At 40.5% G+C, this 51,760-nt stretch carries 35 protein-coding genes and 3 pseudogenes; 17 read left to right on the forward strand and 21 right to left on the reverse strand.

The window, feature by feature from the left end; genetic code table 11:
* Window positions 1-18: 18 nt before the first annotated feature.
* Window positions 19-612, forward strand: a pseudogene (locus B2727_RS07390) (substrate-binding domain-containing protein); the annotation flags it as partial.
* A 68-nt stretch (window positions 613-680) separates the two neighbouring features.
* Here B2727_RS07390 and B2727_RS07395 read toward each other — a convergent pair.
* The 6 genes from B2727_RS07395 to B2727_RS07420 all read right to left on the reverse strand — a co-directional run bounded on the left by B2727_RS07395 (window position 681) and on the right by B2727_RS07420 (window position 7,944).
* Window positions 681-2,048: an MFS transporter gene (locus tag B2727_RS07395; RefSeq protein WP_033134478.1), complete on the reverse strand. Its 1,368-nt coding sequence runs from the start codon at window positions 2,046-2,048 to the stop codon at window positions 681-683.
* A gap of 90 nt (window positions 2,049-2,138) precedes the next feature.
* Window positions 2,139-3,425, reverse strand: coding sequence for a DcaP family trimeric outer membrane transporter (locus B2727_RS07400; RefSeq protein ID WP_033134477.1), 1,287 nt, complete (start codon window positions 3,423-3,425; stop codon window positions 2,139-2,141).
* Window positions 3,426-3,674: 249 nt separating this feature from the next.
* Entirely contained in the window at window positions 3,675-4,415 is a 741-nt protein-coding gene (locus B2727_RS07405; RefSeq protein ID WP_033134476.1) for an SAM-dependent methyltransferase, read from the reverse strand.
* 23 nt (window positions 4,416-4,438) lie between these two features.
* Window positions 4,439-5,431 (reverse strand): biotin synthase BioB, encoded by a 993-nt coding sequence (gene bioB, locus B2727_RS07410; RefSeq protein ID WP_033134475.1) that lies wholly within the window; start codon window positions 5,429-5,431, stop codon window positions 4,439-4,441.
* Between the two features lie 87 nt (window positions 5,432-5,518).
* On the reverse strand, window positions 5,519-7,213 hold the full coding sequence (locus B2727_RS07415) for an AMP-binding protein (RefSeq protein ID WP_033134474.1): 1,695 nt from the start codon (window positions 7,211-7,213) through the stop codon (window positions 5,519-5,521).
* 113 nt (window positions 7,214-7,326) lie between these two features.
* Window positions 7,327-7,944, reverse strand: coding sequence for a TetR/AcrR family transcriptional regulator (locus B2727_RS07420; protein ID WP_004808114.1), 618 nt, complete (start codon window positions 7,942-7,944; stop codon window positions 7,327-7,329).
* A gap of 148 nt (window positions 7,945-8,092) precedes the next feature.
* Here B2727_RS07420 and B2727_RS07425 point away from each other — a divergent pair, with 148 nt between their 5' ends.
* From B2727_RS07425 to B2727_RS07445, 5 genes and pseudogenes are all read left to right on the forward strand, one after another.
* Window positions 8,093-9,265, forward strand: coding sequence for an isovaleryl-CoA dehydrogenase (locus tag B2727_RS07425; protein ID WP_016163257.1), 1,173 nt, complete (start codon window positions 8,093-8,095; stop codon window positions 9,263-9,265).
* Window positions 9,266-9,289: 24 nt separating this feature from the next.
* Window positions 9,290-10,891: a carboxyl transferase domain-containing protein gene (locus tag B2727_RS07430; protein WP_033134473.1), complete on the forward strand. Its 1,602-nt coding sequence runs from the start codon at window positions 9,290-9,292 to the stop codon at window positions 10,889-10,891.
* 9 nt (window positions 10,892-10,900) lie between these two features.
* Window positions 10,901-11,735: pseudogene (locus B2727_RS07435) on the forward strand (enoyl-CoA hydratase/isomerase family protein).
* Entirely contained in the window at window positions 11,717-13,708 is a 1,992-nt protein-coding gene (locus tag B2727_RS07440) for an acetyl/propionyl/methylcrotonyl-CoA carboxylase subunit alpha (protein WP_033134471.1), read from the forward strand. The pseudogene B2727_RS07435 and the gene B2727_RS07440 overlap by 19 nt, the downstream one beginning before the upstream one ends.
* Complete coding sequence (locus B2727_RS07445; RefSeq protein ID WP_033134470.1) at window positions 13,705-14,607, forward strand: hydroxymethylglutaryl-CoA lyase; 903 nt, start codon at window positions 13,705-13,707, stop codon at window positions 14,605-14,607. The genes B2727_RS07440 and B2727_RS07445 overlap by 4 nt, the downstream gene beginning before the upstream one ends.
* Before the next feature lie 241 nt (window positions 14,608-14,848).
* Here B2727_RS07445 and B2727_RS07450 read toward each other — a convergent pair whose 3' ends face one another.
* Window positions 14,849-15,787, reverse strand: coding sequence for a LysR family transcriptional regulator (locus B2727_RS07450; protein WP_032812072.1), 939 nt, complete (start codon window positions 15,785-15,787; stop codon window positions 14,849-14,851).
* Window positions 15,788-15,988: 201 nt separating this feature from the next.
* Between B2727_RS07450 and B2727_RS07455 the strand changes: the two genes are divergently transcribed.
* Together B2727_RS07455 and B2727_RS07460 are read left to right on the forward strand one after the other, a co-directional pair.
* Window positions 15,989-19,456, forward strand: coding sequence for an indolepyruvate ferredoxin oxidoreductase family protein (locus B2727_RS07455; RefSeq protein ID WP_033134469.1), 3,468 nt, complete (start codon window positions 15,989-15,991; stop codon window positions 19,454-19,456).
* Between the two features lie 181 nt (window positions 19,457-19,637).
* Entirely contained in the window at window positions 19,638-20,828 is a 1,191-nt protein-coding gene (locus tag B2727_RS07460; RefSeq protein WP_033134468.1) for an acyl-CoA dehydrogenase, read from the forward strand.
* A 53-nt stretch (window positions 20,829-20,881) separates the two neighbouring features.
* Here the strand turns inward: B2727_RS07460 and B2727_RS07465 are convergent, their stop codons facing one another.
* Complete coding sequence (locus B2727_RS07465) at window positions 20,882-22,033, reverse strand: winged helix-turn-helix domain-containing protein (RefSeq protein ID WP_033134480.1); 1,152 nt, start codon at window positions 22,031-22,033, stop codon at window positions 20,882-20,884.
* A 99-nt stretch (window positions 22,034-22,132) separates the two neighbouring features.
* Window positions 22,133-22,909 (reverse strand): AraC family transcriptional regulator, encoded by a 777-nt coding sequence (locus tag B2727_RS07470; RefSeq protein WP_005202710.1) that lies wholly within the window; start codon window positions 22,907-22,909, stop codon window positions 22,133-22,135.
* A gap of 150 nt (window positions 22,910-23,059) precedes the next feature.
* Between B2727_RS07470 and B2727_RS07475 the strand changes: the two genes are divergently transcribed.
* The 4 genes from B2727_RS07475 to B2727_RS07490 all read left to right on the forward strand — a co-directional run bounded on the left by B2727_RS07475 (window position 23,060) and on the right by B2727_RS07490 (window position 27,235).
* Window positions 23,060-24,283: an MFS transporter gene (locus B2727_RS07475; protein ID WP_005202709.1), complete on the forward strand. Its 1,224-nt coding sequence runs from the start codon at window positions 23,060-23,062 to the stop codon at window positions 24,281-24,283.
* A 317-nt stretch (window positions 24,284-24,600) separates the two neighbouring features.
* Window positions 24,601-25,788, forward strand: coding sequence for a TCR/Tet family MFS transporter (locus B2727_RS07480; protein ID WP_005202708.1), 1,188 nt, complete (start codon window positions 24,601-24,603; stop codon window positions 25,786-25,788).
* Between the two features lie 118 nt (window positions 25,789-25,906).
* Entirely contained in the window at window positions 25,907-26,278 is a 372-nt protein-coding gene (locus B2727_RS07485; RefSeq protein ID WP_005202707.1) for a copper resistance CopC family protein, read from the forward strand.
* Between the two features lie 78 nt (window positions 26,279-26,356).
* Window positions 26,357-27,235, forward strand: coding sequence for a copper resistance D family protein (locus B2727_RS07490; RefSeq protein ID WP_005202706.1), 879 nt, complete (start codon window positions 26,357-26,359; stop codon window positions 27,233-27,235).
* Between the two features lie 70 nt (window positions 27,236-27,305).
* Here B2727_RS07490 and B2727_RS07495 read toward each other — a convergent pair whose 3' ends face one another.
* Window positions 27,306-28,529, reverse strand: a complete 1,224-nt coding sequence (locus B2727_RS07495; RefSeq protein WP_005202702.1) for an MFS transporter — start codon at window positions 28,527-28,529, stop codon at window positions 27,306-27,308.
* A gap of 96 nt (window positions 28,530-28,625) precedes the next feature.
* On the opposite strand from B2727_RS07495, the gene B2727_RS07500 reads away from it, so the two are divergent.
* Entirely contained in the window at window positions 28,626-29,075 is a 450-nt protein-coding gene (locus tag B2727_RS07500) for a winged helix-turn-helix transcriptional regulator (RefSeq protein ID WP_005202700.1), read from the forward strand.
* A 125-nt stretch (window positions 29,076-29,200) separates the two neighbouring features.
* Window positions 29,201-29,980, forward strand: coding sequence for a TorF family putative porin (locus B2727_RS07505; RefSeq protein ID WP_005202698.1), 780 nt, complete (start codon window positions 29,201-29,203; stop codon window positions 29,978-29,980).
* A gap of 81 nt (window positions 29,981-30,061) precedes the next feature.
* On the opposite strand, the pseudogene B2727_RS07510 reads toward B2727_RS07505, so the two are convergent.
* Window positions 30,062-30,448, reverse strand: a pseudogene (locus tag B2727_RS07510) (VOC family protein); the annotation flags it as partial.
* On the reverse strand, window positions 30,435-31,220 hold the full coding sequence (locus B2727_RS07515) for a POTRA domain-containing protein (RefSeq protein ID WP_349677307.1): 786 nt from the start codon (window positions 31,218-31,220) through the stop codon (window positions 30,435-30,437). The gene B2727_RS07515 and the pseudogene B2727_RS07510, both read right to left, overlap by 14 nt.
* Before the next feature lie 320 nt (window positions 31,221-31,540).
* Between B2727_RS07515 and B2727_RS07520 the strand changes: the two genes are divergently transcribed.
* The 3 genes from B2727_RS07520 to xseB all read left to right on the forward strand — a co-directional run bounded on the left by B2727_RS07520 (window position 31,541) and on the right by xseB (window position 34,516).
* Entirely contained in the window at window positions 31,541-32,899 is a 1,359-nt protein-coding gene (locus tag B2727_RS07520) for an amino acid permease (RefSeq protein WP_081400820.1), read from the forward strand.
* A gap of 158 nt (window positions 32,900-33,057) precedes the next feature.
* Window positions 33,058-34,326, forward strand: coding sequence for an exodeoxyribonuclease VII large subunit (gene xseA / locus B2727_RS07525; RefSeq protein ID WP_005202674.1), 1,269 nt, complete (start codon window positions 33,058-33,060; stop codon window positions 34,324-34,326).
* Entirely contained in the window at window positions 34,319-34,516 is a 198-nt protein-coding gene (xseB, locus tag B2727_RS07530) for an exodeoxyribonuclease VII small subunit (protein WP_004652856.1), read from the forward strand. The genes xseA and xseB overlap by 8 nt, the downstream gene beginning before the upstream one ends.
* A 212-nt stretch (window positions 34,517-34,728) precedes the next feature.
* Here xseB and B2727_RS07535 read toward each other — a convergent pair whose 3' ends face one another.
* The 9 genes from B2727_RS07535 to B2727_RS07575 all read right to left on the reverse strand — a co-directional run bounded on the left by B2727_RS07535 (window position 34,729) and on the right by B2727_RS07575 (window position 51,661).
* Window positions 34,729-35,349 carry a thiol:disulfide interchange protein DsbA/DsbL gene (locus B2727_RS07535; RefSeq protein WP_017402236.1) on the reverse strand — a complete coding sequence of 207 codons (621 nt, stop codon included), beginning with the start codon at window positions 35,347-35,349 and terminating at the stop codon, window positions 34,729-34,731.
* A 245-nt stretch (window positions 35,350-35,594) separates the two neighbouring features.
* On the reverse strand, window positions 35,595-37,256 hold the full coding sequence (locus B2727_RS07540; RefSeq protein WP_005202662.1) for a phosphoethanolamine transferase: 1,662 nt from the start codon (window positions 37,254-37,256) through the stop codon (window positions 35,595-35,597).
* Between the two features lie 550 nt (window positions 37,257-37,806).
* Entirely contained in the window at window positions 37,807-39,684 is a 1,878-nt protein-coding gene (locus B2727_RS07545) for a potassium transporter Kup (RefSeq protein WP_005202661.1), read from the reverse strand.
* 38 nt (window positions 39,685-39,722) lie between these two features.
* Window positions 39,723-39,932 (reverse strand): hypothetical protein, encoded by a 210-nt coding sequence (locus B2727_RS07550; RefSeq protein WP_005202660.1) that lies wholly within the window; start codon window positions 39,930-39,932, stop codon window positions 39,723-39,725.
* Window positions 39,933-40,615: 683 nt separating this feature from the next.
* A complete protein-coding gene (locus tag B2727_RS07555) occupies window positions 40,616-42,031 on the reverse strand; it encodes a response regulator (RefSeq protein ID WP_164546295.1) in 1,416 nt (471 codons plus the stop codon).
* Window positions 42,028-42,933 carry a sensor histidine kinase gene (locus B2727_RS07560; protein ID WP_126132382.1) on the reverse strand — a complete coding sequence of 302 codons (906 nt, stop codon included), beginning with the start codon at window positions 42,931-42,933 and terminating at the stop codon, window positions 42,028-42,030. Before B2727_RS07560 ends, B2727_RS07555 begins: the two co-directional genes overlap by 4 nt.
* Entirely contained in the window at window positions 42,930-44,759 is a 1,830-nt protein-coding gene (locus tag B2727_RS07565) for a hypothetical protein (protein ID WP_284082574.1), read from the reverse strand. The genes B2727_RS07560 and B2727_RS07565 overlap by 4 nt, the downstream gene beginning before the upstream one ends.
* A 451-nt stretch (window positions 44,760-45,210) precedes the next feature.
* On the reverse strand, window positions 45,211-46,602 hold the full coding sequence (locus B2727_RS07570; RefSeq protein ID WP_284082573.1) for a hypothetical protein: 1,392 nt from the start codon (window positions 46,600-46,602) through the stop codon (window positions 45,211-45,213).
* On the reverse strand, window positions 46,595-51,661 hold the full coding sequence (locus tag B2727_RS07575; protein WP_284082572.1) for an AAA domain-containing protein: 5,067 nt from the start codon (window positions 51,659-51,661) through the stop codon (window positions 46,595-46,597). Before B2727_RS07575 ends, B2727_RS07570 begins: the two co-directional genes overlap by 8 nt.
* Window positions 51,662-51,760 lie beyond the last annotated feature (99 nt).

Consider the following 51,760-nt stretch of genomic DNA (forward strand, 5'->3'; position numbering starts at 1 on the left):
TTAACTTCCTAAGCCCCTAATAATTTAGTCACCATGCCCAGCGCCTATATCACCAATACCCTTGCACTATTGGCTGATGAAAATCCAGAAGTGGTGATTAACATCAGTATGAGTACCCTGTCTGATATTGAATGTCGTGTTTTGGACAATCGCTTACATGCAGGTGCCATCCCCTTAGTCACCCCATTATCTGGCTTAGATTATTTTGATTTATATAGCGAAAAGTCTTTGCTCTACTGCGGTAAAAATCACCCGCTGTTTCAACATTTAGGTGGCTTCCACACTGCGGATTTAAAAAACTGGCAAGCGGTATTGCCCAATTATGCAACGACAGCAGAGGCGGCAAAATTACATCAACTGCTTGATTGTTCAGCAACCGCCAGTGACCGTGAAGGGATCGCCTTTTTGATCTTAACCGGAAAATTTCTCGGTTTTTTACCCGATCATTATGCAAGGAAATGGGTGGAGGATGGTTTTATGCAACCTATTTTACAGGACGTGATGCATTACAGTACCCCGATCTGTCTGATCACGCATAAAGGCAAAAACTACCATATGATTTTAAAAACCTTTATGGAGATCCTGAAAACCAGAATCATGCCGTTGACTTAAGCAAAGGCAGAATACAAAAGTCGATGAACTAAGCTCATCGACTTTGTTTTATCAATCATGATGCACTGCTATGCTTCACCTGTTTCAGCGATGTTTGTGGCTGGATTGACTGTGCTTTTACTTCCACTGTCTGACTCATGCCGTTTCAACACCAGCACCGCAAAAATCGCAATAATGGCAGGGATGGCAATCATCACAAAGTTCATCTTATGCGGTAGACCTAAGGTCAGCAGCATCCCTGTTAAAATTGGCCCGACAATAGCACCAATTCGCCCAACTGCGGATGCACAGCCAATCCCTGTCGAGCGCACACTCAATGGATAAAATTGAGCCACATAACTATATAAAAGGATTGAAGTGCCAATAGTTGCAGCACCTGCAATCGTCACCAAACCGTATAGTATATAAGCTGGCGAGTTATAACCGAGTCCGACCAAGGCAAAGACTCCTGCCACAAACATGGTTAAAATCACAGGCTTTAGGTGGAATTTATCTGACAGTATGCCACCAAAAATTGCCCCAAGCATGGCACCAACATTCAACGCCAGCAGGAATAAAATACTTTTACCCAATGAATAACCTGCTGCCAGCATCAGTTTTGGTAACCAGCTACTCAATGCATAAACCATCAACAAGCACATAAAGAATAACAGCCAGAACATTAAGGTACTTAGAGCACGACCATGTTGAAATAAAGCTTTGGCAGTACTGCCTGTATCCAGATGATCGTCATTCAAGCATAAGCGTGTCTCAGTGCTTAATGCCTGTTCTGGTGCAATTTTTTGAATGATGGCATGGGCTTGCCCAGTCTTGCCGCTTTTCACTAAAAAAGTCAGTGACTCAGGTAAAAACTTCCATAGAATGGGTAACAGCAATAATGGAATACCGGCAATCAAGAACATGATTTGCCAGCCTTGGCTTTCGACTAAATAACTGCCCAACAATGCCGAAATAATTCCACCAATGGCATAGCCACTGAACATGCTCCCAACCAAAGTACTGCGTATCCGTTTCGGTGCATATTCAGAGGTTAAAGCCACCAGATTCGGCATCACCCCACCAATGCCTAAACCGGCTAAAAACCTTAAAATCCCAAACTCAAAAGGCGTCGATGCAAATGCACCCCAAAAGGTAAAACCACTAAAAAACGTCACACAAATCAAGATCACATTTTTGCGACCGATTTTATCTGCCAAAGCCCCGAATAACATGGCACCAAACATCATGCCGCATAAAGCGGTACTGGCCAACATACCCGCCTGTACCGCGGTGAGTGACCATTCCTGCATCAATACAGGCAAAACCACACCATAAATAACCAGGTCATAACCGTCAAAAATAATAATCAGTAAGCACCAAAGCAAAATGCTCCAGTGAAAAGGGGTAAATTTTGCTTGGTCAATAATTGCATTGACATTCAACGTCGATGTTGCCATTTAATCATCTCCTCTATGAGATAAATTCTTGTTCATTTTTAAAACGACATACTGCACCCTAAAGAAAAAACAGATTATTCAAGGTCTTGATTAAAAATCGTAACTCGCCATCATATTGAAGCGGTTATCGATTCCGTTACGACCGTCAAAGGTTTCACGCTCGCCATAGACATACTCCATCCCCAAGGTAATTGGTTTATACGGGTTGTACATGGCATTGATCCAGCCCTGCCAAAGTTCCTTGTTTTGAGTTGCATTATTTTTTTGAATTTCAGCAAAAGTATTGTCATCCTTGGCTTTCATATAGCCATAGCCCAAGGTTGAGCGAAGCTTCGAATTAAATTGATGGGTCAAGCCTGCTGAAATGGTATCGAACTCATTACTCTGAATATGATTTTTATCATCAATTACATAGCTGTTATTGGTCCAAAGCAGAAAACGGCCATCACCTTTAACATGGTAATAATCGGCTTTTAAGAAAGTTTGTGGTGTCAGCTGATATTTACCGCCGAGCCCTACACCCCATGCCCATTCCTCATCATTACTGGTCTTTTTCTCGGCAATAAAAGTACGACCTGACAACAGTGAACCATTGGCAAATTTATGGTTCAACCGCCCAACTAAAGCAGGCAATCGCATTTCATTATCAGGGTCGGAAGTTGCGGTATATTTAGGGTCTTCAATCGCGACAGCAAAACTGGTATTGGCTGATAAATTATCGCTATAACGTACCAACGGAGAGCGTTGTAATGCGCCACCGACATAGGTTCCCGCATCAATGGTCTCGGGATAATATTCAGGTGCAATAAAGGTTGACCAAGTCTGACCAATCAACCATTTATCGAAGGTTAAATAGGCATGACGAATACGGAATTGATCACGTGTGCTGCCGCCAAAAAAATCCATTTCCAGCTTGCCACCAACATCACCTACTGTTGTAGGCGTTTTAAAATTTAAACCTAAACGGGTGACATTGACGGTTGAATGCAAGCGGTCTTTTTGTTGAGCTTCCTCAGCAGTATGTTCCAGTGGCACACCACTGATATTGTTATACATAGTCGATGCGCCTTTGACCTGATAAGAAGCATCGGCACGGAGATAACCATATAAATTGACTTCAGCCCCACCTTTGCTGATATTCAGTTTTGGAGCTTGTGTTTCGGTCAGCTGTGGCGCAGCAGCTACGGCAACTGGAGCTGTCGATTGTGTCTGAGCAGGTTGTTTTACATACTGTTGCAGCATGGCGCGCAACTCTTGCACTTCTTGTCTGAGTTGTGCAATTTCAGCACTTTCAGTTCCCGAATAAGCAGAGGACATGGCCGTTAAAACTGCCGTTGCCAATATGCTTTTTTGTACCGTTAAAATAAACTTTTTCATTAAAATCAATTTCCTTTTCGGCTGATCTTAAAACCCGTTTTAAGATCATTCTTTGTTTGTGTTTTTCCTTTGTCGTACCGATGTACCACATCACATTTTTTATTCTAAAAACTTCAAACCATTGATTTATTGAGTTTTCACCTCCTATCTAAGTGAATAGCCACTTTTTTAAAGACAACAGAACCTTGCAGCGGCAATTTCAGCCACTGTCAAAAACATCGGTTAGAAGCTAAAAATTAAGTTGCTGTTTTAATGTTGAATTCCTTGTTGAGTGAAAACAGCCTTGCCAGAAAGTTCCGAGGTCAAAATATCCTCCTGTTTTTTCTGGGCAATCAGTCCCTGATAAGTTAAAACTTGGCTAAAACCTTTTACCTGTTCAAAACCAGTACTGCAAAGTAGTTGCTGATAGGCGGCAAAAGTGAGCGTGAAAAAGTCGTGCCCCAAACGCTCCATCATAGATTGGCTCTGCTCAACACTCAGACCATTGCTCTGACACAGCAGTGGCAATGCTTTCAATTGTTGAGTATCTTCACAGGCCATCAGGTCGTAGGTCATGAGCAATCCATCCGCTTTTAATCGCTGTGATATTTCAGCAAAGAAACTCGGTTTAAGCGCATGCGGCACAAAATGCGCAACTAAAATTGACAAGGCCGCATCAAATTTTGGCTGTGTAGGCAATGCAGCTGTTTCGCCATGAATAAATTGCACACGCTCGGACTGACCCAGTGCCTGAATTAGGGCTTGTGCTTTCTGCAACATACTTAAAGAAGGATCAACAGCCGTAAAACGCCAAGTCGAATGTCTGTTCAGTAGATATTCAAGCTCATAGCCTGTGCCGCAACCGACAATTAAAATCTCTGCGTCTGCACTTAAAGCGGATTGTAAAATCGCATCGACTTGTTGATGCATCAGCGCATAACCCGGAATCAGACGACGGATATGATCGTCATAGCGTTCCACCACTTTTTGACTGTTAAAATCTTTCGCCATTTGATCCTCTATTTTTAAAAGCCTTAAACGGTCAGCATCGCATCAACAGATAACTGCTTTATAGAAGGTTTAGTCGCTTCGGTACTTAAGCCCAATTTTTGAAATAAGGCTTGGTCACGATTTTCACCTGCATTGGCGGTGGTCAACAGTTTTTCACCCGAAAAGATCGAATTAGCACCTGCCATAAATGCCAGAGCTTGATCTGAATCGGTTAATGCTTCACGGCCTGCGGAGAGTCGAATGTAACTTTGCGGCATGATTAATCGCGCCACCGCAATGGTCCGAATCCATTCAACCACATCCAGTTTTTCTACTTGGGCCAATGGAGTCCCTTCTATCGGTACCAGCATATTGATCGGTACAGACTCGGGATGTAGCGGCAAAGTTGCAAGTTCATACAATAGACCAATCCGATCCTCTCGGCTTTCACCTAAACCAACAATACCACCGCTACAGACTTTCAACCCTGCCTGACGAACATGGTCTAGGGTATCCAGTCGATCATCAAAAGTTCGGGTGCTGATAATGTGGGAATAATATTCACGCGAGGTATCCAGATTATGGTTGTAATAATCCAGACCAGCATCTTTTAAACGCTCCGCCTGAGAGGCATTCAACATGCCCAAGGTCATACAGGTTTCCAGTCCTAAAGCTTTGACCTCGCGTACCATGTCCAATACATAAGGCATATCGCGCTCATGTGGATTGCGCCATGCAGCACCCATACAAAAACGAGATGCACCTGAGGCTTTGGACTTTTGTGCCTCTTGAATGACTTTCTCGACGGCAATGCGTTTTTCTGCTTCCAGTTTTGAATCATAACGCGCTGATTGCGAACAGTACTTACAATCTTCTGGGCATTTTCCAGTCTTAATAGACAGCAAAGTACTGACCTGAATCGTATTCGCAGCAAAATATTGTCGGTGTAACTGTTGTGCCTGAAACAGCAAATCTAATAAAGGCTGCTCATATAAAGCCTGTATTTCTGCACGTGACCAATCATTTCTAATCTTCATTTCTTGATCCTGACATCCTATGTTTAGATAACAACCACGACATCAAAGCTCCTCCTCAGTCGCAATACACAGAGGAGGAATACGGTTTTAATCAAAAATTTCAGCAGTCAAATTCAGCTCTACCCGCATGATTTCCTGCAATTTAAATTTCTGAGCTTTTCCTGATGCTGTCATTGGGAACTCATCAAAAAATTTAACGTAACGTGGCACTTTATTATGTGAAATATGCTCTTTGCAAAAACTACGAATACTGTCTTCATTGCTTTGGTGATGTTCATGCAAAATAATGCAAGCGCAGAGTTCCTCCCCATAACGCATGTCGGGCAAACCAATCACTTGCACATCGCAGACATCGGGATGGGTATATAAAAAGTCTTCGATTTCTTTAGGAAACAGGTTTTCACCCCCACGGATCACCACATCTTTAATTCGACCTTTGATTTTGACAAAGCCTTCACTGTCCATTTCAGCAATATCACCCGTATGCATCCAGCCCGCTGCGTCGATCACTTCTTTGGTTTTTTCAGGCTCATCCCAATACCCCGCCATTACGGAATAACCACGTACGCAAAGTTCACCGAGTGTGCCTTGCGGCACAATTTCGCCTTCTAAATCGACAATTTTGACTTCCAAATGTGGATGAACATGACCAACCGTACTAACGCGTTTATCAATTGAATCATCAATATAACTCTGCACACTGACTGGAGAGGTTTCGGTCATGCCATAACAGATGGTGATTTCGGACATATGCATGCGGTCAATCACACGCTGCATGATTTCTCTCGGACATGGGCTGCCTGCCATAATGCCCGTTCTTAAACTGCTCAGATCAAATTCGGCAAATTGCTCATGTTCCAAAATGGCAATAAACATGGTCGGCACACCATAGGCTGCAGTACATTTTTCCTGCTCAATGGTTTTTAAGCTTTCCAATGGATTAAACACTGACGCAGGATAAACCATAGTTGCACCATGAGTAATACAAGCTAGATTGCCCATCACCATGCCAAAACAATGGAATAAAGGCACTGAGATACAAACTCGATCTTGGGGCGTCAAGCCAATCCCTTCACCAACAAAATAACCATTATTCAGGATGTTATGATGCGTCAACATGGTTCCTTTCGGATTGCCTGTGGTTCCTGAGGTAAATTGGATATTAATGGTTTCATCAAACTGCAATTGCTTGGCTAAGCGCTGTAACTCATCGAGCTGAGATTGATTTGGGGTTTCGAGCAAATCACTAAAACGATGGATACCGGTATACTGCTGCTCGTCAATTTTAATCACATATTTTAAATGCGGTAACCGAGCTGCGTTCAATATCTTATCAGGACTGGATGCCAATTCTGGGGCTATCTTACTCAGCAATTCTTGATAATCTGTGGTCTTGAATTGTGAGGCAATAATCAAGCCTTTGCAGGAGACTTTATTGAGTACATATTCCAGTTCATGATTTTTATAAGCAGTATTCAGATTCACCAAAATAATGCCTGCTTTAAATGCGGCAAATTGGGTCACGGTCCATTCCACACAATTCGGCGACCAGATCGCCAAGCGATCTCCTTTTTTCAAACCCAGCTTGAGCAGACTACAGGCAAATGCATTCACTTCATGCTGTAGTTCTTTGTAGCTTAAGCGTCGGTTCTGATGTGAACTGACAATCGCCTCTTGCTCAGCATATTGCTGGCAGGCTTGATCAAATTTATCTCCAATCGTCATCCCCAACAGGGGCTGCGAGCTGGTTCCAGAGGCATAGCTTAACCGTACGTGTTGCATTGAATCATTCTCCTTGATTCTTTTTTAATTCTGTTCTTACCTGATCTAATTGTTGTAACTGCAACTACTCTTCAAACTGCCTATTGTTGTGATGTTAAACCGTTTTGTCTGCCCTACTTTTTCTGTACTGCATCCACACAAAAGTCAGCAATCTGTTTGGAAAAATAGTCTTTGTGCGCATGATCAAACTTGGTATTTTGTGCTGGATCCAACGGTTCAACCACCACATAGGTCATTGCCCCGACCACACACATGGCTGTTGTGTTTAAGTCATCCAAAACAAATTCACCACTTGCATTTCCATCTGCAAGGATTTTTTTAATACTTTGTTTAATCAACTGCTTTACCCGAAAACGCTCATGTTCAACGCTTGAATCCACGGGTTCAAACATGAGTGCATATGCCAGCTGCGGACTGTTCAAGGCCCGTTTTACAAAGGTCGCGACTGCCTTGTGCAATTTTTGTTGTGCGGTCAGATCACTTTCTGTGATGGCATCAATCACCAACAGTTCGGTATTGATGGCTTCTGACAAGACCTCAATTAACACCTGACTTTTATTGTCAAAGTAGCGATACACCAGACCACTTGAGACCCCTGCTTGCTCAGCAATGGTTTGTATCTGTGCGTCTTTGAACCCTCCTTCTGAAATTAATTTTCTGGCTGAACTCAAAATCGATTTACGATTTTGCTCCATCCGCTCCTGCATTAAAGTTGATCGTTTATAGCTCATAAATTTTATTCTCTAACAAATAAAGTGAATTGTAAATCATTTTATGAATCACTATTCACTTTTTTAAAAATTCATTGTAAGGTAGTTCCTAAGCACACACAACAACGCTTAATGGAACAACAAATATAATCACTGGGATGACAACACAATGAACCTACGTAGCTTGAACTTTGGTCTGGATGAAACGTTAATTGCTCTACAAGATTCGGTTGCTGCATTTTGTGCAAAGGAAATTGCACCTATTGCACAACAAGTCGATCAGGACAATGTATTCCCTGCCCATCTCTGGAAAAAATTTGGAGATATGGGATTGATGGGCTTAACCGTTTCTGAAGAATATGGCGGCACCAATCTAGGCTATCTAGCACATATCATCGTGTTGCAAGAAATTTCGCGTGCATCCGCCTCTATTGGTCTTTCTTATGGTGCGCATTCTAACTTGTGTATTAACCAGATCAACCGTAACGGCAGTGAGCAACAAAAGCAGAAATATTTACCCAAGCTGATTTCAGGTGACTTTGTCGGTGCTTTGGCGATGTCTGAACCCAACGCAGGTTCGGATGTAGTCAGTATGAAACTGCGTGCTGAGCAAAAAGGCGATCATTTTGTTCTCAATGGTTCAAAAATGTGGATTACCAATGGCGGTGATGCTGATGTACTCGTTGTTTATGCCAAAACTGATCCACATGCAGGTGCCAAAGGCATGACTGCCTTCCTGATCGAAAAAGACATGCCCGGCTTTAGCCATGGTAAGCATTTAGACAAACTCGGGATGCGTGGCTCTAATACCTATCCGCTATTTTTTGACAATGTTGAAGTACCTGCCGAAAACGTACTCGGTGGTGTTGGCAACGGTGCCAAAGTACTGATGAGCGGTCTGGACTATGAACGTGCAGTTTTAAGTGCCGGCCCGTTAGGCATTATGGATGCCTGTCTGGATGTGGTGATTCCCTACCTGCATGAACGTGAACAATTCGGTCAAGCCTTGGGTGAATTTCAATTGATGCAAGGCAAACTGGCGGATATGTATTCCACTTGGCTCGCTTGTAAAGCCTTAGTTTATGCGGTTGGTGCAGCCTGTGACAAAGCCGATCATGACCGTAGCTTACGTAAAGATGCAGCCAGTGCGATTTTATATGCAGCAGAAAAAGCCACATGGATGGCAGGTGAAACCATTCAAACCCTCGGTGGTAATGGTTATATCAATGAATTTTCGGCTGGTCGTTTATGGCGTGATGCTAAACTTTATGAAATTGGTGCAGGAACTTCGGAAATTCGCCGCATGCTGATTGGCCGCGAACTGTTTAATGAAACCAAATAATAACCATAATTCAGGATGCAGCTTATGAACCAATTACACAGCAAAATTAATGTTCGAAGTGAAGACTTCAAAACCAATCAACATGCCATGCAAACATTGGTCAGCGATCTGAAACAAGTAGCACAAAAAGTAGCGCTTGGTGGTGGCGAAAATGCGCGCCAAAAACATTTGGCCAGAGGCAAACTATTACCACGCGATCGTATTGATCAGCTGATTGATGTCGGTACTGCTTTTTTAGAAATTGGTCAATTGGCTGCTTACAAGGTTTATGAAGATGACATTCCTGCTGCGGGTGTGATTGCAGGGATTGGTCAAGTCAACGGTGTGACCTGCATGATTGTCGCCAATGATGCAACCGTCAAAGGTGGTACCTATTATCCATTGACGGTGAAAAAGCATTTACGTGCGCAGGAAATTGCTGAGCAAAATCACTTGCCATGTATTTATCTGGTGGATTCGGGCGGTGCATTCTTACCGATGCAAGATGAGGTGTTTCCTGACCGAGATCATTTCGGGCGTATTTTCTATAATCAGGCACGTATGTCGAGCCAAGGTATCGCCCAAATTGCGGTAGTGATGGGCAGTTGTACCGCTGGTGGTGCTTATGTGCCGGCCATGTCGGATGAAACCATTATTGTCCGTAATCAAGGTACCATTTTCCTTGGTGGCCCGCCATTAGTCAAAGCCGCGACAGGTGAAGTGGTCAGCAGTGAAGATTTGGGTGGTGGAGATGTACATACCCGCCTGTCAGGGGTTGCCGATCATTTGGCAGAAAATGATGAACACGCGCTTGCGATTGCCCGTAACATCGTTGCCAATCTGAATAAAAAGCCCAATGAATTAAACAAACAGATTGATGAACCGCTATTTGATGCCAACGAACTTTATGGCGTTGTACCCAGTGATGCACGTAAACCTTTCGATGTCCGTGAAGTGATTGCCCGCATCGTAGACGGCTCGCGCTTTGATGAATTTAAAGCACGTTTTGGTTCCACTTTAATTACAGGTTTTGCCTCTTTGTACGGTATGCCCGTTGGCATCATTGCCAATAACGGGATTTTATTTTCTGAATCTGCACAGAAAGGCGCACACTTTATCGAGCTATGTACTCAACGTAATATCCCATTGCTATTTATCCAAAACATCACTGGCTTTATGGTCGGTCGTCAATATGAGAATGAAGGCATTGCCAAAAATGGTGCCAAGTTGGTGATGGCGGTAGCGACAGCCAATGTACCGAAACTCACCCTGATTATTGGGGGTTCTTTTGGTGCAGGTAACTATGGCATGTGTGGACGTGCCTATTCCCCACGCTTTTTATGGACATGGCCGAACTCGCGTATTTCGGTGATGGGAGGCGAACAGGCTGCTAGTGTACTGTCGACCTTAAAACGTGATCAGATTGAACAAAAAGGCGCGCAATGGCCAGCACAGGAAGAAGATCAATTTAAACAACCGATTCGTGAGCAATATGAGCATCAAGGGCACCCGTATTATGCCTCTGCCCGCCTCTGGGATGACGGCGTGATTGACCCTGCTCAAACCCGTCATGTGCTGGGGCTGAGCCTTGCTGCTGCGCTGAATGCGCCGATTCAACCGACCAAGTTCGGCGTGTTCCGCATGTAAGAGGTGTCTATGAGCTATCAATTTTTACAACTGGAACAACACGGTCAAGTGGCCTATGTTTGGCTGAACCGCCCTGAATTGCACAATGCTTTTAATACTACGGTGATTGAAGAATTACATGACTGCTTTAACAGTCTCAACACCCGAGATGATGTACGTGTGGTGGTCTTGGCTGGACGTGGCAAAAGCTTTTCAGCAGGTGCTGACCTAAACTGGATGAAACAGGCGGGGCAAGCCTCTTCTGCAGAAAACGAAGCCGACGCACTCAAACTTGCACAGATGCTCAATGCTCTCGCAACCTTAAAGCAACCGACACTTGCGCGTGTGCATGGTATTGCCTTTGGTGGTGGCATGGGCTTGGCATCAGCCTGTGATATTTGTATTGCCAGTACTGATGCCATATTTGCCACCTCAGAAGTTCGACTCGGCCTTGCACCATCGACCATCAGTCCCTATGTGATTCGTGCCATTGGTGCTCGGCAGGCTTCTCGCTATTTCTTAACTGCGGAACGCATTTCAGCACGCGAGGCCAAGCAGATTGGCCTGGCTCATGAAGTCGCCGATGCAGAAGACTTAGATCGAAAAGTTCAAGAGATTATTGATGCGTTATTACTTGGTGGGCCTCAGGCGCAGGCTGCATCAAAACAGTTAATTCAGATGGTCAGTCACCAAAGCATGAGTGATGATTTGCTTAAGCAAACTGCACAGCATATTGCTCAAGTTCGTCAAGGCAGTGAAGCCAAAGAAGGTTTGAATGCCTTTTTAAATAAACAACAACCTGCGTGGACTTCCACTCCCCAATAACAACAATTCAGGACGATCACAATGTTTGAAAAGATTTTAATTGCGAACCGTGGCGAGATTGCCTGCCGTGTGATTCGTACTGCAAAAAAACTCGGTATTGCAACGGTTGCAGTGTATTCAGATGCAGATGCCAATGCACAACATGTTAAATTGGCGGATGAAGCGATTTATATTGGGCAATCCCCTGCCACACAAAGTTATTTACAAGTAGATCGTATTATTCAGGCGGCGATTGATACTGGTAGCCAAGCGATTCACCCAGGTTATGGTTTCCTGTCCGAAAATGATCAATTTGCCTTGGCTTGCCAACAACACAATATTTGCTTTATTGGCCCACCTGTTGATGCGATTTTAGCCATGGGTCTCAAAGCCACCTCTAAGGCTTTGATGGAAAAAGCAGGTGTGCCATTAACACCGGGTTATCACGGCACCAACCAAGAGGCTGAGTTTTTAAAACAGCAAGCCGATGCGATTGGTTATCCCGTACTGATCAAAGCCAGTGCTGGTGGTGGTGGTAAAGGCATGAGCTTGGTCGAACGTAGTGAGGATTTCTTACAGTCCTTAGCTTCGTGTAAACGTGAAGCCAAGTCTAGCTTTGGTAATGATGATGTCCTAATTGAACGCTATGTGATTCAGCCACGTCATATTGAAGTACAGGTCTTTGGCGATACGCATGGTAACTATGTACATCTGTTTGAACGGGACTGTTCGGTACAACGTCGCCATCAAAAAGTACTTGAAGAAGCTCCTGCACCGCAAATGCCCGCTGGAAAACTGGATGCCATGCGTCAGGCTGCGATTGATGCTGCCCGTGCAGTGGATTACGTCGGTGCGGGTACAGTCGAGTTTATTGTGGAACAGGATGGTACCGCCTATTTCATGGAAATGAATACCCGTCTACAAGTCGAACATCCCGTTACCGAAATGATTACCGGTGAAGATCTAGTTGAATGGCAACTGCGTGTCGCCGATGGTGAACCACTACCGAAACTGCAACATCAATTACAGATTCATGGTCATGCGCTTGAAGCACGTATCTATGCCGAAGAACCCGAAAAAGGCTTCTTACCTGCCATCGGCAAAATTGACTATCTACACTACCCAACGCAAAACCAATCTGTCCGTGTTGACAGCGGCATTGTTGAAGGTGATGAAATCACCACCTATTACGACCCAATGATTGCCAAATTGATTGTATGGGGCAAAAACCGTGAAGCAGCTTTAATCCAAATGCAGCATGCCTTAAGCCAATTCCACGTCGATGGCTTAGGGAACAACATTGCCTTTCTGGAAAAAATTGTACGCAGTGACTCATTTAAACAAGCCCAACTGGATACCAATCTGATTCAGCGTGAACATGATTTCTTGTTCCGCCCTGAACAAATTAAACCTGAATTGGTCGTCGCGACGGCCTTTATCGAATTCTTAAGCAAACTTAATCACAACCGCTCTAGCCAAAAACAGTTATGGCAAGCACAACCGCTATGGCGTTTAAATATTGCTTTTCAGCAAACCATCAAACTGAACTATCTAGATCAGAATATTCACATCAAGCTGAGTTCGGCTGAACAGGGTTTTAATGCTGAATATAACGGTGAAAGTTACCAGATTTCTGGACAATTGCTGGATGCACATAGCGCGGTGATTCATCTCAATGGCACCCAACAGAAACTGTCTTTTAACCAGAGTCAGCAAGGCATTACCCTGTTCCATAATGGGGAAAGCCATAAATTTGCTTATATTCGTCAAGATTATCATCAGGACGATAGCCAAGCAGATCAAGGCCATCTCAAAGCACCCATGCCGGGTGTAGTGACTCAGGTTCTGGTCGGCGCTAATCATAATGTCAAAAAAGACGATATCCTGATGACGCTTGAAGCCATGAAAATGGAATACACCATCCGTGCACCGCAAGATGGCGTGATTGTTGATGCCTATTTTCAGGTGGGTGATCAGGTCAAAGCTGGCGATGAACTGGTGGAATTTCAGCCTTTACAGGAGGAAGTTGCATGAGTGAGTTTGTCAAAATCGTGGAAGTTGGACCCCGAGATGGTCTGCAAAATGAAAAACAGGCATTGACCGTCGAACAACGTCTAAACTTCATTCATGATCTGATAAATGCTGGACTAAAATCGATTGAAGTGGGTTCCTGTGTGTCTGCCAAATGGGTGCCGCAAATGGCACAAAGCGATGAACTGTTTAAGCAGCTCCCACAAGGTACCGATCTAAATTTAAGCCTGCTTACCCCCAATATCAAAGGTTTTGAAGCTGCTCAGGCAGTGGGATGCAAGGAGGTTGCGGTATTTACCGCAGCTTCTGAAAGCTTTACCCGTAAAAATATCAACTGCTCAATCGACGAGAGCTTTGAAAAATTCGCTGATGTGCTACGTGCAGCCAAAGCGCAGCATATCCGTGTCCGTGGTTATGTCTCTTGTGTCGTCGATTGTCCCTATGAAGGTGCGATTGCACCAGAGCAAGTGGTGAACGTGGTTAAACGACTGTATGACATGGGCTGCTATGAAGTGTCTTTAGGTGAGACCATCGGTACCGCCACACCTGATCGAGTCAAAAAAGTTTGGCAAGCTTGTCTAGCTGAACTCGACAGCAAAGTTTTAGCAGGGCATTTTCATAATACCTATGGCATGGCGATTGCCAATATTTACCAGTCCTTACAACAAGGCATTCGTGTGTTTGATTCATCCCTTGCAGGACTGGGTGGCTGCCCTTATGCCAAAGGCGCTTCTGGCAATGTTGCGACCGAAGATCTGTTTTACTTACTCTCCCATATGGGCTTTGAAACGGGGATTGATTTAGAAAAACTGATGCAAGCCAGCCAAAATATTAGCCATGTCTTAAACCGAAAAAGCTTATCCAATTACAGCAATGCCTACTGGCAAACAAAGTGTGCTTAGTGTTACCTAGATTCGGATTCACCCATCATTTGGCAACAAGCTTAATCAATTAAGCTTGCTCTATTCACTAGGTCTCACTTTTTTCTCGTTCCATGCCGATCGTGGGATGAGACTCGTCTATGCAATTTATTGAAATATAGTGTTTATCTCTGTACGAAATGCCTCCTTCTAAAGAAGCATTTTCTAGTTTTAATTTTAATCCTTTTTCTTTTGATCCTTTTCTAACACGCCTCAAAATTATTTATAAAAAATAATCCGTATCCATTTGGATTTTTGGCGAAATATGCTGCTCGACCCACTCCAGCCATGCCCGTGTTTTTGCATCCACAAAATGACGCGATGGCAATAAGGTATACACCCCGATATCAGGTGATCGCCAAGCAGGTAAAATACGGCGCAGTCGCCCTGCTCGAATCGCATCAATCGATGAGAAGGTCGGCAATAATGCAATGCCCATATCCTGTTGTACCACATCCAGCAACAACTCAGGCGTATCGGCAATCAAGGGACCATTGATATCAATCTGATAAGAACAGCTGTTTTCACTAACCAAATGCCATTGCGGAGTAATCGAAGGATTAACCAAGCGCAAGCAGGCATGCTTTTGCAAATCATCCAAGGATTGAGGTTCGCCATACTTTTCCAAGTATGCAGGTGATGCACATAACACCGAAAAGATGGTACCAATTCGACGTGCCACAAATCTTGAATCTGCCAATGACTCGGTGAGATATAGGCTGACATCAATGCCCTTGCCTAACAAATCAGGCACATTTTGCGAAGTCCGATATTCAACCGTAAGATCGGGATAGGTTTGACAGAAATCCGCCATCATCGGCGCCAGATAATGATGACCAAAACTGGCCATACTCAACACGCGCAACCGTCCTTGTGGTCTGGCTGCCATGCCCATGGCTTGTGCTTCGGACTCCTCCACCATCGCCAGTACTTGGCGACACTGCTCAGCATAGTTTGCACCAATTTCGGTCAAGGCATGCTGGCGGGTTGATCGTTGTAGTAGTTTTGTACCTAAACGCCCTTCTAATTCGCTAATTAATCGCGAAACTTGCGCAGTTGTCAGTTCCATCTGTTCAGCGGCAGCCGTGAAACTCCCGCTATCAATCACTTTCAGGAAGGCATGCATTGCATGTAGCAATCCACCATCAAGATTTTTGCGCATAACGTAAATATCTTTTTCTAAATTACGCATTGTTGCACCAGTCTGGATCAACCACAATGACAAATATGTACATTGATTGAGCAGTTTTTTTAGCAAACGCCGCTGATCAATCTTTTTAAAATATGTACTTACTCCAAATATTCAACCGGATGTTGAAAAAAGAAAGTAGTCAAAACTACACACAATTCTAAGGAGACATAAATGAATATAGCGACAAAAGTTACTTCAAAAATGATCGCTACTAAAGATGTATCACTGGATGATAAATATATCAGTGATCACGGTTCGGCCTATATGACAGGCATTCAGGCACTGGTTCGGTTACCTCTAGCACAGACTCGCCGTGATGAGTTGAACGGGTTGCACACTGCCGGCTTCATTTCAGGTTATCGTGGTTCCCCTGTCGGAAATTATGATAATTTCCTTTGGCAAATTGGAGGCCTGCTTAAAGATCACCATGTCGTCTTTCAACCCGGTATCAATGAAGACCTTGCAGCGACTGCCATTTGGGGCACGCAACAAGCCAACCTTGCAGGTCAGGGTAAATATGATGGTGTGAGCGCATGGTGGTATGGTAAAGGGCCAGGTGTAGACCGTTCAGGCGATGTACTCCGTCATGCCAACCTTGCAGGAACGGCCAAACACAGTGGCGTGGTTGCCCTGTTTGGTGATGACCATTCCTGTAAATCATCCACCGTTCCACACCAATCTGAACATGTGATGATGGGTTGTGGCATTCCAATTTTCTATCCAACTTCGGTGCAACATATTCTCGATTTGGGCGTCCATGCGATTGCCATGTCACGTTTTGCTGGGGTTTGGACCTCAATGAAACTGGTCAGTGAAATTGTTGAAACCTCGGCTTCGGTCATTGTCGATCTGGATCGTGTCACACCTGTTTTACCTGAAATCGAGCTGCCTGCCGACGGCATCCATATTCGCTGGCCAGATCATGGCATCCAACAAGAACAACGACTCTATCAATATCGCTTACCCGCAGTATTGGCCTATGCACGTGCCAATCAACTGAATCAAATCACATGGCCGTGTGAGCATGCCCGTATTGGTATTGCCGCCAGTGGTAAAGGTTATCTCGATACCATCGAAGCCTTGCGCATTCTCGGCATTGAAAATGAAACAGCGCAACAACTTGGGCTACGGGTCTATCAAGTCGGTTTAATCTGGCCTTTGGAACCACAGGGTCTGCGTGAATTTGCTGTGGGTTTACAAGAACTGATTGTGGTCGAAGAAAAACGTCCGATTCTGGAAGCACAAATTAAAGATGAATTATATTCCCTGCCTGATGAGCAACGTCCACATGTAATCGGCAAAGCGATCCATGGTAAAGGTGAATGGAGTACCTCATTTGAAGAAGCGCCGCTGATTGGGTATTACGAGTTCCAACCTGAACCGATTGCCAAAATGTTGGCAGCACGGTTTTTACAGTTAGATTTGCCTGAAAGTTTAAGACAGCAAATCCAGAGTCGTGTCGATTTACTGCATAAAGCTGAGCAAGAATCACGCCGTGTACTGGATTTGGCCGAGCGTAAACCGTATTTCTGTAGCGGCTGCCCGCATAACACCTCAACCGTCGTGCCAGAAGGCAGTCGTGCACTGGGTGGCATCGGTTGCCACTATATCGCAGTATCACTGGATCGCGGCACCGAAACCTTCTCGCAAATGGGGGGTGAAGGTGTGAGTTGGGCGGGTGCATCACATTTCACCAATGAAAAGCATATTTTTGCCAATCTCGGTGATGGCACCTACTTCCATTCAGGCTATCTGGCGATTCGACAAGCCATCGCAGCCAATATCAATATCACCTATAAAATCCTCTATAACGATGCGGTTGCCATGACCGGTGGTCAGCATGTTGATGGGCATTTGAGTGTCGCGCAACTGACTCGTCAGCTCGATGCAGAAGGCATTAAAAAACAGGTTATCGTGACCGATGAACCTGAGCTAATCCATGCCGAAGAACACCTTGCACCGCATGTCGAAATCCGACATCGCAATGATCTTGATGCAGTACAACGTGAGTTACGTGATATTTCGGGTGTCACCGCTTTAATCTATGTGCAAACTTGTGCCAGTGAAAAACGTCGTCGCCGTAAACGTGATGCCTACCCTGATCCTGCTGAACGTCTTTATATCAATAGCGATATCTGTGAAGGTTGTGGCGATTGTTCTAAAAAATCAAATTGTCTATCCATTGAACCTGTAGAAACCGCTTTGGGCACCAAGCGTCAGATTAACCAAAGCAGCTGTAATAAGGATTTCACCTGTGTGGAAGGCTTCTGCCCAAGCTTTGTCACCGTACATACCCGTGATATGAAACGCCCCGCCAAGTTTGAAGGTTTTGCGACAGGTTGGCCTGAACGTCCCTTAATTCCTCAACTGACTGATACACCAAATCGTATTATGGTCGGTGGTGTTGGCGGTACAGGTGTAGTTACCGTTGGGGCTTTACTGGGTATGGCCGCACATTTGGAAGGCAAAGCCACCCGTGTCATGGACATGGCGGGACTGGCGCAAAAAGGCGGTACGGTGTATTCCTATATTCAAATTGCCGCAGATGATGCGCAAATTTCCTCAACTAAAATTCCAGAACATCAATGTGATCTATTGATTGGTGCCGATGCCATTGTGGCGGGCAGTAATGCCGCGCTATCACGTTTAAAACAAGATGCGACGGTGATCGTCAATGAAGATGGTTCACCCACCTCTGACTTTATTAACAAACGTGACTGGTATGCACCGATTCATGATTTGATCGATCGTCTGCGTGGTCGTGTCCACAAAGAAAATCTACTCTCCTTACCTGCGGCACGAATCGCAACACAGCTTTTAGGCGATGCGATCTATGCCAATCAACTGCTCTTGGGGATGGCATGGCAATCAGGGCAAATTCCACTGTTACGTGAAAGTCTTGAAAAAGCGATTCAACTGAATGGCACGGCGATTGATAAAAACCTTGAAGCTTTCCGCATAGGATGCCACCTTGCCAGTGACCCAAGCCTAATCACCCGTTTACTCGACAGCTTACCAAAAAGCAATGCGCCACAAACACTGGCTGAACTGATCCATGATCGCACGATACGTTTGCAAGACTATTGGAATGAAGCCTATGCCAATCAATATCGTATGTTATTGGAACAGGTTGCTAAATTACTGCCTGAAACACTGGCAAAAACCATCGCAACTCAACTGTATCGCGTCATGGCCTATAAAGATGAATATGAAGTGGCACGTTTACTGACAGGTGCAAACTTTAAAAAGTCCATTGAATCGCAATTTGGTCGTGGTGTACGTTTATCCTACCACCTCGCTCCACCGACACTGGGGACCAATGTGCATAAACGTATCTTTGGTTACTGGATGCGTTTCCCGATGATACTACTTGCTCGCTTACAATGGTTGCGCGAAAGTTTCTTTGATCCATTTGCACGTCAGGAAGAACGTCAATATGAACATGCATGGCGTGATCGCTACATCGCCTTTGTTGAAACGCTGATCTCATCGCCAAACAGCTATAATCTGGCTGTTGCAGAACAGATTGCCGAATTACCTGCTGAAGTCCGTGGTTTTGGACATATCAAAATGCAGGCCATGCAAGCCGCAAACCATCGCTGGGATGAGCTATCCGCCGATCTCACCAACAAAGTCTAAGTACCATCAATCACTGGCTGAGCAGATCCAATATCTGAGGAGATGCTTGGTCAGCTGATTAAAATTTAATTGCAGCACATCCCAAATACGTTAAAGTATTTCGACTTAAGCTGAGTTCACCAAACAGCTCAGCCGAGAAAAATGATAAGAACTTGCTAGAACAATGATGAAGGAATAAAGAATGAGCCGTGTTGAATTTCGCTGGGATGATCCATTTTTAATTGAGCAACAACTAAGCGAAGAAGAGCGCATGATCCGTGATACAGCCCATGCCTTCTGCCAAGACCAGTTAATGCCACGGGTACTTGATCAATTCCGCCATGAAACAACCGATCCGCATATCTTTAGAGAAATGGGTGAATTAGGGCTGCTCGGACCCACCATCCCAGAACAATATGGTGGTGCAGGATTAAATTATGTGAGTTATGGACTGATAGCCCGTGAAATTGAACGCGTGGACTCTGGCTATCGCTCAATGGCCAGTGTGCAAAGTTCTTTGGTGATGGTTCCCATTCATGAATTCGGGACTGAACAGCAAAAGCAAAAATATTTACCCAAACTTGCGTCAGGTGAATGGATTGGCTGTTTTGGTCTAACCGAACCCGATCACGGTTCAGATCCAGGCAGTATGGCCTGTCGCGCCAAAAAAGTAGCAGGTGGCTACCGTTTAACAGGCGCCAAGATGTGGATTACCAACAGTCCGATTGCGGATGTATTTGTGGTGTGGGCTAAAGAGCTTTCACCTGAAGGAAATGTCGGCCCGATTCGTGGCTTTATTTTAGAAAAAGGTTGGCAAGGGCTTTCTGCACCTGCAATTCACGGTAAAGTCGGCTTAAGAGCGTCTATTACGGGTGAAATTGTGATGGATCAAGTCTTTGTGCCTGAAGAAAATGCATTTCCAGAGGTTCGTGGCTTAAAAGGCCCTTTCACCTGCTTGAACAGTGCCCGTTATGGTATTGCTTGGGGCGCCATGGGTGCAGCCGAGTTTTGCTGGCATACTGCACGCCAATACACCCTAGATCGAAAACAGTTTGGCAAACCACTGGCTGCCAACCAACTGATTCAAAAAAAATTAGCCGATATGCAAACCGAAATTGCACTCGGTTTACAGCTCGCGCTTCGTTTTGGTCGAATGAAAGATGACGGTATTGCCTCAGTGGAAGCGACCTCTCTGATTAAACGCAATAACTGCGGCAAGGCCTTGGAGATTGCCCGTTTGGCGCGAGATATGTTGGGTGGAAATGGCATTAGTGATGAATTCGGTGTCGCCCGTCATCTGGTTAATCTTGAAGTTGTGAATACCTATGAAGGCACCCACGATGTGCATGCTTTGATCTTAGGCCGTGCCCAAACAGGACTCGCAGCGTTCTAAAGCGAAGTGACGACTGAGACGAAACGGCGAGCATCAAAGTTTGATGACTCGCCCTATCTCATCTTGATCTTATCTAGGTCAATACTCGTACATTGATTAAACTGAGCGAAGCGCTGTAATTCTCGTTCTAGTGCAAGCAAAAATGAATCTCTATCCTGCAGTTTAGCCTCTTGCACATGCAAACTAATCACTTCTAATCGCTTTTCACGACGATGCACTTTGCAATCAATTTGCCCCACAAAATCATCTGCATAAAGCAGCGGTAAGCAGAAATAACCGTATTGTCTTTTGGCTGCAGGCACATAACATTCAATGCGATAATCAAATCCAAACAAGCTGCTTAAACGTTCACGATGAATCACCAGATTATCGAAAGGAGACAATATTTTGACCTCCGCTTGGATGTTCGGTTCATGGGCTAACACGGCGCTGGCCACATAAATCGTTTGTCCATTTTCAAGCCTAATCAGCTTGATCACGCCTGCATCAATCTGTTCATCAAGTAATTTACGCATGATTTCACGTAAATCCTTATTGGTTTTCAAATGCAGTAATTGCTTCCATGTAAATACGCCATGAGCACGTATGGCTGTATCCAATAAATAATGTGCATATTCCTGTAAAGTCGGTGTGCTTAGATCAATGCCCTGTGGTATGCAACGTTCAGTCAGATCATAGACTTTTTCCATGCCATTGCGTTCGCAGATCATTAAATCGCCTTGCATGAATAACTGCTCAATCGCCTTGCGGCTCGGCCCTGCATTCCACCAACCTGCAGCACCTTCCCGTTTGCCTTTTTCCATATTTCTAAGTCGGATTCTGCCTTCAGCTTTCACCTGCGCCAGAATCTCCTGCATCAGTTGCTGATCGCCTCTTGAGAAGTAACGACTTTCCCCATTACGCACTGAATTCATCAACGGCATGGCATAGCGATAATCTCGCATCGGTAAATAGGACGCTGCATGCGCCCAATGCTCAAAAACAAGCTGATCTTGTACCAGTTGATTTAAATGACCCAATTGATAATTCGGCACCCGACTCCACAGCACATGATGATGGGCACGTTCCACCACGGAAATGGTATCTATTTGCACATAACCCAGATGTTCAATCGCTTGTTGTGTTCCAGATAAGCCCTCACCAAATTTATTATTTTGTTCTAAACCTTGATGAGATAAAGCTAAGCGTTTTAATAATGAAATCATAATATTATCGTATAAATAGTGTTCATCAACCATGATAAGCGAAAGCGAAATAATGGCCGTTATTCAAACTAAATTAACACAATTCTGCCAATTCCTTGCTTATTTTCCTTGTAAATAAAAACGTGGCGCCACGCCCAAAGAACGTTTGAAGGCTGCGGTAAAAGCACTACTGCTGCTATAACCCAACTCCATTGCCACACTGGTAATGGATTGGCCCAATTCCATTCGGGTCAACGCATTGAGTAAACAGGCTTGCTGCCGCCAATTACTAAAACTCATCCCGGTTTGTTGCCGAAAAATTCGGGTGAAATTACGGCGACTCATCCCCACCTGCGCTGCAATATGATCAAGATCATCTTCCAGACTCGGTGTCTTCAACAATTGCAGACACAAGGCAGCTAAACGCGGCTCTTGTGGTAAGGGCGCATTTAAAGGCAGTTCAGGCATCAGCGCAATTTCTTCAATAATTAAACGCATCAAATAATCATCCCTCCCCCCAAAGTCATATTCCGCAGGGAGATCAACTGCGGTAGACAGTAGCTCATGCAATAACGGCGATACGTTGATCACTGCACAATGGCTGGGTAAATCTGCCTGTATTGCAGCTTGTGGAAGAATATAGGCACTGCGTGTTTTGGTGATCCCGCCCATATGCACTTCATGGTCAATCCCTGCAGGAATCCAAAGCGCGCGTTTCGGTGGCACTACCCAACTGCCTGTATGGGTGATCACCGTAAGTACCCCTGTAATGGCATATAGACATTGACCTCTGCGATGTCGATGGCTCGGCAGAAGATGACCATCTGGATAGTCATTGCCCGTTGCCATCACATTCCGCGGCACATCCTGAAAATCATTGACCTGAATATTGCGCATTGCCCTCATCCCTGAAAATGGCCTGAACTCGATACTATCTGTCCCAAATATGATTGTGGGCCGATTTCTGTTCAGTTTAGGATAAATGCACTGAAAAACAAACCTCTTTCAGCATCACCACTTAAGCTGATACAACGTGTTGGAGCAATCATGGCAAGCAATACAGGCACTCTTGAGAATGCATTTCCACAAGCGCAATTTCCACCGAATGATCAACCCCAGAAGTTCGTAATACGCGTTGTCGGCGCAGTGGCGTTTGCCCATCTGCTAAATGATTCGATTCAAGCCGTGGTCACTGCAAGTTATCCGATGTTAAAGGCCGAATTTTCTTTAAGTTTTGCTGAAATTGGCTGGATTGCCTTGGTTTATCAAATCACCGCCTCTTTATTACAACCTTGGATTGGCCTATATACCGATAAGCATCCAAAACCCTATTTATTACCTTTAGGCATGGCAGCCACACTGCTTGGTATTGGTTTGATGGCAATTGCAGCAAGCTTTCAAGGCTTATTGTTTGCTGCTGCACTCATTGGGGTGGGCTCATCGACCTTCCACCCAGAAGCCTCTCGCATCGCCCGTACCGCATCGGGTGGGCGTTTTGGTACCGCCCAATCCATGTTTCAGGTTGGCGGCAATACTGGTTCTGCGATTGGGCCATTAATGGCTGCGGCTGTGATTATCCCGAATGGACAAGGGGCGATTGGTTTATTTGTTTTGGTTGCTGCTTTGGCCATATTTGTTTTATTACGCGTCACCAAATGGGTCATCAAGCAGGCACCTGTGCAGCGTGTTGCCAGTCAACCTGCCATTTCGACCTTGACCCGTAAACAAGTGATTCAGGCCATGGCCGTGATTTGTGTGTTGATGTTTGCCAAGTTTATCTATATCGCGGCCATTACCAATTATTTCACTTTCTACCTGATTGAACGCTTTAATGTTTCGATTCAGACCTCTCAGCTGTATCTATTTATATTTTTAGGCGCAGTAGCACTCGGTACTTTTGCGGGTGGACCTGTGGGCGATCGGATTGGCCGTAACGTTGTGATTTGGGTGTCATTCTTAGGCATTGCTCCATTTGCGCTGATGTTGCCTTATGTCGGCTTAACTGGCACGGCAATTCTGGTCATTATTATTGGTTTAGTCATGTCCTCGGCTTTCTCTGCCTTAGTGGTCTATGCACAAGAAGCGGTACCTGGTCGTGTCGGTATGGTTGCTGGTTTGATGTTTGGTCTTATGTTCGGTATTGGTGGAATTGGCGCAGCAGGTCTTGGTCATTTAGCCGATACCCATGGCATTGTATGGGTGTATAAGCTCTGCTCGTTCCTACCACTGTTAGGTTTTATCACAGCGTTATTGCCGAATACCAAAAAATAATTATTTCCTCAGCAAATGCAGCATGCCAACAAGCCTGCTGCATTTGCTCCCATAAATAAGCATGATCTTGTTTCTCTTCACCGTTAGGTGCTAAAATTTTCAACAGGTGTGTGGATCGTTATATTCATTCATCTTCATTGTTACGATAAAAAACCGCGAAAAATTGATACAGATAGTTTTTCATTAAAAAATATCTTATCGACACATATCCCAATCTTTAAGATTCGGTCAGCGTTCATCAGGGCTTGAGTTGTTATCAGGCATCGTTAACAGGTTTTCGCAGCATTGCTGTACCTGCTTTTTCGATAGGACGCTTTATGAATCGCTCTCTATTTATTATTTTTTCGACCATTGCTTTAGATGCTGTTGGTATCGGGCTTATTTTTCCAATTTTACCCACATTACTTCAAAATATTAGCCATACTCACCAAACTGCGCTGCACATCGGTCTGCTCGGTAGTCTCTATGCCGCCATGCAATTTATCTTTTCGCCCATGCTCGGTACATTAAGTGACAAGTTTGGACGGCGCCCAATTTTGCTGCTGTCACTGGCAGGATCGGCCATCAACTATATATTGCTCACCTTTTCTCATAGCCTCGTACTGTTATTCATGGGGCGAATCATTGCAGGCATGAGCAGTGCCAATATGTCTGTTGCATCTGCTTATCTGGTGGATATCTCAAAACCAGAACAGCGTGCCAAATACTTTGGTCTTATGAGCGCGATGTTTGGCGCAGGTTTTATTATTGGGCCAATTCTTGGGGGGTTGCTCGGTGAATATTGGCTCAGGCTTCCCTTTTTGATTGCAGCCATACTGACAGGTCTCAACTTTTTATTGGCCTATTGGGCGCTACCTGAATCAAAAACAGCAGATCTTTCAAAAAAATCTGTAGCAACACTTAATCCATTTAAAGCTTTTGCATCACTTCGGTCGATCCCGAATGTAGTTCCCTTAATTGCCACTTTTTTTATCTTTAGTGCCACAGGTGAAGCCTATGCAGTTTGCTGGACTTTATGGGGGCATGCCGCCTTTCAATGGAATACTTTCTGGATCGGTCTTTCTTTAGGCATGTTTGGTTTATGCCAAATGCTGGTTCAGGCTTTTATTCCTCAGCATGCCTCAAGATACTTCGGTAATCGAAATACAATCTTCATCGGGATGAGCTGTAGCTGTATCGCATTAGTAGTGATGGCCTTTGCTCAGCAAGGCTGGATGATTTTTGCCATCATGCCAATTTTCGCCCTAGGCAGTATTGGTACCCCCTCTTTACAAGCCCTAGCTTCACAAAAAGTCTCACTTGAACAACAAGGACAGTTTCAAGGCATTATTGCATCGACAATCAGTTTGGCCTCAATGTTTGCCCCCCTATTGTTCTCTACACTGTATTTTCAATTGCAAGCTAAATGGCCAGGTGCAATCTGGTTAAGCGTGGCCGTGATTTATCTGCTTGTGCTGCCGATTGTGATTCGTAGCCTTAAGCCAAGCATGCAACCATCAAAATGACAAAAAGGTAATTTTCCTGTCGCGTAGAAGTACTGATGCTGCTTGGATAATCAAACATGAAAGCAAATGGCGCTGATTGTGCCATTTCCCATACATCATGCTTTAAAGAGGATAAGAAATGAGTCTTGTACAAAACAGTAAAACCATGTTGCGCAACCTGATCATCGGTACAACCCTAACCATCGCCACATCCACGGCCTTTGCTCATGTCAGCTTGATCAGTGCTAGCCCTGCTGCAAATACCGTTGTTTCAACCCAACCTAAAAACCTAAGCCTTAATTTTGGTGATGAGGTGATGTTAATGAAGATCCAAGTGTTAGATGAACAACGCCGAGAATTGCCGCTGAATTATAAAGTCAGCCATGACTTGAAAAAAACCTTTGATATTGCCATCCCTACACTGAAAAAAGGCAAATATACCGTGCTTTGGAGCACCATGGGCAAAGACGGCCATAACATGAATGGTGAATATAGTTTCAGCTTTAAATAAGACATCGCTAATAACGAGATATGAACAATTTACCAACTCGATCAATGAGTAAGTTGTTCATCCCAAGGAATAAAAATAATGTCTGAATATTGGATATTTGCCGCTTGGTTTAACAAAATAAGCCTTTATCTCGGCATGATTATGGTCATTGGCGGTTCATTCTGCTACTTCCTATTAGGCCGTTATAGTGCAATAAAAAGTACCATTGTCCAATATATGACATTGGGTGCAGTGTTAGGATTGATCTCTAGCGCGTTAGCTTTCTTGCTTTTGATCGGTAGCTTTGCAAACAGCGGCCTCTTCGGCATGTTTGATTTGACCTATATCAATATTGTGCTGAATACCTCCACGGGGCATATTCATCTGATTCGTATTGTCAGCTTTGCACTAATCCTTGTACTGCTTTTAGTTAGACTTCATCAAAAAAGTACCCGTATCAGAAGCTTTGAGAGAATCTTCTTCGCTATACCCTTAGTGCTTATTGTATATAGTTTTTCTCAACTGGGTCATGTGACCAATTTATCCATTTTTGCCCAGCTGCTATTGACCATCCATGTACTTTTAATGGCTGTCTGGATGGGATCACTGTATCCTTTATGGAAAATCAGCCACAGCATCAGTGGACTGCCATTAAAACAGGCTATGCATTTATTTGGGCGGATTGCGGCATTTATTGTGGTGATTTTAATTGCATGTGGCGCCAGCATTGCCCTGCTGTTGTTTAAGGATGCTGATACCCTCCTCACAACGCCTTATGGACAAGGTTTTATCATTAAACTGTTATTTGTTTTTAGCATTTTATTATTAGCTGCATTTAATAAATGGTATTTCACCCCACGTTTGCAACAACCCCAATTTGCCAAACAATTGGGTTATGCCATTTTGTTTGAAATGTCTCTAGGCTTTGTGATTCTCATGGTAACAGCGTATATTACGACTGTGGTCGGGATTGAGTGATTTACGATAATGTTGATGCTGATTTTAATATCTCTCAATTCACCTGATGTTTCTACATAGTGTCTAATGACTATTTAGCATGCCGCGTTAAGTACCAAAATAATAATGGCATTAGACTTCCGCAGGCACCCAGTAGACAAACGCCATACCATCCCGCTTTTGCATAGGTGATGGTTGTAGTGATTGCTCCTAATCCACTGCCTGCGGCATAGAACAACATATACAGTCCAATTAAGCGGCTTTGATTGTCCTGTCCAGTTTGCAAGATCATACTTTGATTGGTGACATGTAAAGCTTGCCCGCCCAGATCCAGTAATAAAATACCGATGATTAATGCCACAATTGAATATTCCATTTGAGCGAATGCCAACCAAGACAATAAGATGATGAGCAAGGCAAATGCACTGGTTCTTTGTGCAAAGCCTTGATCTGCCCATTGTCCAGCTTTTGTAGCCATTAATGCCCCCAGTGCCCCAACCAAACCAAATGCACCAATAGCGGTATGGGAATACTGATAAGGAGGGGAACTCAACAATAAAGCCAGTGCACTCCAAAAAATATTAAACACTGCAAACATCAGCAATGCCAATATGCCTCGTATTTGTAATAGTTTATTGTGATAAAGCAAACTTAACATCGACAAAATCAAACGAGGATAAGCCAACATATTCTGTGTATTGGATCGTACTGGCAAGGATTTCCAAAGCGGGAATGCAATCATCAACATCAGTGTGGCTGCACAAAAATATACGCTCCTCCATCCAGCTAAATCGCTCACACCTCCAGCAAAAACACGTGCTAATAACAATCCGATAAACACGCCACTTTGTGCTGTACCTACGACATATCCACGCTCATTGGATTCGGCAACACTTGCAGCATAGGCAATCAGTCCCTGCGTCATGGCAGTCCCTAACATGCCAACAGCAAACATACTTGCAAATATGCCTACAGCCGTTTTAGTGATACTTACAGCAGTCAATGCAAGCACCAATCCGAATAGCTGTAATAGCATTAATCGTCTACGATCGACTCGATCTCCCAATGGAACTAACAACAATAAAGCGATCGCACAACCCAGTTGAGTCACGAGAATGACACTGCCAACAGCGGCATAACTGATTGCCAAATCCGTTGCAATTGCATCAAGCAATGGTTGCGCATAATAAACATTGGCAACACTCAGACCACTTGCAATGGCAAATAGCCACACCAAACGGGTCGGCAATTTTTTGGACTGGATTAAACAATGCTTTTCATTTTGTGATAAAGCCGATGTACAGGGACTATTCATCGCAGCACCAAACCAGTTTCAAATTAAAACTACTTGAACCATAAGCGATCTAGTTTTAAAATGCAACTAGTCTGATTCAACTGTTCCGAGAATGCGATGTCACTCGATAAAACTTCCGTAGATGAACCTTGCCCTGTTGCACGTTGTGTTGATGTGATTGGAGATCGTTGGTCATTGCTGATTATTCGAGATGTGATGGATGGGATACATCGCTTTGGTGACCTACAACGTAGTCTGAGTGTTGCGCGTAATATTTTGTCCAACAGACTGCATAAATTAATTGATGCTGAAATTCTAGAAATGCGAGCCGCGTCTGATGGCACAGCCTATCAAGAATATATTTTGACGGATAAAGGAAAACAACTGTTCCCGATCGTGGTTGCATTACGTCAATGGGGTGAACAATATCTATTTGGGAAAAATGAAGCGCATTCTGTCCTGATTGAAAAATCCACCCAAAAACCTGTGCCTTTAATGACACTCAGCTCAAGTAAAGGACATATCTTAGACGCGGATACAACAGAAGTATTAAAAGTGAATCTATAGCCTATAAAATATACGTTAAAAATTTATGCTTTCTTTACGCAGAATTTACGATCATTTTATTATTTATCAATCAATTAAAACCTAATATACATCACATCAAATTTAACTCATATGCTGAGGATGTTATGAAAGGTTTTCATTGTGTGCTGGTTTTAACAACTGTTTTAGCTTCAAACGATGCGTTAGCATCAGATCAGCCCGCAACATCGAATTTCGTGCTGAGTGGGAATGTCGCTTTAGCCAGTGAATATCGCTGGCGTGGTCAAACTCAAACCCAAAATGATGCAGCCTTGCAAGGTAATTTTCTTTTAAGCCATTCCTCTGGATTCTATGCCGCGGCTTTTGCTTCAAATGTCGATTTTGGTAATGAAGCACACTTAGAACTCGATCCTTTTATTGGCTATACCACTCCAATCAGCTTAGGGAAATTCCAACCTACTCTTGATCTCGGTATGCTGCGTTATCATTATGTCGGTAAAAGTGATTTAAATTATAATGAGTATTATCTCAAACTAATCATCAATAATGCTTTGAAAGATAATGATAGCTTTAGCCCAAGTGTGAGCTATACCCCGCAATATGGAGGCAAAGCCACTCGCCAAAGCGTCGGTGAAAATGTCGAAAATTGGTATTTTAATCTTTTATATACCACTCCCATTGCCGAAACCAGCTTTGGTGCAGTTGCAAGCTTAGGCTATTCCAAAGCCAACCAAGCCATTTATGGTGGAGAAGCAAAAGATCATTTCTTCGATTGGAAAATTGGCGCAAATTATAACTATAAACCGATGAACTTAAGTGCGGAACTGGCTGCGATTGGAACCGACCTAGATCACACAGGTTATCTCGATAGCAATAAAAAAGGTGTTAAAACCGCCGCCGTGTTTAGCCTGACCAAGTCCTTTTAGAATAAAATTAAGCGAAGTACAGCAAGCATCAACCAATATGCAGACTTGCTGTATGACATCGCATTTTTATCGACTGATTTATTAACTAGATTTACGCTGAAAACCTTGTTGCTCCAATAATTGAGCCCGAGTTTCATAATCTACCACTTCAAGTATCTGATGTAATAACCACATATAGCCAAAAGGATCTTTAAACATCGCATTTTTGATGCCCATTTTAGGCATATCTTGTACCGCCTGAATCACCGCGGCACCCGCATCAACTGCTTGCTGCAATGTTTTCTCGATATCAGTGACGGTAATATTAAACCAAATCGGGATATAGCTTTCTTGGGTAGGTGCCAGCAATTGGAAATCTGGGTTTTCATCCAGCAAATGAAAATGAACCCCATGAATACTCATAATCATACTATTTTGTCCAACGACAAAATCACCAACTTCAATTCTTTCAACCTCAAAAACCTGCTCTTTCTAGAGCATAGCTGGCATAGCCTTGGTATTTTCCAGAGCTTTTACTGCCTGCATCATTCAATCCAGCAGTGATAAAGTTTTGTTCCCGAATCTCCCATACAATCTCGACATCGCTATAACCTGCATTTTCAGCACTTTTTTGGCTGGGTAAGATATCGAAACTGGTCTGCATCCCTTGTAAACGGGCAAAGGTTTCTAGAATTTGTTCCAGTTGACGAATATTGAGGATATCGCCTGCGTGCATAGGCAAACGGTAATTCAAAGTTTGGTTTTTACTATTTTTAAGTCGGATTTCCCCAATCAATCCAGGGATTAAAGTTAAACGTAAATGTCCTGTCGCAAGATCCTGTTCAGGTACAATCACTTGAGTAGACACATAACCCAATTGAACCAGTCGCTCATTGATGTAATTCACGAGGCCCGAAAGCCCTTTTTCACCAATACAGCGGCCTAAAACCTTATTGTCTGAATACTTGAGCTCTTTAAAGATGCGATTAAAGTCTGCGGTTTTTATACTGGGATGTGTGCTTGGAACATCAACCTCTAAAGATGTAATGCCAAAACAAATCGGTTCTTTTTGTAACCAAGGATAGCTTGAATCAACCTTTGTTTGCTGTAACTGAATAAATGGCGCAACAGATTGAGTGAGTTGGTCAATCTGTTGTTTCTGAGAAAGATAATCTCGGGTCTGTTGTTGACTCACCTGATCTTCGGCATAGCTAAAGCCTGAATATATGATCAGCGGAATCATGAAATATTTTCTATACATTTCCTACATTTTTCATACACAATACAGACAAGACTGTATTGTACGAAATTCAACTTAGTTTTCAATAGAAATAACAAATGATTTAAGTTTTTTTTATTAATAGATAACCAAGTCACTATATTTATTAGTGAAATAATTAACCTTGCCTATGATTTTCAATACGAGAAGATAAGTATTCTAATAAAACTGATCAAAATTTAATGTTGAAATATCCACATCTAAATAGGGATATAAAATTACAGCTGCATTCTCCTATCTAAACTAGTCGATCTCCTTGCGATCCATTACAATCACTTCTTTTTTGTTCAGCGCAGCGTATTTTGAGTAATTCCTCTCCCCAATTAAAACGTGGACTAAAAAACCGCCATATCCAATTGATTGCGATGGGTGGTGCTGTGGGTACAGGTCTGTTTTTAGGCTCAGCTCAGGCAATCCAGTCCGCAGGTCCTTCGATTATCTTAGGCTATGCCATTGTCGGTTTGATCGCATTTCTAATCATGCGACAAATGGGTGAAATGATTGTAGAAGAACCTGTAGCGGGTTCTTTTAGTTATTTCTCACAAAAATATTGGGGAAATTTTGCTGGATTCTTATCAGGTTGGAATTACTGGGTGGTTTATATTTTAGTGGCAATGACTGAGCTGACAGCGATTGCCAAATATATCCATTATTGGTGGCCACATATCCCTGCGTGGATCTCGACTTTGTTCTTCTTCATTGTCGTCACCTGCTTAAATCTGGGCAATGTGAAATTTTATGGCGAATCCGAATTCTGGTTGGCCATTATCAAGGTTGTTGCCGTCATTTCAATGATCTTGTTTGGTTTGTACCTATTACTGACTGCGGGAGCTGATTCGACTGCAAGCTTTACTAATTTATGGCAACACGGCGGATTTTTTCCGCATGGCTTCTCAGGCTTGTTTTACATGTTGGCCTTTTTAATGTTTGCCTTTGGCGGCATTGAATTGATCGGTATGACTGCAGCTGAAGCAGAAAATCCAGAAAAAAGTATTCCTCAAGCCATTAATCAGGTGATTTTCCGAATCTTGATTTTTTATGTAGCGTCGCTGGCGATCATTATGTCATTGATTCCTTGGAATCAACTTGATCTGGGTGGTTTGGATAAAAGCCCTTTCGTGATGATTTTCAGTCAACTGGGCATTGATTGGGCCGCACATTTACTCAATTTTATTATTCTGACCGCAGCACTCTCGGTTTATAACAGCGGCATGTATGCCAATAGTCGTATGCTGTTCGGGCTTGCAGTACAAGGTAATGCCCCTAAGATTTTTGCCAAAGTCAGCAAGCAAGGCGTACCAATGCCAGCGGTGATCTTTTCTTCTATCTTGATTTTTGGCTGTGTCTTACTGAACTATTTTGTGCCAGAACAAGCGCTAAGCCACCTGATGTATATGGCTGTCGCTGCCTTGGTTCTAAACTGGGCGATTATTAGCTTTACCCATTTAAAATTTAAACAGGCTATTCGATTAGAAGGCAAGACTGTAAAATTTCCAGCCTTGTTCTCGCCACTTAGCAACTATCTGGTTCTCGCCTTTATTGTCATGATTCTGTACATCATGTGGACCCAAGGCTTTAAAGAGTCTGTGATTCTAATTCCGGTCTGGATCATGTTTATGTTCGGATTATTTAAAGTCTTGAAATGGAATAAATCACTTTAAAACATGGCCACTCATTCGCATCTACAGGGTTCAACACGAATACGTTGTAGATGCGTTATCTGCCGATCTAAAGCATAAGTTTCGACATCTTAGGCCTGATTTGTTATCAGCTGACTCAATTTGCTACTATAGTGCTGTCCCCTTTATCACTCAATCCAATGTCCGAACCTCAATTCTCTCTTAGCGATTATCTCACAGCGGTACAGGAAGTCATTCGCCTGTCTTTTGATGAGCCTGTCTGGGTCAAAGCCGAGATTCGGAATTTAAATATTAAAGGTGGGCATTACTATCTTGAACTGGCAGAAAAAGAACAAGATACCGATAAAGTCATCGCAAGCTGTAAAGCCACGATTTGGAAATTCACTGCGGCTAAAATGGTGCTCAAGTTTGAGCGCGAAAGTGGTATTGAACTATCAAAAGATTTAAATGTGCTAATTAAAATCAAGGCTCGTTTTGATCCTCAATATGGCTTTTCGGTCAATATTGAAGATATCGACTCAAGCTTTACCTTGGGCGATATTGCAAAGCGTTATCAACAGATTCTTGCGCGATTAAGCAGTGAAGGATTGGTTCATCTTAATAAGGAACTACCCGCCCCATTTGATATTGAAAATGTTCTGGTGATTGCTCCGGAAAATGCAGCAGGTTTAGGTGACTTCAAGAAAGATGCCGATGCATTACATCAAGCCGGTGTCTGTCAATTTGTTTATCACACCGCGACTTTTCAAGGTAATACCGCCGCACACAGTATTATGGAGTCTTTAGGCTCAGGGCTACGCCAGTGGGCAAAAGATTATACCCTACCGCCAGATCTGATCGTGATCATTCGTGGTGGTGGTGCAGTCAACGATTTAGCTTATTTAAATGACTATGATCTGGCTGCCCTGCTGTGTAAACGTAAAGTCCCGATCTGGGTGGGTATTGGACATGAAAAAGACCGAACCATTTTAGATGAGATTGCACATCGTTCCTTTGATACACCCAGTAAAGTCATTGCAGGAATTCGGAATCTGATTGCAGAACGCTCACAAGATGTCGTCAATCATCTACAAACCATCAAACTACTGTCTCAACATCAGATTACCGCCTATCAAAGCCAAAATGATCGATTGATGAGTGTCATCAAATCACAGGCTGAGAATCAAATCAGCGCCAGTAATTTACACCTTCAAGTTGCTAAATCAACCCTACAATATTTTGCGAAACAGCAACTTAAAACAGCCTCGACCCAAATCGAAGCCTTGATGCGGGAAACATTACTGCAAAATCCCAAACATGTTTTAGCCAAAGGCTATGCCATTGTGCGTAGTGAAAACAAAGCAATTCGCTCTGTGCAACAAGTCGGCTCAAGCATCGCGGTTGAAATGCATGATGGTTACATCCATGCCAATGTAAGTCATATCAAAGAGGTCATTGATCATGAGTAAAAAAGAATTAAGCTTTAAAGACGGTTATAGCCTGCTCAAAAAAAATGCGGCGCTGCTCGAAGCTCAGGAAGAGCCTGATATTGATAACTTAATGAAGATTGTTGAGGAGTCAATGAATGCATACAAAGCCTGTAAATCACGTGTAGATGCAGTGCAACAAGCATTGAATGAAACCTTTAAAGAGAGTTAATTTTTAGTATAAAGAAGTCAGTTTGATCATCAATTGTATAAAACCATGACAAGGCCGAAAAACGATGCAGCGCTGGCTCGGCCTCTTTATTTTAAATCGTGAACAATTTTATAAACAAAGAAGTGTTGTAGCAATCTTACTGACAACACCTTCATAAGCGCTTGATTTACGACACAGACTTTAAAGGTCTGCCATCGGTTCAAACAGCAAAATTACTGAGTCTTACGCTCTTTATTCACAAGATATTCAACCACTTGAACTACTTTATTATCCCCGCCTTGGACGATATATTTACCATTGACCACAACAGCTGGAACGCCCGTAAGTTGATATTTTTGCGCCAATTGGTTTGATTCTGCAATTTTTGCTGTAATCGGGAAAGAATCATAGCTGCTATTAAATTTAGCCTCAGAAATGCCATATTGAGTAAAAAACTTAGCAAAAGCCTCTTTTTGTAAAACCTTTTCCTTACCTGAAAAATTGGTATGGAATAACGGTAGATGGGTACGTTTACGTACACCTAAAGCCTCACTCACATAATATGCACGCGCACCTTGTTCCCACATCGGGTTCATTGCTGCTGGCGTACGCAGAAAGTAAACATCCTTCGGAATGGTCTTTAACCAAGATTGCATATGTGGTTCTAATTTAAAGCAATAAGAACATCCATACCAAAAAAACTCTCGCACTTCGATTGTATTAGCAGGCGCTGATGTTTTTACTGGATTTTGAACCACGGTATAATCTTTACCGGCAATAAAATCTGCGGCCATGCTCTGTGTTGAACATACTGCAACAATTGCAGCCGCGCTGGTTAAAATAAAATGTTTCATTAAATTTATAGCTCTTACAGTCACTTCTAAACGAGGTAATATCTGCATTAAAATAAATATTTTAATCAGACATCAACCTCGATTTAATGATTACTCATTTAAAAAATCCCAAACATTTCGAAAAATGAATGGGATAACGATATAAATATTTCACTGGAGGAATGTATATCGTGAAGCTGTCATTTTTACCACACACTTACGATTAAAATAAATATCACATCACAAAAATAAACAAATTCGTCTACTTAATTAACCTTACTCGATATGGATGAACAAGTCGCTAGCATATCCGTTTCAGCATCAATAACTTTCGTTTTTATATCCAATAAACTTAACATTGTTGGAAATAAATTATCCTGACTCAATACTTCATTTTTTTGATTCGACAAACATTTTATCTGCTCAGGATTAGACTGTTTCCAAAGTGCAGAAAACCACATGATCATCGGAATATGTGTTTGCTGTTGAGGTGCAATCATATAAGGGGCTCCGTGTAAATACATACCACTTTCACCTGTAGATTCCCCATGATCAGACAAATACCATAAGCCTGTTTCATATTGTGTATTCTGTTTTAAAGTTTCAACTAGTTGGCTCAAGATATAATCGGTATATAACAAAGTATTGTCATAGGTATTTTGCAAAGCTTCACGACTACACCCCTGAATGGCATTGGTATCACATGTAGGCCTAAAAACTTTAAATTGGGGCGGGACGCGCTTGTAATACGCTGGACCATGACTGCCTAATTGATGCAATACAAGCAAACGAGGTTGTGTATCCCCTTGAGGAATCGATTTTAGATAGGATTGCAAACTATCAATTAAAATCTCATCAAAACATTCTCCCCCCTTGCACCATTTTTTCTGAATCGGTTCTGCAATCTTATACATCTCAACCCGGTCACAAACGCCCTTACAACCAGAATTATTTTCAATCCAAGTGACCTGATAACCAGCACGTTGCGCGATATCAAGCAAGCCCTCTCTACGAATGGCTAAGCGCTCATCATAGGATTTACGTGGCATCCCCGAAAACATACAGGGAACAGAAACAGCCGTTGCTGTACCACACGAACTCACTTTAGAAAAATTCAAGATGTCCTGTTGAGCCATTTCAGGATTGGTGAGTTTGCTGTACCCATTTAAAGAGAAATTTTCAGCTCTGGCTGTTTCACCCACTACAAGCACCATCAGTTTGGGTAATGCATTTTCACGTTGTAAAAGCTTGGCATCTTCACCATAACTGATGAAGGGTTGATTCTTTTTTGGTGCCTTCTTTTTGTAATATGAAACAAAAGAGCTAATCATATTTTGTGGCGAAATCATTCCTTTTAAACTGCGATTTTCACGGAAAATAGCTGCAAAATCGACATAGAAAATAAACAGCATAACGATGACAATAGATAAAGAAACAACAGCAGTTATAATTTTTTGAGTAAATTGAAACATAAAGGGTTTAGCTTCATGTCTAATTTTAACCCTAGCAAAAACAAAAATAGGCAGAATGATCAGTCCCAAGACCCAAGCCAAAAGATACCAAGACCAAAGATCTCGTGCTTCTGTAAAGTTGGTTTGCATCATATTCTGGATTTGATCAGAAGTAATCCATACACCAAGTGAAGTTACGGTATAGGATGCAAATCCGCCAATTAAGATCAGAAAAATCGCAATGGGTTTTGCAGTCCAACGCCAGTTAAAAATCTGAAATATAAAATTATATGTAAAGATCACGACCAATATAGAAGCAATCAAAAATAGAAAACTTTGGATACCTGAATAAGGGGTTAGATCTTGAATTTTCACAAAGAATGAAAAGTTCAAAAATAGACCCAGCCAGATTGCCAATATAAAATTAAACCATAATAATGAAATATCTCTTCCAAATATATTTTTAAGCCAAAGCATTTTAAAATCCCGAAAACCAGACACCCCAGCTTTTTTAGAAATAAATAAAAATTAAAAACAAAACCCGAAAAAGTAAACAACTTTACTTTAAAAAGTATATCTCAAATTTAATCTATTTTTTTAATATGACAAAAATGTAATTTACGTGTCATCCTAAATTAAATTCACCATTAAGTTTAAGAGTAAAGAAAATATTTTATATTACTATCAATTTAACCATAATTATTTAATGTACTACGAGCTGTATAAACAAAGTCAAAACAGAAAAAACTGGCATAAAAAAACCACATCTGAGGATATGGCAAAAGGTGTAACAATGCTTGTTCGGCTTTACTAGGGTTTTAGAATAGAACGGTTTGCTTAAATGAAGCTGAAATGAAAGCATCATGCTTGAACATTCTCATATTGAATATCATACTGTTCCCTCAGGTCTGTGTTAACGCTCATGATGATCGGAAAGTACAAGCAACAAAAAGCCCTTGTTATCACAAAGGCTTTTTGAGCTTGGTTAAAGCAATCACAGCTAAATTAAGATGCTTAGCACACATTCTTAAATTTCGATCTGGCTACCCAGTTCTACTACACGGTTGGTCGGGATTTGATAAAAATCACTGACTGGACTGGTATTACGTTGCATTGAAATAAATAAATGCTCCCGCCAAGGTGCCATGCCATCCCCGACACTATGCATGATACGTTCACGTGAGATAAAGAAGCTAATCTGCATCAAATCGTATTCAAACTCTAGCTGCTCATAGGCTTGAGCCAATGCACGTGGTACATTCGGCTCGTCTTTAAATCCATAGAAAATTTTAATCCGATAGAAATGATTATCTAAAGTTTCAACATGAATACGCTCTTCTTGCGGGACATAAGGGACATCTTCAATTACCACAGTCGCCAGAATATTCCGTTCATGTAACACTTTATTGTGCTTAATATTATGCAACATGGCATGTGGAACCACATTCGGCGTACCTGTCAGGAATACCGCATCTCCTGGCACACGATGTACATTATCGCCAATACTTCTTATGAATAAGTCGAGTGACAATGTGTCATGTTCAAGCTTTGCAAAAGTGAGCTCTCGACCTCGCTTCCAAGTCATTAGAATGATCATTGCTACAGCACCAATTAATAATGGCACCCAACCACCTGAGAATATTTTTAAAGATGCTGCGGCAACCAAAACTGACTCTAGAATGAAAAATGGAATAATAAGTAAAAATACCTTTGGTAGACTCCATTTCCAAGCATAATAAATAAAGACTGCAACCAAAATCGTATCGCAGAGCATGGTTAATGTAACCGCTAGACCATAGGCACTGGCAAGGTTTGAACTGGTCTGGAAGATTAAAATTAGAATTAAAATTGCAATCAGTAATAGCCAGTTTAGAAAAGGCACATAAATCTGCCCTTCTTCTGAATCAGAAGTATGTTTAATCCCTAATCTTGGTAAATAACCCAATTGAATTGCTTGGCGTGCCAAGGAAAACACCCCAGAAATAACCGCTTGTGAGGCAATCACTGCCGCCATAGTCGCCAAGATAATCATCGGGTATAACGCCCAACTTGGCACCAATAAATAGAATGGGTTTTCAATCGCTGCGGGATGTCGCAGTAATAGTGCACCTTGGCCTGCATAGTTTAAAACCAAGCAAGGCAACACGACACTGAACCAGCCAAAACGAATCGGACGGGGGCCAAAGTGCCCCATATCGGCATATAACGCTTCTCCTCCAGTGACGGTTAACACCACGGCCCCCATAATAAAGAAAGACTGAACTGGATGAGTGAAAATGAACTGTATTGCCCAGTGTGGACTCACCATCCCCAGTACAACTGGTGTCTGTATCACACTGGCAATACCTAAAATGCCAAGTGACAAAAACCAGACTAAGGTGATTGGTCCAAAAAACTTACCGACAAAGGCTGTGCCATGTTTCTGCATCAAAAACAGCGTGGTCACAATCACAATCGCAATGGGCACAATGAAAGGATCAAGCACATTGGTGGCAATGGATAAACCTTCAACTGCAGAAAGAACGGAGATGGCTGGGGTAATAATCCCATCTCCAAAGAATAAAGATGCTCCGATAAAACCAATCGCAATCAGATAGATTTTTTTTGTTTCTGATAATTTCGCTTTACGTAGGTTCAAGGCCAATAAAGCCATGATCCCACCTTCACCATTATTGTCTGCACGCATGACAATCGCGATGTATTTAATACTGATGATCAGCATTAAGCACCAGAAGATAATCGACAAAATACCTAATACATTTTCAGGTTGAATCCCCAAACCATGAGCCGCATGGAAGGATTCCTTTAATGCATAGAGAGGACTTGTTCCGATATCTCCAAAGACCACCCCGAGCGCTGCCAACGCTGTGGCAGGTAATGCTGCTTTTTTTGTAGTATTTTGCATAATGAGCTTTCTTTAACTGTTATAGGGCACGACTTTGGTCATTTATTTTCTTTAAGCATATGCTCTATTTCTCGTGAAGAATACCCTCTCTCTTTAAGAATCTGAACAATAATCTGCTGTATTTCTTTCGATGCACCGATATATTTTTCGACCAGCACATCTACGCGATACTCCATCAGTATCTCTTTTTTATTAAGAAGCAAGTTATGAACATGATTGTCTTGATCAGATGTATTAAAGAAACCCATTAACCTATCCATAAGAATGATTGCAAAGTGTATTTTAATAAACTTAAAAAAATGGCCGCGTAAAATTTGCGTAAATTTTTAGGTGACGTCATCTAAGCACAACATGTCCAAGCTCTCCTAAAACCACATTCGAAGATCTAACTTTAAGAAATAAATTTAAGTTTGGGTTACTTTGGCCAGATAGTACTGAAGCCAGCATTCTAGGTGCTTGCTTTTTAATAGTTGAACTTGTTCGATATCACACAGAGTAAAGGGGGATGGCCTTGGTTCATATTCCCAATTTAAATGGCATTAGCACAGATAAGAAAAAAGCCCTTGCAATAACAAGGGCTTTTTGAATTTGGCGGAAGCGGTGAGATTCGAACTCTATAAATAAACATCCAATAGATTCTATTTAGGTGTAATTCATTATTTATCAATTAACTACAACCTAATAGAATCTTCTAGATTCTATTATTTGTGCCAAATTTTGTGTCAAAATGTTCTATTAAAAATCTGAATTCCTGAACTTTGAGCTAATAAAAGAGGAAAGCTACTAGTTATACATTGGATGCTTTCAGAAAAACATCTAAAATATAATGTTAATACTCCCAAGAGAATTTACAACAGGGTTAAGAAAACTATAAGTTTAGTTGGAATAATCTTAATCCTGTACATTACAAAATTGAGACCATAGTTAAAAACTAAGTTTCGGAGTAATATGACTTAGCACCATCAAGTAACGCTAAACCTCTTTCTTGATTTACATCACTATATCCAAGTTGTCTAATTAAATAAGCATAGCTTACAGCTGAAATTTCTCTATTTCCGACGGCTAAATCTTTTGCCCAGTTCCTACAATATTTTATGAATTCAGGATAAGGGCATTCAACTAAATAAAACTCTAAGTCATACCATTTTTTTGCCTGTTCAGCTGATGGCCATGTTGAATTACATAAAGGACCATCTGGATGAAAAAATAATGAAAACTCTAGTGTCATTGGATCTAATGAGTTTGGACCATCACTGGTATCACCATAATCAATAATAGTTGGAGTACCATTTTCGGAAGTTAGTACATTGAACCCATGTAAATCACCATGAGAGACACCCCAATGTACTTGAATAGTTCGACTTTCAAAATCTTGTGCCCATTCAAGATTAAATTTAGTGAAAATTGCTTCCGCTTTTTCATCAGATAAAGTATGTCGTCTAATATCACGTATTGACCTTCTACCTTGTTGATCAACACACCATCTAGCTGTAAGATTTTTGAGACAAGATACTAAATTTTCGCAATTATCTAGTAATATCTCATTTGAGAATGCATTTAATGTATATCCATTAGCTAGACCATAAAAAATTCCAGCTTGATTTTTTGCACCGTGTTCTAATAATGCTAGCTTCCTAGGTGTTGCTTCTGGATTTAAACGGAGGATGTACCTCTCGTATCTTTGATCCTCATCGCGAATTGAATTAATGCTACCTATTTTTCCAATTGAATCATGAATGGTTGCTCCATTTTCCGCCGTTACGATGACTCGAAAAACTTTAGACCCTGATAATCCACCATTAATTTTTGTTAAGTTACATAAAACTCCACTTACAGATCTAGAAAATATTCTTAAAATCCTATCTTCTTCAATACTTAGATGTACATCATTTTTTAGAAGTTCAATATCGTTTAAAGCTTTTATATTTATTAGATAAGGCTTTAATTTAGCCTTAAATGTTTCAAGTCGATGTTTTTGATGGAATGAAACTAGTTGAATCTCAAGCCCTCCCCCCCATACATCACTTTTTTCACTTTGATCCAGAATATCGGTAAAATAATCATCACCAGATGAGCCTGTTAATACAATTATTGGTGTCCCAGGTGCCATAGATCTTGCACTGGTAAAAACGGCATAACCATGAGCAGGTGACTCATCAATTTTATCCTGTTCAGTAGGTATACTGAAATCTAATAAAATTAGATCGAAATAGTCCTCACTAATTTTATTCAGTGCATCTTTTTTATTTTCACATATAACAATTGAGCTTTCTGCCGCTTCTTTTTTGATTATTTCTGAAATAATAGCTATATATTCATTATCATCTTCGACTACTAATATATTCAACTCTTTTTCTCCCAACGCATTTCGTATTTTACTCCTCGTTCTTTCTGTGGTTCTAAATAGATATATCCACCTAAAGTTTCTAAAGCTTGTTTAGCAATAGCAAGCCCAAAACCTGTATGTCCTTTTTTCGTACTTTTTCCTATCTCAAACAATTGGTTAACAGAAGAAGATATGCCGATTCCATCATCTAATACTGCTATCCAATAATCTGATTCAGTTTCCCCCCATGTAACGACAATAGGTGAAATATTATTTATTAAAGGTCCCTTTAGACTTAATATAGCGTCAATAGCATTTCTAATACCATTACAGAGTGCTAAATGGATAAGATTTTTATGACCATTAATAATTAATGGTCGTATTCCAACCACCATAAAATCGACAGATTTAGAAATATTTTCAACCTTTATTACATTGTCAATTAATTCTGCCAAATCAAACTCTTCAGCCTTAGATGTATTAGTAGCTCTTCTCAATGACTCAATAGCATCAAAAATATTTAAAAGATTATCAATATGATGTTTTGTTTTAGAGTTTTCATAATTAGTAATTTCATTAGATGCTTCATAAGATGCTAATCCTAATTTAGCACCAACTTCATGTAAAAGTAGGCCAGAAATCCATTCAATGGCTTGAGCTTTAGCATGCTCAAATAACTTTTCATCATAGCCTTCATTATTATCTTGATCAGAATTTGGCTCAACTTTTTCAATAAATTGCTCTATTCTAAAAATAGCTACCTCAAGCCTTTTAATAACATATAGATCTGTCTCTCTGTGTTTTGCTTCTTTCAAAACTCGTAAATCTTCATGAATAGCTACCTTATTTAAAGCATGAGCAGCTTTAAATCTTTCATGTGGAGACTCGGAATTAAGAAGATCTAAAGCTTCTTGTCTAATCATTTTGGATATTGATCATAAAACTTAGATCTAGAAGCAAATGCTTGGCTTCCACCTTCCATTACTGTAGAAATAGAATCAACAATATCTTCTTGGTTTAATTCACCCTTAGCCATTACATATCCTCTTTTGCCATCAGAATCTAAATGAATAACATTATCAGCATTGCCTAATACTGGGATATTAGGGTTATGAGTAGAGAAAATAATTTGGCTCCTCATATCTCGTGATAAAATTGCATGAATTAATGTTTTTGCAATAAAAGCATTATCAATATGATCTTCAGGTTGATCAACTATTACAACTTTTTCATTATGTGTTAATACAATTGGTAGAACTACAGTACATCTTTGCCCAGTAGATAATGTTGTAATATCTTTATATTGACATCCATCAAGTAGACTCATGCTTATGTTATCATCAATATCAATAGTACCTAGAGTTGTTAAGTCTGCATTGTTTAAATGATTTAATATACGTGCAACACGATCTGAATTAATTCCTGAAATATCAGAGATTAGTTCTACATCGAAATTTTCTACGGCTTCTAACAGCATCCTAGGAGTAATACAGTTAGAAAGAATTGGTGCAATTTCATTATATTTTAAATTACTTCCTCTTAATGAGTCTGAAATTAGAGCGCTAAACTGATTTTGCTGCCCATTTCTATTTATACTTAACTTTATTGCTGGACCTAATTTATTATTCAGAACATTGACAATAGAAGCTCTTTCTGAAAAGCGCTTTAGTCTAATTTGCTCAAGCTTACTAAACTCTTCATCTCTTTTCTTTAAAAAATCCTTTAAACTATTCTCATTATTATTCAAATGTGAAGTGATAATTTCATAACGAGCTTTTTTTTCTCTAAGCTCTTGCCCTCTTCTCATAATGAGCCCAGCCCCTTCTTGTAAAGACTCAATTTTTACTCTTAAATCTCTAGCCTCAGCTTCTTTTGCAAGCTTAAAAGTTGAAAAATTTTTTATTTCTTTATCTAAATCGTGCCATGATATTGCAATTTCATCATGGGCATTTTTTAATAACTCTCTAACTTGATTTACTTTAACAGTAAGGGACTGTATGCTAGGTGAAGTTGTATTTTGAATAATATTTATTTGGTATTCAAAAGCTTCTTTAATTTTATTATACCAACTATAGATTTCTTGTTGTTGTCGCTTTAAATAATCTTCATTTAAAGCAATATTTGAGATTTCATTTGATAAATTTTGTAGCAGTGCTGCATTTGTTTGAATTATTTGTGAACCTTGAGCGACTTTTTGTTCTTCACTTAAGGCAACATTTAATTCTTCATCAATCTGGACGGAGTTTTTTAGTTGATCTTTGAGTTCTTGAATATTTTTTCTTAGACTAGATATCTCAACAGTTAAAGAACCAATTATCGCAAGAACTTTCTTTTCTTCAGTTTCATTTATGACGTTTGAAGACAAAAAGCTATCGATTAACCTTAATCTTCCGGTAGCTTCTAACCCAATTGTTTCAATCTCAGTTTGTGAAAAAATTAAAGGAATATCAAACTCGCCATTATATCTTGGGAATGGGTCAGAGGCGGTTCTGCTCACGATTATCTTTTTTCCATTTATAGATAAAGTTAATGTTACCTGACCAGATCCAAGAATCGACAAGGCATGCTCATGACTTTTTTTGTTGTTTTCATGAATTGAACCCTTGACATCCAAGCAAAATCTTATCAACTCAATTAAAGAAGTTTTTCCTGTACCTCTTGCACCAATTACAACATTTAAACCAGATGTTAAATCAACATCTAGACCATTTAAGAACCCCTCTTCTATTTGTAATCTTTCTATATACATTATGATTTCCCAAATTATCAATTTTTACTTTATGAAAAGTATAATAACGATTGCACTTCATGTACACAATTATTCAATTGATTTTTATAAAAATAAATTATTGACTCTACAAAATAACGTGTAGAATTTTTTATTTAGAAAAAATTACTTTAATGAAAAACAACCAAAACATATAAGTTTTTTGGTTAATAAACATATAAACCCTATGATTTTAAAATAGCGACATTTGTTTAAGTTCCCCTGGCCTGTGCAACAGAGAAAGTCTTTTATTGTTGAACGTAATTCAGTATCCCTGAGGAAGTTACCAAGGATCTCAACATTAAGAAATTTATTCGTATACCTCAGGATGAGAACACATCCATTAATCAGAATATTCCAGACCAATACACAAATATTAAGGACTCATAACTTTGAGTATGAATCACTTAATTTGAACTAGTAAAAATATTACTTACGATTGGCTATTTTTAAATATTTGACCAAAACTAATCCCACCTTCATCTTTTGGTCTTTCCCATGCTTCAAACAAACTAACTAAACCATTCACCAGCTGCTTATCATAACTAATTGAACCAAAAGGAAATGATGTTAAATACTCAGCTTCTGAGTCTAAAACATGTAGAACAACTACAGCAAATTCATTTTTAACAACAATAAGTTCAACGTTACCGTCAAGTATCCCTTCCTTAATCCCATAAAAATACTTTTGCTGATCTTTAGCAATAATCTTACGATAATTATTTACAGAAGTTCGATCTTGTTCATCATGCATGGGTAAAAAGCATTTCAGATGTAAATCAGTATTCTGTTTAGTCTTAATTTGTCCTAAAGCATTAATAAAAGTATTAAATCTTAGTGATTTACCCCAAAAGGCATCATCTGGCGCTAACCAGTAGATACTGCTGACCTGAGAATTCTTAACAATGCTTTCTTTAATTTTATTCAATATAATCTTTGAATTACTCTGACTATAACAAGGACCAATAAACAAATGATTTTCATCTGATGATTTGCTTTCAATAGGGTTAAGGCTATCAAATAAAGCATTAGGTGCTAGAAAACGGCCATCCTTAAAATATTGATTAAGCTTTAACTGCTCAAACCCATCTAGATTATTCAAAATATCACGGATATTGTTACCCTTTTTACTTTGTCCCAAAGCCTGATAAGTTTTATCTTTGAGTTCATCACTCATAATCGAGTCTAATACTTTTATGGCCAGTGGTTCAGCCTGAGCATCAACATGGAGATCGAGCGACTTACGAACAGTACATTCTTTAATCTTTTTTACTGTACCCATTTTATAAATACTAGGTCTGCCTTCCATTTTCTTTAAGGTAATAATATCTTCTTCAATAAGTTGATAAAATTGCTTCTGAAATCGATCCCTAACGATATTTTCACTATTTGCAGCATGAGTACTAGTCGCAATCAATTTAATGCCATACATATTGTTATCTGGCTTTTGAGCAATATAATTAAAATTGGTTAATTCATAGATTAAACTGTGAGTATGCTCCAAAATAGATGCAACTTTCGGTATTGAATCTACCGTGGTGAAATATTTCATTGATTTATTAGTCAAATGAAAAAGTCCATCTTGCTGAAGCTCAACTTCATTATTCGTAATGAGTTGATCTAATACAATGCGAGACTCTCGCTGATTCATCCCTAAAAATTTAGCGATATTCTTCACAGACAATGGGCTTATACGCAATAAACGCATAATCATAGAATCTATGAAGTTAGGCATTTGACTTGATGTATAACTAAAGTTTACTTCAAACTTTTGAGAAGGAATTAAGATATCAATATCATGATAAGGAATACTATAATTACTCATGATTGCCACCTCGATTCGAACTTGTTTTATATTTAAATTTCAATGAATTAGAATTTTTAGTTGGTGTAAGTTTCTGATCAGCAATATATTGATAATGCTGATCATCATTTGTACGCTCCAAGATATAGCTAAGAACCAATCCTAATGGACTTTCTTTATGTCTTGGCATATCCCATAGACGAGATGCACCAAAAATTACCAGCCGATCCATCGCTCGAGATAAAGCCACATTAATACGATTTGGCATATTCATAAAACCAATTTTATTATCAGAACTATTACGTGTAATAGATAAAATAATAATTCTGTTCTCTTTTCCTTGATAGCTATCAACAGTATCGATTTTAACTAAGGATCTAAATTCTTCATTCCATGACTTTGAATTAAATTGCTTACGTAAATATCGTTTTTGCTCGCCGTACATACAAATAATGCCGATAGGTGGCTCATTTGGCTTTGATCTGTCTTTTAACTCTTTCAATAATTGCTCATCTGAGTGAATTTTCTCTAACACTGCCATAATCTTACGAGCTTCATGTTTGTTATAGAAAGTTGTACCTACACCATCACTATACTTTTCAGATGTATCAACCCATGCCACAGTAGAGCGAAGTTCTTGAACTGAAGAGTTAAAATAAATATTCGGTACTACTCGTACCATATCTTCTTGATAAGGCTTATCAAATGGTTCAATCACTCCTGTTTTTAACTCATTATTGTAAAAACATGCTGAGACCATTTCACCAATCGCTGGTGCCATACGATATTGAACAAGTAACTTACCTTGTACTGCCTGACCATAAGGAGATGTGAATAGGCGTTCAAAATCACTTATCAGATTTGCCTCTATACGATTTTTTGAAAACCCTAATTTACGTGCCAAAGCGTTAGCATGTTCTGGTGAATATAAAGGAGGCAATTGTTTGTGATCACCAACTAACAAAACACGTTTAGCTGATTGCATTGCAATAGCTAATTCTGAAGAAATTGATCGCGCAGCCTCATCAATAATGACCCAATCAAAAGTTTGATTTGCAATATCAATCGAATGATGACCGATCCCCACACAAGTTCCGCAAATAAATTGCCGTGTCTTAGAAAGATAAGTTTCATAGTTGGCATTTGGACTATCAATTAATTGATCATAATCAAATGCAATTTGTATAAGTGCTTTTGCATTATTGGCAGCTTTACCATGCACTTCAAAAGTCTCATCCAACATTTCCCATATTTGATTTTCACGATCTAAAATCTGGCGACTATTCAGACCAATTAAAGAAGAATATAACTCTTGTGAATAATCTTTGAGACGTTCAATTAGCTTGACCGACAATCCATTCCACTCGGTTTTGGACAATAGTTTCCCATCTTCAGATTCTGCTGAAACCAACATTCTTGATAAATGACCAAAAAGATTTACTTTCAAGAACAAAGCACACGCTAGATATTTCTTATCAATACCAATCGACTGACTCAAAGATAGAACCCTCTCTTCCATCTCAGTTAAAAATAGATTTCTGTGTGTAGAAATAATCGAGTCTGAATACACATCTTTTAGGTTTGTTGATACGGCACTTTCTCTGTTACTGAAACGTACTATTTCTAGTGGTGTATCTAAACGTTGAGCGTGTTTACGAATACGTTCAGCAGCAGTATTGACCGCTTCATGGGATTGACTAACCATTAGAACATTATTGGCATTTTGCTTTTCAAAAAGATAATGGACAAAGGCTGCGATAAATTCTGTTTTACCTGTTCCTGGTGGGCCTTGTAAAATTGAGACTGGACCAAAGTTAATTAATTTACGGAATGCTTCACGCTGAAGGTCATTCAGACTGACAACTACTTTTTCATCTTCATCTTTCTGATCGTATCTTTCGAAGTCTTTATCCGAAACAGTAATATCATAATTCTTGGGGATAATTTGTGAGGCTGGCTCAAAATAATCAACTAAATTAGGGATATCAGATTGTCGTCTTAATATCTGTTCTAATGCATTTTTACGTTTAAGGAATGATGATTTATCCGCTTTAGTACGTAAATATAAAACTTGTCCTACCTTAATTTTATCGGCATGTTTTACGCCTTTAATTCTTAACTCCCCTGCTAGAGAATTTTGAATATCGATATCACCTACACGGAACTCTCTATCCTCACCATTAAAATCAATAGTCTTATGGATTAAGCTAATTAACGCATCTTTCGGAAATTTGTCTAATACATCGTTATCATCTTCATATTTTGCAATATAAATTTTGGTATCAACCAATTGCAACGGTTGTGATAAAACAATGTATGGTAAAGCTTCCGTCTCTGTTTCTAAGATTGCTTTCCATAATTTTTTTGTATTTATACTTAAAGCTGTGGCTTTATTGATATCACTATGGATAGTATCTAATGCTATCTTATTTACAAACTCATCTGTGACACTAGTATTTTGCGAATCATGAGTTAGTAACTGCTGATCAATATCCAACACATCAGTTGACTGAGGAAAATCAGTATTTAACTCCAAGATCTCCTCTTGGTCATTAAACTGATCTTGTAAAACATCATCAATTGCTGTTGAAAATTCATTCAAGTTAAATAGGAAATCTGATAGTTCTGTGTAATCTGGTCTACCAATTGAATGCTCAATATTTAAGTTAATATCTATTTCTAGCACAGCCTGCTCTATGACGTAATGCGGCACAACATCAGATTCACGCACGCCTGTCACAAAGCGAATGCTTTTGATATTAGGATCTAAAATAAAATGAATTGAACCCCCAACCCCCTGTAACTTGACCATAATGTCATTACCATTACGACCTTTCTCTAAAGCTGCATAGATACGCTTATTATCGGCAAAAATCTGTAGCTCAGTGAATTTATCAGGTACTGGAATACGAATGGTTGGTGTATCGCTGTTAATTTGCGTAGTTTCAATACTTTCCAATAGACGATTTAAATCACCTAAAGGAAACTCTGTTTCATTGAGCTCAAGTTTTACAGCATCACTAATCCATTTAAAATCTGCACTATCATCACCTATTTTAAACCTAAGGATTTGGCAAACCATATACATAATGGCATAGTTATGGCACTGCTCACTGGTAGGGTTTTCGATATGTGCAGGATAATATTCACTCTTATGATCTAAATATGGTCTGATATCAATAATATCATTGAAAACAAAACTGCTGTTTTCTGAGTTGAACAGCACACTATCATGATTAATGCGACCAATTGGTAAGCCCAATTTATGTAAATGGATGATCGCTTCTACCAAGTTAGCAGCCAACAGCAATCTGCTTTCTTTTTCAGCTTCAATTTCGTCAACTTTTACACCGTCAACAACATCACAAACAACAAATAAAGATCTAGACTTTGTTGAAATACCATATCGTACTATATTCGGTAAATATGATAAGTTTTGAGCTGTAGTCTCATTAAGTCGCTCGAAAAAATGTTGATATTTAAGAATGTCACTTGATGAAAATGTATCCAAATGAACATCAGACCACTCTTTTACAAGAAGATCATCTGAACGATATAGACTGATGTTCTTATCTTCGTAGATTATGTCATCTTCTGGATAGATCTTATATATTCTATCTGCTGTAACAAATTCATGTAATAAAGCAACATCAGCAATAAACTCTACTGCTTGTGTAGGTCTTTTCGAATTAAACATTCTAAGCAATTGACTAGCATCATTAATTTCAAAAGTAATTGCTTTTTTTACTAAGTCAGCAATCCAATGGTCACTATTAACGTACAAATTACTTAATGCTTTAGGGGTTAAACGTTTATTCTCCCATAAGTGCCAAGCAACTATTGCTAACATATATACGTCTTTTTTAAACGCAGATACGTTTGCTAATTTAGCTTGAAAATCTCTAGGAAGAAATGTAAGACATGATTGTAAGTCTTCAATCTGATTATCGATTTTTTCTGAATTAGAAGTTAAAAAGTGTGAAATAGCGATATCTTTTTGAGGAGAAATCCAAATACAATGTGAATTAATATCTCCATGTGAAATACCTAGATTATGCATTTCAGCGAATTTACTCACTAAAATTTGAATCAAATCTAATTTATCTTCCTCAGATAAATTAGGGTTGATTGTAGTGATAAAATCATTGAAACGGAGATGTCTTTGCCGATATTCAACCAACTCATTGTACTGTGCAGTAATTTGATCCTCTTCAGGCATGATCAAAGGGACAAGAGCAGTCTTATATAATTGGTTACTTTGCTGAAATTCGGCACTAATGATACGTTCATGATTTAGTAATTTAGCCCTTTGCTTTGGTGATTGAAGGCTCATTTCCTTAAAGTTAGCAAAATGCCATTGTCTGATTAATGCTTTATCAGAACGAGAAATGGTCGATGTTGCCTCATACTCTGTATAAATTTTTTGAGGATGAGCAAGGAGCTCTTCCTCCTGCTTATACTTTTGAACAATAACCTTTTTAGGTGGCATATCATTATTAACAAAGATTTTATCAATTAAGCCAAAGTCCTTATCTAAATGCTGAGCATTTGGATGTGGTTTAAATTCTTTATTAAATGCGATTTTGTTAGCAAATTTGATAAACTTATCAATACTGATGACATGATTTGCTTCATCCTCTGGTAATCCAGAAAAATTAACTTTTCCACACATTACAACAAAAAAATAAACTCTAGGAACAAATCCTGGATTACCTGTGAATTTATCTTTAAGTGCTTTAAGCTTGTTGACAAGAATGAATTGTTTTTGGCGTGTCAGTGAAACTGGGGAAATCCCCATGTCACGATCATCCATGTACCAATTACCGTTAGCTGATTTAATTGATTTACCATTCCAATCCTTCAACTCAACCACAATAATGATGCTATTAGTCACCAAGATTAGATCAAACTCACCCTCCTTTTTAGTGGTTTTGTCTACTAAGGTATAGCCTGCATAGCCATACCAAGGGCTGTTTTTTTGCATTTCATCTTCAACACTAAATGCCTCACGAATTTTAGCAATTGCTTTTGTTTCGTGCTGATGAATCCCATTTGCTTGAGTTTTAATAATTAAAGACATAAAAGCTAAACCCATAATGAATAAATATTAAAAACAAACTAAATAAAAGAATAAATATTCAAAACCAACTCAATAAAAGAATAAATATTCAAACCCAAA

This window comes from Acinetobacter sp. UBA991, assembly GCF_002292065.1.
GTDB lineage: Bacteria > Pseudomonadota > Gammaproteobacteria > Pseudomonadales > Moraxellaceae > Acinetobacter > Acinetobacter higginsii.

Excerpts from the sequence above, each read along its gene's own strand:
- B2727_RS07455 (WP_033134469.1), top strand. The coding sequence starts at position 15,989 with ATGAATATAGCGACAAAAGTTACTTCAAAAATGATCGCTACTAAAGAT.
- B2727_RS07405 (WP_033134476.1), bottom strand. The coding sequence starts at position 4,415 with ATGGCGAAAGATTTTAACAGTCAAAAAGTGGTGGAACGCTATGACGAT.
- B2727_RS07500 (WP_005202700.1), top strand. The coding sequence starts at position 28,626 with ATGTCACTCGATAAAACTTCCGTAGATGAACCTTGCCCTGTTGCACGT.
- B2727_RS07400 (WP_033134477.1), bottom strand. The coding sequence starts at position 3,425 with ATGAAAAAGTTTATTTTAACGGTACAAAAAAGCATATTGGCAACGGCA.
- B2727_RS07415 (WP_033134474.1), bottom strand. The coding sequence starts at position 7,213 with ATGCAACACGTACGGTTAAGCTATGCCTCTGGAACCAGCTCGCAGCCC.
- B2727_RS07505 (WP_005202698.1), top strand. The coding sequence starts at position 29,201 with ATGAAAGGTTTTCATTGTGTGCTGGTTTTAACAACTGTTTTAGCTTCA.
- B2727_RS07475 (WP_005202709.1), top strand. The coding sequence starts at position 23,060 with ATGGCAAGCAATACAGGCACTCTTGAGAATGCATTTCCACAAGCGCAA.
- bioB (WP_033134475.1), bottom strand. The coding sequence starts at position 5,431 with ATGAAGATTAGAAATGATTGGTCACGTGCAGAAATACAGGCTTTATAT.
- B2727_RS07495 (WP_005202702.1), bottom strand. The coding sequence starts at position 28,529 with ATGAATAGTCCCTGTACATCGGCTTTATCACAAAATGAAAAGCATTGT.
- B2727_RS07430 (WP_033134473.1), top strand. The coding sequence starts at position 9,290 with ATGAACCAATTACACAGCAAAATTAATGTTCGAAGTGAAGACTTCAAA.
- B2727_RS07425 (WP_016163257.1), top strand. The coding sequence starts at position 8,093 with ATGAACCTACGTAGCTTGAACTTTGGTCTGGATGAAACGTTAATTGCT.
- B2727_RS07440 (WP_033134471.1), top strand. The coding sequence starts at position 11,717 with ATGTTTGAAAAGATTTTAATTGCGAACCGTGGCGAGATTGCCTGCCGT.
- B2727_RS07465 (WP_033134480.1), bottom strand. The coding sequence starts at position 22,033 with ATGATTTCATTATTAAAACGCTTAGCTTTATCTCATCAAGGTTTAGAA.
- B2727_RS07420 (WP_004808114.1), bottom strand. The coding sequence starts at position 7,944 with ATGAGCTATAAACGATCAACTTTAATGCAGGAGCGGATGGAGCAAAAT.
- B2727_RS07470 (WP_005202710.1), bottom strand. The coding sequence starts at position 22,909 with ATGCGCAATATTCAGGTCAATGATTTTCAGGATGTGCCGCGGAATGTG.
- B2727_RS07570 (WP_284082573.1), bottom strand. The coding sequence starts at position 46,602 with ATGAGTAATTATAGTATTCCTTATCATGATATTGATATCTTAATTCCT.
- B2727_RS07515 (WP_349677307.1), bottom strand. The coding sequence starts at position 31,220 with ATGTATAGAAAATATTTCATGATTCCGCTGATCATATATTCAGGCTTT.
- B2727_RS07480 (WP_005202708.1), top strand. The coding sequence starts at position 24,601 with ATGAATCGCTCTCTATTTATTATTTTTTCGACCATTGCTTTAGATGCT.
- B2727_RS07540 (WP_005202662.1), bottom strand. The coding sequence starts at position 37,256 with ATGCTTTGGCTTAAAAATATATTTGGAAGAGATATTTCATTATTATGG.
- xseB (WP_004652856.1), top strand. The coding sequence starts at position 34,319 with ATGAGTAAAAAAGAATTAAGCTTTAAAGACGGTTATAGCCTGCTCAAA.
- B2727_RS07575 (WP_284082572.1), bottom strand. The coding sequence starts at position 51,661 with ATGTCTTTAATTATTAAAACTCAAGCAAATGGGATTCATCAGCACGAA.
- B2727_RS07535 (WP_017402236.1), bottom strand. The coding sequence starts at position 35,349 with ATGAAACATTTTATTTTAACCAGCGCGGCTGCAATTGTTGCAGTATGT.
- B2727_RS07445 (WP_033134470.1), top strand. The coding sequence starts at position 13,705 with ATGAGTGAGTTTGTCAAAATCGTGGAAGTTGGACCCCGAGATGGTCTG.
- B2727_RS07550 (WP_005202660.1), bottom strand. The coding sequence starts at position 39,932 with ATGGGTTTCTTTAATACATCTGATCAAGACAATCATGTTCATAACTTG.
- B2727_RS07545 (WP_005202661.1), bottom strand. The coding sequence starts at position 39,684 with ATGCAAAATACTACAAAAAAAGCAGCATTACCTGCCACAGCGTTGGCA.
- B2727_RS07450 (WP_032812072.1), bottom strand. The coding sequence starts at position 15,787 with ATGCGCAAAAATCTTGATGGTGGATTGCTACATGCAATGCATGCCTTC.
- B2727_RS07560 (WP_126132382.1), bottom strand. The coding sequence starts at position 42,933 with ATGATTAGACAAGAAGCTTTAGATCTTCTTAATTCCGAGTCTCCACAT.
- B2727_RS07395 (WP_033134478.1), bottom strand. The coding sequence starts at position 2,048 with ATGGCAACATCGACGTTGAATGTCAATGCAATTATTGACCAAGCAAAA.
- B2727_RS07490 (WP_005202706.1), top strand. The coding sequence starts at position 26,357 with ATGTCTGAATATTGGATATTTGCCGCTTGGTTTAACAAAATAAGCCTT.
- B2727_RS07565 (WP_284082574.1), bottom strand. The coding sequence starts at position 44,759 with ATGTATATAGAAAGATTACAAATAGAAGAGGGGTTCTTAAATGGTCTA.
- B2727_RS07485 (WP_005202707.1), top strand. The coding sequence starts at position 25,907 with ATGAGTCTTGTACAAAACAGTAAAACCATGTTGCGCAACCTGATCATC.
- xseA (WP_005202674.1), top strand. The coding sequence starts at position 33,058 with ATGTCCGAACCTCAATTCTCTCTTAGCGATTATCTCACAGCGGTACAG.
- B2727_RS07460 (WP_033134468.1), top strand. The coding sequence starts at position 19,638 with ATGAGCCGTGTTGAATTTCGCTGGGATGATCCATTTTTAATTGAGCAA.